This window comes from Streptomyces triticagri, from assembly GCF_003429565.1.
In the GTDB taxonomy this organism is placed as follows: domain Bacteria; phylum Actinomycetota; class Actinomycetes; order Streptomycetales; family Streptomycetaceae; genus Streptomyces; species Streptomyces triticagri.
The window spans coordinates 56798-112178 of record NZ_QUAK01000064.1; the positions used below are offsets into that span (position 1 = coordinate 56798).

The following is a 55381-nucleotide window of genomic DNA, read 5'->3' on the forward strand; positions in this document are numbered from 1 at the left end:
CAGCGAGCGGTACCGGATGGAGGGCGGCCGCACCGAGTACGCGATACTCGCCCGGCTCACCGCGGGCCAGGGCCAGGAGGCACGCCCGGTCTTCCTCTTCTGCGGTCAGCGCGCGATCACCAACCAGGCGGCCACCCGCTACCTCGCCCGCCACCACGAACGCCTGTCCCGCAAGCACGGCGCCAACACCTTCGTACTGCTCCTGAAGGTCGTCAACTCCCAGGCGTACGGCCCCGATGTCGTAGAGCTCGTCGCCGATGTGACCAAGGCGGCCCAGGCACCCGCCCCGGCGCCCACGCCCGCGCCCGCGACGCGCGGCGCGCACCGCGGCAAGTAGCCGGCAGGCACCGAAATGAAAGGAGCGGCACCCCCGTCGCGCCCGTCCGCGACGCGGGGCCCGCTCCACATCGAGCACAACCCGGCCGGCGCGCAGCTGACCTTCTCCTCCCCCGCGGCCGGCCCGTCGTACGGGTCGGTGTCGCCGTGCGAGAAGTGATCTCCGGCTGCTGCCGGGCCGGACCTGCCCTAGGGGGGAAGCCCCCTGACTGCTGCCCTCGTCAGCTGTTGGGCCCCGCGGGGGGCGCCCCGCCCGGCAGCAGCGTTCCTGGTTCGGCCGGTGCGACGTCCACGGCCTCCGTCTTGGGGTTGCGCTTCTGGCGTCTGGCCACGTAGGTGGCGAACCACGACAGGAGCATGCACATCCCGATGTAGATCGGCGAGATCACCAGAACCACGGGGATGAACGGCAGATCGTAGTCGAGGTTCGACGCGATCAGCTTCCCGGCGTGGAGGAATTCCTCGTAGGTGATCAGATAGCCGAGTGAGGTGTCCTTCAGGGCGACCACCAGCTGGCTGATGATGGCCGGGAGCATGGCCCGGACCGCCTGCGGCACCAGGACATGGGTCATGACCTGGGTCTTGCGCATGCCGAGCGCGTACGCGGCCTCGTGCTGGCCGCGTTCGACGGCGTTGATTCCGGAGCGGAAGACCTCGGCGAGGACCGAGCCGTTGTAGAGAGTCAGGCCGGTGACCAGGGCCGGCAGCGGCTGCACCTTGAGCGCCACGAACACGAAGAAGATCATCACCAGGACCGGCATGGCCCGGAAGAACTCGACGAGCAGGGTGGCGATCCAGCGCACCGGTCGGTGGTCGGAGAGGCGGCCGACGGCGAGAATCGTGCCGAGCGCCAGGGACAGCACCGCGGAGATGGCGAACGCCTTGAGCGTGTTCCCGAGGCCGCGGAGCAACAGCTCCTGGATGCCCTTGTACTCGAAGGGCGTCCACTTGGTGGCGGTGAACTGGTCGGTGTCGAACAGCAGATAGACGAGCCAGCCGACGATGCCGAGGATGAGCAGCGTCGAGACCACCCCGTAGATGAGGTGTCGGCGGTGGGTCCTGGGGCCCGGGATGTCGTAGAGCGCGGTGGAGTCGTGGGCGGTGGCGGCGGTCATCGGGCGACTCCCCAGCGCTTCTCGAGAATGTTGAAGATCGCGCTGATGGCGAGGGTGATGATCAGGTAGCCGAGGGCGATCCAGACGAAGGTCCAGATGATGCTGTATCCGAGTTCGTTGAGTGTCTTGTACGTGCCGAGCAGCTCGGTGACGCTGAACGCCCCGGCGATCGCCGAGTTCTTGGCGAGCGCGATGAGGTTGGAGCCGACCGGCGGGATCACCGAGCGGAAGGCCTGCGGCAGGACGACGTTGGAGAGGGTCTGGCCGAAGTTCATGCCGAGACTGCGGGCCGCCTCGCCCTGCCCCTTGGGCACGGTGTTGATGCCGGAGCGCAGTGCCTCGCAGATGAACGCCGAGGTGTAGCAGCCGAGCGCGAGGACGGCGAACACCTTGAACGGCAGGACCAGTCCGAAGCGCGGAAGACCGAGCAGTACGGCGAAGAACAGCAGGGTCAGCGGGGTGTTGCGCAGCACGGTCACCCACGCGGTGCCGATCGCCCGGAAGGAACCGACCGGGGCCACCCGGAAGGAGGCCATCAGGAAGCCGAGCGCCAGGGCCAACAGCGAGGCGTACACGGTGAGTTCGACGGTGCCGAGGAAGCCCTCGCCGTAGGTGGAGAAGTTGTCTGTCAGTACGTTCACTTGGGCCTCAGCTCGCCGGGTAGCGATCGATGGCGGGCGGGTTCGGTGCGGGCACCCCGGACAGGCCGAGGGTGGCGTCGTACGCCTTCTTCCAGTTGCCGTCTCGTTCGTTGGCCGCGAGGGCGTCGTCGACGGCGAAGCGCAGCGCGGTGTCCATCTTCGGCAGCCCGATGCCGTACGGCTCCTCGGAGAACGGCTTGCCGACGAGCTTCATCTCGTCCGGGACCTTGGCCGCATAGCCCTGCAGGATCGCGTCGTCGGTGGTGACGGCGTCCACCTGGTACGTCAGCAGATTGTCCACGCAGATCGAGTAGGTGTCGTACGAGACGAGGGTGGCCTTCGGGTAGTCCTCCTGGATCCGCTGGTACGGGGTGGATCCGGCGGCCGAGCAGACCCGCTTGCCGTCGAGGTCCTCGGGGCCCTTGATGTCCTCCTCGTCGGAGCGGACGAGGAGGCCCTGGCCGGCCATGTAGTACGGACCGCCGAAGCCGACGAGGCCCTTGCGGTTGTCGTTGATGGTGTACGTGCCGACGTACATGTCGACCTGCCCGTTCTGCAGGGCGGTCTCGCGGTTGGCCGAGGCGATGGTCTTGAAGCGAATGCGGCCGGTCTCGAAGCCGAGGTGGGCGCCGACCATCTTGGCGATCTCGATGTCGAAGCCGGAGTAGGTGCCGGAGGCCGGGTCCTTCTCGCCGAGGTAGGGCTGGTCCTCCTTGGCGCCGACCAGCAGATAGCCGCGCCTCTTCGCCTTGCGCCAGGTCGGCGAGTCCGGGAGCTGGAAGGCCTTGTCGACCTCGTAGTGCGGAAGTTGGTCGGCCCGCGGGCCCTTCACCGGGGGGCTGCCGTCCTTGCCGCAGGCCGTCGTCGCGGCGAGGAGCAGGATGAGCAGCCCCGCGAGCACACGTGTGGTACGCGTCATGAGTCCGAACGCCCCCGTCAGTGCTTGAGGATCTTGGAGAGGAAGTCCTTGGCGCGGTCGCTCTCCGGGTGAGTGAAGAAGTCCTCGGGCGTGCGGTCCTCGACGATGCGGCCGTCGGCCATGAACACGACCCGGTTGGCCGCCGACCGCGCGAAGCCCATCTCATGGGTGACTACGACCATCGTCATCCCGTCCCTGGCGAGCTGCTGCATGACCTCGAGCACCTCGTTGATCATCTCGGGGTCGAGAGCGGAGGTCGGCTCGTCGAAGAGCATCACCTTCGGGTCCATCGCCAACGCCCGTGCGATCGCGACCCGTTGCTGCTGTCCGCCGGAGAGCTGCGCCGGGAACTTCTCGGCGTGGGCGGCGAGGCCGACTCGCTCGAGCAGCTCCCGCGATCGCTGGTCCGCCTCGTCCTTCTTGCGCCCCCGCACCTTGATCTGGGCGAGCGAGACGTTCTGCAGGACGGTCTTGTGTGCGAAGAGGTTGAAGGACTGGAAGACCATGCCCACCTCGGCACGGAGTCCCGCGAGGGCCTTGCCCTCCTCGGGCAGTGAGCGTCCGTCGAGATTGATGCGTCCGGACTGGATGGTCTCCAGCCTGTTGATCGTCCGGCACAGGGTCGATTTGCCCGAACCGGACGGGCCGATGACGACCACCACCTCCCCACGCCCGACGGTGAGATTGATGTCCTGGAGGACATGCAACTTCCCGTAGTACTTATTGACGTCATGCAGTTCGATCAACGGATCGACGGCCATGCCGACCTACCCACTTCCAGCCGTGTCGTCCGCGCAAACTATCCAGCCCAATATGGGACTTAACAGGCGACACGCACTGAAAAGGCATTAACCGTATTGCTCTACCGGGCTGCCCTCGGGGGGCGGCCCGGCGGCTACCCCTCGGCCGCCTCCCCGTACACCTGGGAGAGCTGCGGCGCCCCGTTGACCGCCCAGTCGAGGCCGGCCTCCACGACGTGGATCTCCCGGCCCGAGGGCAGCCGGACGACTGGATGGCCGCCGGGCCATACGTGCCATGCGGCGCCGCGGACGGCCCGCACCAGGACGGTGCCGAGGTAGAGACCCGCGTCGTTGCCGATCCAGGGCAGCAGCTCCGCGTCGTCGCGCCAGGTGGGCGGCAGCTGGTCGAGGGCCTCCAACGAGGCCGGGGTGTCGTCGAGTTCGAGGCCGGCGCGCTCCGCCTCGGACCGCAGTAGCTCACATTCGGACAGCAGCTCGGTGACCGACTCCGGATCCTCCTCGAAGGCGGCCGCGAGACCCTCGCCCGGGTCGGCGGGCTGCCTGCGGCGCCACTTGTCCAGGAAAGGGATGTTCATGAGCGACCTCACGAGTTCGGATTGCTTGAGGTTGACCGGCCGGCACGGCAGGTGCGCGTGCTCGGCCCTGCACTGCCTCCCATTTCACATACCGCCTTCCCCTGTACGAGTGCCCCGCATGGCACTGGCCCTCACGGAAACCTTTCCGCGAGGGCCAGTCTCATACAGCCAGTGTCATACAGGCAGAAGAGTCACGAGGGGCGCCACCCGGAAGAGCCGGCACAAATGCCGTCGCGCACCCTCATGATCCAGACTGCCCAACGACCGACACGTGCACATGACACGGTCCCTGGCGCGACAATCCCACGACCTCGGCGCCTGCTGCGACGTGCTGCGCATCGGCCGGACAGCCCGCGCCTCGATCTCGACATGGCGACGTATGCCCGGGTCCACCGCTGAAGCCTGCCCGGCGCCGCTCCGGCAGCTGACCGTACGCCTACTGCCGTGAATTCAGGTCGAGTTCAGACGCCGGTCATTGACGCGTCCCTGTCGCCTCCTTAGCTTCATGGCGCAACCGACGTCACAGGGACCGGAGGAGACCGGCGTGCGCCGAGGCATCTGGGCAGGAACCGTCATGGCGGCGCTGGTGGCGGGGGTGGTCCCGGTCTCCACGGCGGGCAGCGCCTCGGCGGCGGAGCCGAGACCCCGGCCGCTCCCGCTGGAGCGGCATTTCGACAACCGCGCGGTCAGCGACGACTCCGCACCGGGGAGCGCCGACTTCGACGGTTCCGGCGCCTCGCTGTCCGCGCAGGATCTGGCGGCCGCGGGCTGGACTCCCGGACGCGCCCTGACCGTCGACGCTTCCCGCATCGCGATGCCGGACACCCGGCCGGGGCGGCCCGACAACGTACGGGCCGACGGTCAGTCGGTACGGGTGAGCGGCCGCGGCGACGCCCTGTCCTTCCTCGTCGCCGGGACCGGGGGCGATGCGGTCGGCACCGGCACGGTCCACTACAGCGACGGGTCCCGCGGCACCTTCCGTCTCGCCGCGCCGGACTGGCGCACGGGCCCGCTCGCCACCAAGTCCGTGGCCCTTCCGCACGTCAACACACCGGACGGCCGGCTCGACGAGAAGGCCCGGCTCTACGTGGTGACCGTGCCCATCGCCGAGGGCCGCCGGGTCGCCTCGGTGCGGCTGCCCGAGGACCCCGGCGCGGCCGATCTGCACGTGTTCGACGTGTCGGTGCGCACGCCGGACCGTGGTCTGACCGGCAGTTGGTCCACCTCCACCTCCGGGTACACCGAGGTCGGGCCGTGGACCGACCGCACACTGCGGCTCGTGGTGCACACCTCCACGGGCGGGCCGGCGGTGCGCATCCGGCTCGACAACACCTTCGCCGGTACGCCCGTACGCATCGGCGGCGCCACCGTCGCGGTACAGGGGGACGGGGCCGAGGCGCGGTCCGCGCCGGTGCGGCTGCGGTTCGGCGGTGAGCGCGGCACCGAGATCCCCGCCGGGGCACAGGCGTTCAGCGATCCGGTCGGGTTCGATGTGCCGGCCGACGCGAATCTCCTCGTCAGCTTCCATCTGCCGGACACGGTCACGGCCGCGCCGGTGCACAGTGCCACCAGCCAGACCTCGTACCTCAGCGAACCGGGCGACCATGCGGCGGAGGGCGCCGGCTCCGCGTACACCTCGACGATCGGCACCTGGCCGTTTCTGACCGGGGTCGACGTGGGCGGCGGGCCCGGCTCTCTTGTGATGCTCGGCGACTCGATCACCGACGGCGTCGGCTCCACCCAGGACGCCAATCTGCGCTGGCCGGACGTACTGGCCCGGCGGATCCTCACCCAGGACGACATCCCGCACTACGGCGTGCTGAACCAGGGCATCTCCGCGAACCGCGTGGTCCAGGACCGCTACCCGGGCGACGGCGTCTCCACGGACACCGGCGGGGTGAGCGCCCTGCACCGCTTCGACCGCGATGTGGCCGCGCAGACCACGGCCCGGACGGTGGTCGTCTTCGAGGGGGTCAACGACATCCGCTGGGGCGACACGGCCGCCCAAGTCATCCACGGGCTGCGGGAGATCGCCGAGCGGGCCGAGGCGCGGGGCCTGCGCTCGGTGGCCGCCACCATCGCACCGTGCGAGGGCGAGGAGCGCTGCACGGCCGCCGTCGACGCCGAGCGGCGCGCGATCAACGACTGGATCAGGTCCAGCGGTGCTTACGACGCGGTGCTCGACTTCGACGCCGTACTGCGCGATCCGGCGCATCCGGCCCGGATTCTGCCCGCGTACGACAGCGGCGACCATCTGCACCCCGGTGACGGTGGCCTGAAGGCGATCGCCGACTCGGTGGACCTGCGGGAGCTGGTGGGCTGACGGGCGATCCCCCCCCCCGCTCGCGGTGACTACACCTCCAGATCGACCACCACCGGTGCGTGGTCCGAGGCGCCCTTGCCCTTGCGCTCCTCGCGGTCCACGTAGGAGTCGGTGACGGCCTTGGCGAACGGGGCGTTCCCGTAGACCAGGTCGATGCGCATGCCGCGGTTCTTCGGGAAGCCCAGCTGGCGGTAGTCCCAGTACGTGAACGGGTGGTCGTACTTGAGAGGGCGCGGCACCACGTCGGTCAGGCCGGTCTCGCGCAGCGCGGTGAGCGCGGCACGCTCGGCCTCGGTGACATGGGTCGCGCCCTCGAACCGGTCGATGTCCCAGACGTCGTCGTCCGTCGGTGCGACGTTGTAGTCGCCGAGGATCGCGAACGGCCGGCTGCCCGCCGCATCCCCTGCGACGGCCGCGCGCAGGGCCTCGAACCAGGCGAGCTTGTAGGCGTAGTGGGGGTGGTCGGGCTCCCGGCCGTTCGGCACATAGACCGACCAGAGGCGGACTCCGCCGCAGGTCGCCGACACCGAGCGCGGCTCCTCGGCGCCGTCGTAACCCGGGTCGCCGGGCAGGCCGCGGACGACGTCCTCGATGCCGACGCGGGAGACCAGCGCCACGCCGTTCCACCGCCCGGTGGCGTGCACCGCGGACTCGTATCCCAGTTCGCGGAGTGCGTCCGCGGGGAACTGCTCCGCCGTGCACTTGGTCTCCTGGATGCACAGGACATCCGTGCCGCTGCTCTCCAGCCAGGCGAGCAGGCGGGGGAGGCGGGCGGTGATCGAGTTCACGTTCCAAGTCGCGATGCGCATGTCCCACAACCTACCCGCCGGGTCCGACAATCGCCGGGCCCGCCGGCCGATGCGGGCTCCCGTGCACGGGTCCGGACCTGGTCAGAGGCCTGTCGACTCCCCTGCGCCCAGGCGCTGGTGCGGTGCGCGGCCCAGATTCTCCAGGTGCTGGTCGTACACGGGGCGGGCCAGGTCGGTCAGCAGGGCGTCGTGGATGTCGACGGTGCGGGCGGGCGCCACCTCGCGTACGTAGTCGATGACCTCCGAGACCTTGTTCCAGGGGGCCATCACCGGGACGAGGAGGGTGTCGACCGGACGGCCGGGCACGGTCAGGGCGTCGCCCGGGTGGAAGACCGAACCGTCCACCAGGAACCCGACGTTGGTGATCCGCGGCAGGTCCGGGTGGATCACCGCATGCAGCTCGCCGTGCACCTCCACGTCGAAGCCCGCGGCAGCGAAGGTGTCGCCGTCGCCGACCGTGTGCACCCGCCCGGGGAAGGCGCCGGCGAGCCGGTCGGCCACCGAGCGCAGCGTCCACAGCTCGGTGCCCTGCGAGGCCTCGAGGACGGCGCGCAGCCGCTCCTCGCTGAAGTGGTCGGGGTGCTCGTGGGTGACCAGGATCGCGTCGGCGCCGTCCGCCGAGTCCGGCTCGCTGAACGCGCCGGGGTCGATGACCAGGGTCCGCCCATCCTTCACGAGCCGGACGCAGGCGTGGGTCTTCTTCGTCAGTTCCATGCCACCATCCTGCTCCCGCAGCCGGCCCCGTACCGCGCGACCGCGCTACTCCTCCGGCGTGGTCTCCTCCCGTATCACCTGCTGTGCCACCTTGAAGGCCGCATTGGCGGCCGGCACACCGCAGTAGACCGCGGCCTGCAGCAGGACTTCCTTGATCTCCTGCGGGGTGAGGCCGTTGCGCAGCGCGGCCCGGGTGTGCGTGGCCAGGTCGTCCAGGTGGCCACCGGCGACGAGCGCGGTGAGCGTGACGCAGCTGCGTGAGCGCCGGTCGAGGCCGGGACGGCTCCAGATCTCGCCCCAGGCGTAGCGGGTGGCCAGGTCCTGGAAGTCCTCCGAGAAGCTGTCGGCTCCGGCGAGCGCACTGTCCACATGCGCGTCACCGAGCACCTCACGGCGCACCTTGAGCCCGGTGTCGTACGTGTCCGGGCGCACCGGCACGCCGCCCTGTGCGGCAGCGGGCGCGATCTCGGCGACGGGTCCGGCGGGCATCGGCGCGATCACCGGCTTCACCGGCGGCGCCGCGATCGCCGTGAACCCGGTGGAGGTGTCGCCCGCCGAGGGCCAGGCGGTGGAGAAGTGGCGTACGAGCAGGTCCGTGACGGCCGTCGGCTGCTCGACGGGGGCCAGGTGCGAGGCGCCGGGGACCACCGCGAGCCGGGCGTCCGGTATGCCGGCGACCAGGGTGCGTGCCTCGGCGGGACCGGTCACCTGGTCGTCGGAGCCGACCAGGACCAGGGTGGGTACGCCGATGTGGCCGAGCTCGTGGCGGATGTCGAAGGAGGCGAGTGCCTCGCAGGCGGCGATGTAGCAGCCGGGGTCCGTGGTCCGCACCATCTGCACGGCCCATTCGGTGATCGCGGGCTGGTTCTGCACGAACGACGGCGTGAACCAGCGCTCGGGCGAGGTGCGCGCCACCGGGTCGAGGCCGTTCGTCCGTACGATCACCCCGCGCTGGCGGAACTCGTCGGCGGTGCCGAAGCGCGGCGAGGCGGCGATGAGCGCGAGTGAGGCCACCCGGTCCGGGTGCCGCAGCGCCAGCTCGGCGCCGATCGCACCGCCGAGCGCACAGCCCGCGTAGCCGAAGCGCTGCACGCCGAGGCCGTCGAGCGTGGCCAGGAGACGCTCGGCGTACGACGCGACCGAGTCGGTGGCGTACGCGGGTGCGCCGCCGTGCCCCGGCAGGTCGTACCGGAACACCCGCCAGGTACCCGAGAGTTCGGGGATCTGCCGGTCCCACATGTGCCATGTGGTACCCAGTGAGGGACCCAGGACCAGAACCGGAGCGTCTTCCGCGCCGTCGAAGCGGTACTGCAGGGTGTTGTTCGGTGTCTCACTCACCCGACCGACCCTCTCATCCGACACGGGATTTCACCTAGCCGGGGTGGTCGACGCCCCGGCTATGACCGGCTTACGGAAGGTCCCGTCACCCGAGGTCCGGCACCTCCGCAAGCGCCGCCGCGTCCAACGCGGTCGTGAGGCGGTCGAGTCGGGCCCGCAGATCGCGCACCTCGTCGAGGCCGATGCCTGTCGCAGCGGCGATCCGGCGCGGGACGAGCAACGCGCGCTCACGCAGGGCCGCGCCCTCCTCGGTGAGGTGGACGTGCACCGAGCGCTCGTCGTGCGCGCTGCGCTCGCGGCGTACGAGGCCGGCCGCCTCCAGTCGCTTGACCAGGGGGGAGAGCGTGCCGGAGTCGAGGCGAAGGTGTTCGCCCAGCTGCTTCACGGACAGCTCGCGGTGCTCCCACAGCACCACCATCACCAGATACTGCGGGTAGGTGAGTCCGAGCTCCTTCAGCAGGACGCGATAGACACCGCTGAAGGCACGCGAAGCGGCCTGCAGGGAGAAGCAGAGGTGCTGGTCGAGGCGGAGGGCGTCGTCGGTGGCGTCTGTTGAGGGCATGCCTTCAGAGTAGCCGGGGGCCATTCAGTTGCGCACAATTCAATTGCATGCTCTACTTCTGTCGTCAGCAGTCGAGGACCTCAGCAAGGAGAAACTTCCATGGACGCGCTCTACACCGCCGTCGCCACCGCCACCCATGGCCGCGAAGGCCGCGCGGTCAGCTCCGACGGCAAGCTCGACCTCGACCTCGGCATCCCCACCGAGATGGGCGGCAACGGCCAGGGCACGAACCCGGAGCAGCTGTTCGCCGCCGGGTACGCCGCATGCTTCGCCAGCGCCCTCGGCGCCGTCGGACGGCAGGCCAAGGCCGACGTCCACGACGCGGCGGTGACGGCCGAGGTCGGCATCGGGAAGCAGGGCGAGGGCTTCGCCCTGAAGGTCACCCTGCGCGTCGAACTCCCGGCGTCGCTCGACCCGGCGCAGGGCCGCGAACTGGTCGAGCAGGCCCACCAGGTGTGCCCCTACTCGAACGCGACCCGCGGCAACATCCCCGTCGACCTCGTCATCGAGTGACCGCCGGGCCGCGTCGCCGGCCGGCCGTCACGCCGCCAGGCGGTCGGTCCGCGTGTGCCGGTACGCATGGGTGTACGCGGACGTCTCCGGGTCGACCGTGTAGGCGTCCGTGACGACCCGGTCGGCGCTGATGGAGAGCGTCATGAAGCCGAGCGTGTCGTACGCCTCCCAGAAGGCCTTGTTCTCCGGCTCGGACGCCCGGCCCTTCGTCTTGGCCGCGGCGCCGCAGACGATCTGCTGGGTGCCCCCGCACTCGGCACCGGTGTCCAGGATCTGCAGCGTGTGATCGTGGCCGGACAGGATGAACTCGGCCTTGCCGCACACCACTTCCTCGTACAACTTCTTGACGTGCTTGCCGCTCAGATAGTCGCCGCAGGTGATGCCCTCGTACGCGCCCGCGTTGCCGTGCGTGCCGTTGTTGCGCAGCGGGTGGTGGGCGAAGACGAACTTCCAGCGGGCGCGGGACGCGGCCAGCGAGTCGGCCAGCCACTCGCGCTGCCTGCGGGCGAACGGTCCGTCCCAGTGGTACTCGGGGTCGGTCTGCAGCACGTACGAGGACAGCGGTGTCGTGTCGAGCGCGAAGAACTCGGCGACAGGCGCCTGTTGCGGCACGGCGACGGAGTAGTAGCGGGCCGGCATGTACCAGCGGGCGGAATGGTCGTGGTACGCCACCTCGTGGTCACCGCGTGACGGGCGGCCGCCGCTGCCGGGGATGATGCCGCTGGTGTCGTGATTGCCGAGCACCATCATCCAGGGGACGTCGATGCCCTGGTTCGGCTCCTCGAACTTCGTACGGAACTCGTCGTCAAGGACCTCCTCGGGACCGTTCTCGTAGATGTTGTCGCCGAGCCCGATGGCGAGGTCCACGCCGCGCTCCTCGCAGAGCTTGCGGGCGGCGGCCGCGACGGCGAACTGCTCGGGCTCGCCGGTGCCCGCGTCGCCGGTGAGCAGCACGGTCAGCTCGGCCTTGTCGGGCAGCGGGAACCTGGCCGTACCGCCGTCGGCGACGGCCTGCCGACCGAACGCGCCGAGCGCGACCGCGGTCCCCACCCCGCCGACGCCCGCGAGCATCGCCCGCCTGCTGATCCCCTGCTCCCGCATACCCGAACCCTTCGTCGTCCCTGGTCGCACAGATGATCCCGACAAGGTAAACGCAGGACGACCGATCCGGAACGGGCACGTGAAAGCCGCTCACATCGCGTACGTACGGACGGAGTTCACACCGGACGAACCGGACGAAGGGTCAGGCACCGGCGCCCGGACCGCCGGTGAAGCGGTGCCACCAGTGCCGGCGGCGCGGGTGCACCGCGCGGCCGAGCCGGCGGCCGAGCAGTACGTAACCGATCAGGGCGCCGGAGGTGTTCAGGATGACGTCGTCGATGTCGAAGGTGCGGCCGGTCACCCAGAAGCCCTGGGTCAGCTCGACCAGGCTCATCACGACGGCCGTCACCACGACCACCCGCACGAGCCCGCGGGCCGGCGGCACCAGGACCGGAAGCAGGAGGCCGAACGGCACACCGAGCACCACATTGCCGCCGAGCTGCTTCACGGTGTCGCGCAGGGCGGGCTGGTCCAGATAGTCCCGGATGGAGTCGCCGGGGCGGAAGTTGCTGTGCGTCAGGGACACCGAGGCGGCCGACGGTTCGAGGGTCATCCTGGCCAGGAAGACGCCGAACGCCACCATGCCGGCGAAGGCCAGCAGCATGGCCAGGGCGCGCACCGCCCAGGGGGCGGGGGCCCCTCGCCCCCGCACGACAGCCGTCTCCCCGTCGCCGCCTGCCGGTCTCTCGGAACGAGCTCCTGCTGCCATGGGAATCCTCCAGGACAAGGTGCTGTCGAACACGGGACGGCCGTCACGCACGGGATCCGGGCGGACTGCGTCAGGTCGGCTCGGTGCAGCCGAACAACCCCGCGTGCCCGGGCGGGAGTTGAGTCAGGACCCGGCGCAGCAGCGCGTCGTCGGAACGCTCGGCGACGGTGCCGAGCACCGCGGTCACGGCGCGGCGGGCCTCGGCCATCTCGTCGCCCGAACGCTCCGCGACCGCGGCGACGAAACCGCCGGGCGTCAGTGGCTCACTCGCCGCCTGCGCCTCGGTGAGCAGCGGTGCGCACTGCTCGGGCAGGAGTCGGGCCAGGTCACTGCGGTCGGCGCCGACCAGATGCGCGCCGAGCACCTCGAGCACTCCGCGGACCGCACGCGCCGCCTCGGGCACCGCGGCGAAACCGCCACGCTCCTGGACGCGGTCGAGAAGGGTTTCGAGCGAAGTGTCCATCACAGCTCCTGACTCGGCGTTCACGCCGACCCGCCCGACCCTGCCCGGCGACCCGACGCATCGGTGACCACCCGATACCCACCCGCCGCCCCACCATTCGCGGGTCACACATCCGGGGGACGGGTGGGGTGCTCCGTGCGGACGAAGGATCGGGGCCCGTGTCTACGCGGCGGGCAGCGTCCAACCCCGGGCACCGGCCGCCGAGCCGTCGGTGAGGGTCAATCCGGACGAAGTACGAGTGAGGTACTCGCCCGTGGACTCGTTGACCAGCGTCCCCTCATCGCGGTCCACCGCCCAGCGCTTCAGCGGATCGGTGACGGCTCCGTCCGCCGACGGGCCCGCGCAGTCCGTGATACTCACACTCGCGTCGCCGGGCTCCGCCGTCAGGCAGTGGTCGGACGGCAGACGCACGCTTCCGTCCGCCGCGAGCACCCACGACTGTGCGAACGTGCCGACCGATCCGTCCGGTCCGGTGCCTCCCCCGCACGGGGCGGCGACTGCGGCACCCGTGGCCGGCTCGTCACCCGCACTCCCCACACAACTGCCGTCCGCCGCACGCAGTGCACCGCGCACCGAGTTGCCGACGGCCAGATCCTGCACCGAGCCCTGCCCGTCCGGCAGCGTCTCGGTGCGGGTCATCGGGGCGCACGGGTTGTCACTGCTCTTGGTCCTGGAGACGGCCCCCGTCACCCGCGTTCCGTCGGCGAGTACGCCTTCGGGAACTCCGAACCGGGCCGCGGAGAACGGCTGGTCATGACACGTCGTACGGATGTCGTTCCACTCGTAGTACTCGGTCCAGTCGACCATCCCGGCCGGATCGATCTGCGAGGCCGGTGTGCGGATCGAGCCCAGTTTCACCGACTTGGCGGCGGTCGTGTCGGTGACCGTCGCACCGAACCAGCCGTCGCCCTCGCTCGCCACCTTGAACGTATAGGTGTGCCCCTCCTGCCAGTTGAAGCGCAGCCGGCAGCTGGCGCCCTCACCCTCGCCGCCGAACTCCTGGCACCAGCTGCCCTCGTCGCCGGCCTTCCATTCGAAGACGTCCCAGACGGAGAACAGGAGCATCCGGCCCTCGCCCTTGTTGGTCTGCATGCCGATATAGGCGCCGTTGCCCTCGTCGAAGCCGAACTGATGGCTCCAGAAGACCTGTGAGCGATGGCCCGGGTCCGTGTCCACGGTGGTCGACCAGGTCACCTCGTCGAGACCGGTCACCTCGTCGTCGAAGCCGTAGTAGGTGTATGTGCCGGGCGTCTGGCCGATCTCCGCAGCGGCCTCGGAGTCCTGGGCGGCACCTGCCGTGGCGGAGGACCCGGTCAGGGTCAGCGCGGCGGCCGCGGCGATCACCGCGCAACTCCGGCCCCGACGGCCCTTCAGGAACGTGCTGATGTGGTTCATGTACTCCCTCTCGTGGTGGGGACGGGTGAACCTGACCGGCACGGTCGGGCGACTCACGACCGCGCCGGAGCACTTACCGCTGACCGCCGTCGAAATAGGCGGTCAGTTCCGGATCGAGTGGCGGCACGTCGTACGGTGCGCCGCCGTTGCGCAGGGACTGCGTGGCCATGTACCCGGCGGCGACGCTCATCCGCGCGGCCACCGGTGACGTGTCCGTGGCACCGCCGTCCCGCGCGAAGCGGCAGAACTCGTCGATGATCCGTCCGTCCGCGCCGCCGTGCGAGCCCGTCGCTTCCGGTACGCGATACGTGGCGTCGGCATCGGCGCGGTAACCGCTCGGCCCGGTGTTCCAGACCCGGACCTCCGCGCCGGGACTGTCACCGAAGTTCTCGAGCCGCCCCTGCGTGCCGATGACGGTGTAGCTGCGGAAGTAGTCCGGCGAGAAGTGACACTGCTGGTATGCGGCCAGGACGCCGTTGTCCAGGCGCATGTTCATCATCGAGACGTCCTCGACGTCCACGATGTGGTGGAGGTTCTTCCGCTCGCTCGGCGGCCATTCGAACTCGCGCAGCCAGCCCTCGGGGCGCGGGGTGTCCGGCTCGCGGCGCGGCAGGTCGCCGTGGAGCATCAGCTCGCCGAAGGCGTTCACACGAGTCGTGTAGCCGTCCACCAGCCAGTGCACGACATCGAGGTCGTGCGCGCCCTTCTGCAGCAGCAGGCCGGTGGTGCGGCGACGGTCGGCGTGCCAGTCCTTGAAGTAGTAGTCGCCGCCGTAGCTGACGAAGTGCCGCACCCAGACCGTCTTCGGCTCACCGATGTCCCCGCGTGCGATGAGGTCGCGCATCAGGCGTACGACGCCCATGTGGCGCATGTTGTGACCTACGTAGAGCCGCGTGCCGGTCTCGTACGCCGTGCGCAGGATGGCGTCGCACTGCTCCACGCTGATACCGAGCGGCTTCTCCACGAAGACCGCCTTGCCGGCCTTGAGCGCATCGCAGGCGACGGTCTCATGGGTGTCGTCGGGGGTGGCGACGAGCACGGCGTCGACGGCGTCGTCGGCGAGGAGCCCCCGATGGTCCCGGTGGGCCGCGGCGCCTTCGAACAGGCCCGGCACCGTGTCCCGCACGGCGGCGTCGGAGTCGGCGACGGCGGTCACGACGGAACCCCTGCCGGGGCGGTGGGCGGCCGTCGCGATGGAACGGCGCAGGCCTAGGCCGATCACACCGATGCGCAGGTCGTTGGTGGTGGTCACTTCTTCTTGCCCTTCGCCATGGCGGTCTCGTACTCGCTGCGCATCGCGTCACCGGCCGTGCGACGCCATTTCGGCAGGACGTCCTTCTTGAAGGACGCGATGGACTCGCGGCCGGCCACGATGTCCTTGAGCGCCTCGTTGAATTCGGCGCTCGACGACGCGCCCTTGCTCGCGTTGGTGTCGGAGAAGTAGCCGATGGTCGCGTTCGCCTGGGCGATCTTCATCAGCTCCACCTCGGTCTCGTGGATGCCCCGCGTCATCTCCGACTTGCCGGGCAGATACAGCGACTGGGGAGCGTTGGAGAAGAAGTTGATGGCCTGGCGGGTGGTGAGCACCTCCGCGTTCCCCTTGTCGTTGAGGACGACGTCGCCGTCCTTCGACCGGTCCCAGTGCCTGCCTTCCAGACCGTTGTCGAGGAAGAGCCGGGTCTCCGTGCCCATCGGGGCGCTGAGGAAGTCGAGCACCTTCAGAAGCGTCTTCACGCGCTTCTTCGGCACCTTGTTGTTGATCGCTGTGAAGCCGACCGAACCGTAGCCGTAACCCCAGGTCGGCTGCATTCCCTTCTCGGCGGCGAACGGGACGACCACCTTCTGCGGCCAGTCGTACATGGCACTGTCGTTGAGGAATCCGGGGAACGACTGGACGTGCAGTCCGAGGAACCCGCCCCCGAGCTTTTCCAGCGTCGTGCGCAGGTTTGGGTCCGGGTAGAACAGTCCGGCCTTCTGGCACTTGACGGCGAACTCGAGGCCGGCCAGGAATTCGTCGGTCTCGAAGGCGTTCACCAGCTTTCCGTCCTTCTCCTGCCACCCGTTCTGCACGCCGTACCACATGGCGAACTGGTTGAGGTGATTCACGTAGGCCGGCTCGAGCACCCACTTCTTGCGCTTGGTGTCGAGCAGGTCCTTCGCCTTCTCGAAGAAGTCCTGGGCGCTGTCGAACTGCAGCCCGCCGACAGGCTTCCAGAAGTCCTCGTTGGCGACATACACCTGGCCCATGCGGCCGTACGGGACGGCGTAGCCGGCGATCCGGCCGTTGACCACCGCGGTCTGCCAGGCGTACGGCGGGATGTTGGCGAGGTTCGGGTACTCCTTGACCGCGTCGCCGGACAGGTACTCCGTCAGATCGTGGAATTTCGCCTCGAGCAGCTGCGGGACGTTCTTCAGCCCCTGGTTGGGCGGGAACCACATCAGGTCCGGAAGGTCTCCGCCCGCGATGAGTGCGTTGAACTTGGAACGGTAGACGGATTCCTCGCCGAGACCGTTGACGATCGTCATGCGTATCTCGGAGCCGACGCGTTTGTTCAGCTCCTGCCAGTACGCGTTGCGCCGCATGGCCGGCGGCATCGTGGTGAAGGTCTCGGTGAGGGCCGTGATCGCCTCTCCGTCGCCCGGCGCGGGTCCCGAATGCTTCACCAGATTCTTCGGGTACCTGAGGTATCCGGCGTCCAGTCCCTGGGCATTGCCCGGCAGGTCCGGCTTCGGCACGTTCGCGGGTACGTATGCGGGCAGTTTCAGTTTGGCCGAAGCGGCAGCACCGGCACCGGATTTGGCGCCGGAGCCGCAGGCGGTGAGTGTTCCGCCGGCGGCGAGAGTGATTCCGGTGGCGCTTGCGGCGCCCAGGAAAGCGCGGCGATTGAATCCTTGACCAGCCATGATTCTCCTGAGAGTTGGGCAGGAAGAAGCGAAGAGGTGGAGACTGCGGTGCACGGAACTCGCCCCGTGGTCATCCCTTGATGGCGCCGGTGAGTACGCCCTTCACGAAGTACTTCTGCAGGAAGGGGTACACCGCGACGATCGGGGCCACCGCAAGGATGAGTACGGCCATCGACAGGGAGGTCGAGGAAGGGAGCACGGCGACCCCGAGTGCCTTGGCGTTGAAGGTGTCCCCTTGGAGTACGTACGAACGGAGAACCATCTGCAGGGGCAGTTTTTCTCCGTCGTTGATGTAGAGCATCGCGTTGAAGAAACTGTTCCAGTACGTCACCGCATAGAAGAGGCCGACGACCGCGATCACGGCCTTGGACAGCGGCAGCACGATGGTGCAGAGAATTCTGAACTCCCCTGCGCCGTCGAGCTTTGCGGCTTCGTGCAGCTCGTCGGGGATCCCCTGGAAGAACGCGCGCATCACCACGATGTTGAAGGCGTTGAGCAGGGTCGGCACGATCAGCGCGCCGTAGGAGTCGAGCAGTCCGAGCTCCTGGACCACCAGGTAGTTCGGGATGACACCCGGGGTGAACAGGAAGGTGCCGAGCACGATCAGGAGCAGCGGCTTCCCCGCCGTGGTACCGGGGCGGGAGAGTCCGTACGCGAGGCTGATCGTGCACAGCAGGCTCAGCGCCGTGCCGATGAGCGTGACGCCGACACTCACCATGGCCGCTCGGGTGACCACTCCCCCGTCGAGGACGACGCGGTACGCCTCCAGGGTGGGCTCGGAGGGGAAGAGCACATACCCGCCGTTCGCCGCGAGTTCGTCCTTGGTGGCGAGCGATGTCCCGAGGCAGAGCAGGAACGGGTAGGCGACTGCGACGACCATGCCGATGACGACCAGGGTCTTCAGGACCTGGGTCGGGGTCCCGGGCTGCTCCATCCAGGCCGGGCGCTCCGGGTGCCGGCGCCGGTGACGCAGCGTCGCGCGGAAGGAGTCCGTGGTCATCGTCGGTAGACCCCCTGTTCGCCGAGGCGGTGTGCGGCTTTGTTCGCGAGGTAGATGAGGGCGAAGCCGATCACGCCCTTCATCAGTCCGGCGGCGGTGGACATGCCCCAGTCGCCGTCCACGACGCCGTGGAAGTACACATAGGTGTCGAGGACTTCGGACGCCTCCGCGCCCACGTTGTCGCGCTGCAGCAGGATCTGTTCGAAGCCGACGGAGAGGATGTCGCCCAGCCGCAGGATGAGCAGCATGATGATCACCGGCCGGATGCCGGGCAGGGTGACGTGCCAGATCCGGCGCCACCAGTTCGCGCCGTCGATCGCGGACGACTCGTAGAGCGAGTTGTCGATGCTCGCCATGGCGGCCAGGAAGATGATCGCGCCCCAGCCGGCGTCCTTCCAGATCGCCTGAGAGGTGATCAGGAGGAAGAAGGTGTCCGGGTTGTTCATCAGGTTGCCGACACTGACGCCGTGCTCGTTGAGGTACGAGGTGACGGTGCCGGCGCCGCCGAAGATCTGCTGGAACATGCCGACGACCACGACCCACGACAGGAAGTGCGGGAGGTAGACCACCGTCTGCAGGAAGCGTCGACTGCGGCTGGATATCAGCGAGTTGAGGAACAGGGCGAGTGCGATCGGCGCCGGGAAGTACAGCAGCAGCTGGACCGCACTGATCTCGAGGGTGTTCTTGACCGCCGTCCAGAACTCCGGCTCCTGCACCAGGGCTTGGAAGTTGGTCCAGCCGACCATCGGGCTCTCCTTGAAGCCCAGATACGGCTGGTAGTCCTGGAACGCGATCACGTTCCCCGCGAGCGGCACATAGAAGAAGACGACGAAGTACAGGATGCCGGGGACGCAGAGCAGGAGCAGTGTCCGGTCCCTGCGCAGTCGTTCGCGCAACGGCCGCTTGGTGACCTTCGCGCGGCGCTTGCGTTTGCGTCGCGAGGCGTCCGCCTTGGCACGGCCGTCGTCGGCCGGTGGTGGGTGGGGTACGACCGGGCTGGGCGAAGTCGAGGCCGCCGTCGACACGGTCACCTCCGATCAAGGGCGTTGCGCGAGGGCGCAGAAACGAAAAGCGGGGGTCCCCGGCCGAGGTATCGGCGAGGCCCCCGCATCCTGCAACGCTGTCGCACGCGGTGACAAGAGGTGCTCGTTAACTCTTTGTTTATTGCATAACCAATCATCGGTCATGCATGTGGCCGTCAGGCCTGGACGACGGAGATGCCTCGTTCCTCGAACTCCTTCGCCTTCTGGGGGGCGCGGTCGTCCGTGACCAGGGTGTCGATGGCGGAGGGGCCGCAGATCCTGACGAACGCGTTGCCGCCCAGTTTGCTCGAGTCCGCGACCACCACCAGGCGGTCCGCCTGTGCGGCCAGCATCGAGTTGATGTCGGCCTCGTGCTCGCTGCGGGCGCTGGCGCCGCGCCGCGGATCGACCGCGTCGACACCGAGGAAGGCGATGTCCAGGCTGATGTCCCGCAGAATGCGCCCGGCCAGCGGCCCCACGAGCTCGTACGACAGGGGCATCGCCACGCCGCCGGTCGTCACCACCTTCACCTGCGGGCGCACCGCGAGTTCATGGGCGATGTTGAGGGCGTTGGTGACGACCGTGACCGCGGGCCCGTCGCCCGGCGCGTCGTCCAGCCAGTCGCCACGGGCGGCGAGCGCGCGGGCCACTTCGGTGGTGGTGGTACCGCCGTTGAGGCCGACCACCATGCCCCGTTCCACCATGGCCGCGGTGGCCTTGCCGATGCGCTCCTTCTCCGCCGACTCCCGGACGGACTTGTAGCGCAGCGGCAGGTCGTACGCGGTGTCGGTGGGCAGTGCGCCGCCGCGGGTGCGCACCAGCAGCCGCTGTTCGGCGAGTTGGTCGAAGTCGCGGCGGACGGTCGCGGTGGAGACGCCGAGCTCGTCGGCGACCGCCTCCACCTCGAGCTGCTTGCGTTCGGCGAGCAGCCGCAGCAACTCACCGTGCCTCTCGTACCGGTTCACTTCGCACCTCTCCTGATGGGTCCTGGCCAGGGATTACAGCATGGCGCCGGAGGGGCCTGGCGGTCCGGTGATCGACCGACGTTTCATCGGCATGCTTGAACATGATTGAAACTAGTATCTAGCATGCATTCTCAATCATCCGCCCCAGACGGGAGTGGTCCATGCATCACGTAGCGACGGAACTCGCCAGCCAGCCCGAGTGCTGGCGCCGAGCCGCAGAACTCGGCGTCCAGGAATCGGCCGAGCTGCCCCGGCCGGGAGAGCGCATCGCCGTAGTGGGCTGCGGCACCTCGTACTTCATGGCGCAGGCCTATGCCGTGCTGCGTGAAAGTGCGGGTCACGGCGTGTCCGACGCCTTCGCCGCCTCCGAGTTTCCGGCCGGACGTGACTACGACCGGGTGGTGGCCCTCACCCGGTCGGGGACCACGACCGAGGTACTGCGACTGCTCGACCAGTTGCGGGGCACGGTCCGTACGCTCGCCCTCACCGCGGACCCGCGGACCCGCGTCATGTCGGCCGCCGACGACGTCGTCGTACTCGACTTCGCCGACGAGCGGTCGGTGGTGCAGACCCGCTTCGCCACCTCGGCGCTGACGTTGCTGCGTGCGCACCTCGGGCTGCACACGGCCGCCTGCATCGACGACGCCGAGTCGGCGCTGGCGCGTCCGCTGCCCGAACAGCTGCTGCAGAGCACGCAGTTCAGCATCCTGGGCACCGGCTGGACCGTGGGTCTGGCCAACGAGGCGGCCCTCAAGATGCGCGAAGCGTCCTTGTCGTGGACCGAGTCGTATCCGGCGATGGAGTACCGCCACGGTCCGATCTCCATCTCCACCGCGGGGACGGCCACTTGGATGCTCGGCGAGGCGCCGGAGGGCCTTGCCGACCAGGTGCGGGCCACCGGTGCCCACTGGGAGGCCGGCAGTCTCGACCCGCTCGCCGAGCTCGTCCGGGTCCAGCGCCTGGCGCTCGCGCTCGCGGAAGCGCGCGGGCTCGACCCGGACCGGCCACGGCATCTGACCCGGTCGGTGATCCTCGGCTCGGCCGCCTGACATCGGTGCCGGACACCGACATCCGACGCCTGCGCCTGACACCGGGGTCCGGGCCGAACGGCCGCCGTGTCAGCGGTTCTTGAACGCGTCGATCGCGGCCCGGGTCACCCGGTGCATCGCGTCGCTTCCGGCGTGCCCGGAGTCCTCGACGATATGCAGCCGCGATCCGGGCCACGCCTTCGCCAGCTCCCAGGCGGTCCCGACGGGGCTTCCCATGTCGTGCCGGCCGTGCACAAGGACTCCGGGGATGCCGGCCAGTTTCTGCGCCTGGTTCAGGAGCTGGTCCTCCTGCAGCCAGGCGCCGTTGCTGAAGAAGTGGGCACAGATCCGCACGAACGCGATCTGTGCATCGGCGTCGCGGTCGCTGTACATTCCGGGCCGGCCGTTCGGCTCGCCCGAGACGACCGCGTCCTCCCAGGCGAGCCAGTGCGCGGCCGCGGCCTGCCGCACCGCCCGGTCCGGGCTCTCCATCAGCCGGGCATACGCAGCCAACAGGTCCCCGTCCCGGTCACGTTCAGGCACACCGTCGCGGAACCGGTCCCACGCCTCGGGGTAGAACCGCCCCGCACCCCGGTAGAGCCAGTCGATCTCGCTGCGTCGGGTCGTCGTCACCGCGGCGATGACCATCTCGCTCACACGCTGCGGGTGTTGCTGCGCGTAGGCCAGAGCCAGGGTGGAACCCCAGGAGCCGCCGTTGAGCAACCACTTCTCGACACCGAGGTGTTCGCGCAGCCGCTCCATGTCGTCGATCAGGTGCTGTGTGGTGTTCAGGGCCATGTCGGCCGACGGGTCGGCGGCGTGCGGGGTGCTGCGGCCGCAGTTGCGCTGGTCGAAGCGGATCACCCGGTAGCGCGCCGGATCCCAGGTTCGCGTCGGCCGCTGCGAGGCCCCGGACCCCGGGCCACCGTGGATGTTCAGGGCGGGTTTGCCCGCAGGGTTGCCGAGTTGCTCGTAGTGGATGAAGTTGCCGTCGCCGGTGTCGAGACGGCCCCGGTCGTAGGGGGTGATCGGTGGGTGAGGATCAGTCATGGGCGACGACCCTACGGGGCCGGGCGACCGGCCCGCGGGTGCTGACGATCTGTCAGTAGTAGTGCCTGCGGCCGCCGATCATGTGGCCGGTGGTGCCGAGGATCCACAGGACTGCGCCGACGACGAGCAGTACGGCGCCGATCGTCGTGAGGAGGGAGATTCCGGCGAAGAGGCCTATCAGGAGGAGGATGGCACCGAGGGCGATCATGGTGACTCCCTTCCGGAGTGTTCGGTCGCGCTGCGGAGTTTCTTCTGTCGCGTACTCGACTGCGGTCTCTCGAGCGCGGTCTGTCGTGCACACTCCGGGTGCCCCGGTGGCTGCCGGTCATCCATCGACCGTGGGAGGACTTCTCAGGAGGCGCTGCGGGAGCGGTGGGTGCGCGTCCAGGCCAGCAGCCGGTCGGCCGTCCAGGTCGTCACGACCCGCTCGGCGGGCACGCCGCACTCCTCGGCCCGCGCACAGCCGATGACCTGCCAGTCCAGCTGGCCGGGCGCGTGCGCATCGGTGTCCACGGAGAACAGCACCCCTGCGTCCACAGCCCGGCGCAGCAGGCGGCGCGGCGGATCGAGTCGCTCCGGACGGCAGTTGATCTCCACCGCGGTGTCCGCGGCCGCGCAGGCGGCGAACACCGCGTCCGCGTCGAACTGCGACTGCGGTCGGCCTCGTCCGGCGACGAGCCGCCCCGTGCAGTGGCCGAGGATGTCCGCCCGCGGGTCACTGACCGCCGCGATCAGGCGGCGTGTCATCGCCTGGGCGTCCATGCGCAGTTTGGAGTGCACCGAGACGACCACGACGTCGAGGCGGTCGAGCAGTTCGGGTTCCTGGTCGAGGGTTCCGTCGTCGAGAATGTCGCACTCGATGCCGGTGAGCAGCCGGAAGGGTTTCCAGCGTCGGTTGAGCGCGGCCACCACGTCGAGCTGCTCGCGCAGCCGTTCCGGGGAGAGTCCGCGCGCCACGGTCAGGCGCGGTGAGTGGTCGGTGAGTACGGCCCACTCATGGCCGATCGACTGTGCGGCCCGACCCATCGCCTCGATCGAACTGCCGCCGTCGGACCAGTCGGAGTGCAGGTGACAGTCGCCACGCAGGGCCGCCCGCAGGGCGGTTCCGCCCACCACGAGCGGAATGCCCGCTTCGCGCTCCAGGCGTTCCAGATACGCAGGTACGGTGCCGGCCAGCGCCTCACGTACGACGGTGGCCGTCTTGGGGCCGATGCCCTTGAGCGACTCCAGGGACCGGTCGGCGACGCGTCGCGCGGCCTCGCCCTCGGAGAGTCCTGCCACCACCTCGGCCGCGGTGCGAAAGGCCCGTACGCGATAGGTGGGGGCGCCGGCGCGCTCGAGGAGGAACGCGATCCGCTCCAGTCCTTCCACGGGATCCATCGGCGCCTCCCACTGCGGATGCGGTGCCCGCCGTGCCACTGCGGGTGCAGTGCGGTGCAGCGGGTGTGCACACGTGCGTACGTGCGCTTCCAGCATCGCCCGGCCGGCGGACCTGGGCATGCGAGGGGCCCTGCCGCGCGAGAGACCGTGGCGTTCCCCGCGGGGCGTCTACGAGGGCCGGTCCTCGGACGGGGCGGGGGCCTGGCCGGGGCCGGTCGGGCCGCCGAAGTGGAGGACGTCCTCGGCCTGCTGCTTGATCTCCTCGGCGGTCTCACGCGCCGTTGCGAGGACATCGCCCTGTTCCTGGACCAGGGTGTCGTAGATGGGGGACTCAGCTGTAGCGGTCGTCATGACCAGCGGATCCTTACTCCGGTGACTGTTCGGTTCGGCCCGGACCGTGCTTTTCGAGCCACGGCCTGGACCGATCCGTGACCCTATGCCGTGTTCGCTGGGGATCGCGAGCCGGGAACGTGTCGATCTCGTCACTCCGGGGAGATGCCGCCCCGGGCGACAACGTTGCCGCCGGGGCGGCACGGGCCGTCGGCGACAAGGTGCGGGTACCACCAGGTGCGGGTTACGACGGCCCGTGCCCGCAGCCGTTCACGGGCGAGGGGTGCGGGCCAGTTCGGGCGACGAGGTGTCGAGGGGGACGGAGCCGGAGCGGATCAGGCCCAGTTGTACGGCCTGCCGGGGCAGCACCGCGTCGAGGAGCCAGTCCGCGGCCACCCGGACGCGGTTGCCGGGCATGGACAGCAGGTGGTAGCCGCGGGTCACGGCGCCGGCGAGCGGCCCGGACAGCGGTACGTTCCACGGGTTGGCGGCCGCCTGCACTCCGCCGAGGTCGACGGCGAAGCCCTTGTCGTGGTGCTCGTATGGCGCCGAGCTGCCCCGACCGTAGGAGGCGGCGAGATTGCGCCCCGCCGTCCTCCCCTGCCTCCATGCGTGCTGTGCGGTCATCGGCGTGGAGCTGCCCGGCCGGGTACGGTCCGGCACCGCGGCCGCGTCCCCGCAGGCGTACACCTCCGGGTGGCCCGGCACGTTCAGGTGCTCGTCGACGATCAGACGGCCCTTCTCGGTGGGCAGCCCGAGATCCTGCACGAGCGGGTCGGGGCGCACCCCGACGCACCAGACGAGACTGCGGGTCGGCACGAACTCGCCGTCGTCGAGCAGGACTCCGTCGCCGGTGGCCTCCTGCACGGACGTCTGGGTGCGGATGTCCACGCCCCGGCGGCGCAGCACCCGCTCGGCCGCGCGCGAGAGCCGTGCGTCGAGTTCGGGCAGGACGCGGGGGGCGAGGTCGAGGAGCAGCCATCGCGGCGGGGGCCCGGAGCGGAGCCGCGGGTTGTGGGCGGCGAGGGATCGGGTGAGCAGGTGGCCGTGGGCGGTCACCTCGGTGCCGGTGTATCCGGCGCCGACCACCACGAAGGTGGTTCGGGCGGCGCGTTCCTGCGGATCGTCGGTGTCGGCGGCGAGCTCGAGCTGGCGGATCATGTGGTCGCGCAGGTAGAGCGCCTCGGGCAGGCCGCGGAACCCCTTGGCGTGCTCGGCCGCGCCCGGTACGGGCAGCAGTCGGTTGACACTGCCGACGGCGAGCACGAGCTTGTCGTAGCGGAGCTCACCGGACCGGCCCTCCGGGTCGGTGTAGCGCACGTGCCGGGTCCCGAGGTCCACTCCGCTCGCCTCGCCGAGCACGAGCCGGCCGCCAGGCAGGCTGCGGGTGAGCGAGACGGTGACCCTGCGCGGCTCCAGGATCGACGCCGACACATGCGGCAGCAGCGGTACGTACAGGAAGTGGTCGGTCGGATTCAGCAGGACGACCTCGACGTGCGAGGGCGCTCGCCGCAGCAGGGTCCGGGCTGCTTGGTAGCCGGCGAAGCCGGCGCCGACCACGACGACTCGTGATCTGCTCATGAGAATGCGGCCTCCCCCTTCACATCGACGGTGGCGACGGCAGCCGTGAGTGAACTGCCGGTCGCGCACGAGTACCCGCGAGGGCTCGCGCCATGCGAGGCGGCGCGGGCGGTGTCGAAGCCCGTCAGCCCTCGAAACCGCCGTCCGTGAGGATCCGGTCGATCCGGGTGCGGTGCGCGTCCTCCCACGCATCGAGCGACTGGTCCGCCTCCTCGGCCAGCTTCTCCTCGGCCGCGTGCAGCACTTCGTCCCGGCGTGCGGAGGGTACGACGACGATGCCGTCCTCGTCGGCGACCACCACGTCACCGGCCTCGACCCGCACTCCGGCGCAGCGCACCGGCTCGCCGAGCGGCCGTACGGCCTTCTTGGTGCCGGGGATGGGGACGACTCCGCGGGCGTGGACGGGAAATCCCGACTCTCGCACCTCGCCGATGTCCCGGATCACCCCGTCGGCGACGAACCCGGCGACGCCGCGGCGCTGGGCGACGGCGCACACATTGCCGCCGGCGAGCGCGAAGTCCACGTCGCCGGACTCCACCACGATGACCGAGCCGGGCGCCGCGCGGTGGATCGCCGCGTGCAGCATGAGGTTGTCGCCCGGCGGGCACTGCACGGTGTACGCCGGGCCCGCAAGGCGCGGCATCGGTGCCCACAGCGGGCGGATGCCGATGTTCATGACCTGCTCGCTGCCGAGGAGGTCGGCGAGCGTCGTGGTGGGGATGTCGGCGAAGGGGGAACGGCGGCTCATACGGTGCGGTCTCCTGGGTCGGGGATGCCGGGGTCCGCGGTGGCGCGGACGCGCCACCAGTGGATCACTGCATTCTCCTTGCCGGTAGAAGGAGTCAGAAGGAGTGAGGAAGCGGATCCAACGGAACCGGCAGCGCCGCGAGCACCAGCACCAGCACCAGCACCAGCACCAGCACCAGCACCAGCACCAGCACCAGCAGCGAAACCCATGGAGAGCACGGACATGTACCTGCGTTGCGCCATCCTCGACGACTTCCAGTCCGTCGCCACCAGCAGCGCCGACTGGGATGCGATCCGGGACCGGGTGGAGGTCGTGAGCTTCCCGGAGCACTGCCCCACGGAGGACGAACTCGTCGCCGCGGTCGGCGACTTCGACATCATCGTCACGCTGCGCGAACGCGTACCGTTCCCGGCCTCGGTCCTGGACCGGCTGCCGCGCCTCAAGCTGCTGATCGCCTCCGGCATGCGCAACTCCGTGATCGACTTCGCCTCGGCGGAGGCCAACGGCGTGACCGTGTGCGGCACTCAGAGCACCTCCACCCCTCCCGTGGAGTTGACCTGGGCCCTGCTGCTCGGCCTCGCCCGCGGCATAGTCACCGAGTCCACCGCGATGCGCACCGCCGGGCCCTGGCAGTCCACGGTCGGCGCCGATCTGCACGGGCGCCGTCTCGGCCTGCTCGGCCTCGGCAGGATCGGCAGCCGGGTGGCCAGGGTCGGGCTCGCCTTCGGCATGGATGTGCGGGCCTGGAGCGAGCATCTCACCGAGGCACGGACCGGCGAGCACGGAGTACAACTGGCCTCGTCCAAGGAGGAGTTGCTCGCCACCAGCGACTTCGTCTCGGTGCATCTGGTGCTCGGCGACCGCACCCGCGGCCTGATCGGGGCCGCCGAGCTGGCGCTGATGAAACCGTCCGCGTATCTGGTGAACACGTCACGGGCCGCGATCGTCGACCAGGACGCGCTGCTCGATGCCCTGCGTGCGGGGCGGATCGCCGGTGCGGGCCTGGACGTCTTCGACATCGAGCCGCTGCCCGCCGATCACCCCGTACGCACCACTCCCCGGCTGCTCGCCACGCCGCACCTGGGCTATGTGTCACGGAACAACTACCGCACGTACTACGGCCAGGCCGTCGAGAACATCGAGGCGTTCCTGGCCGGCTCACCCGTGCGGCGGATCGGCTGAGTCGGGGCCGCGCCCGGCGCTGAAACTGCTGTCCCGGTCGGCGGTCGTGGTCGCAGTCGCAGTCGCAGTCGCAGTCGCAGTCGCAGTCGCAGTCAGGCGTAGGCGCCGCGGGCTCCTGGGACGAGGCGGGCCGCCGCCAGGCCGGCCGCCCTGGCGACCAGCGGATTGTCGGTGGGGCCCGCCGGATCGAGCTTGGTGGACAGGACGGACAGGACCAACGGTGCGCCGTGCGGGGGACGTACGACACCCACGTCGTTGGCGATGCCGTACCGGTCGCCGCCACCCGTCTTGTCCGCCAGGATCCAGTCGGCGGGCAGACCGGCCCGGAAGCGCTCGGTGTTCGTCGTGTTGGCGATCAGCCAGCGGGTGAGTCGACGCCGGTCCGGTTCGTCGAGCGCCCGGCCCAGGACCAGGCGGGCGTATGTCGAGCCGATCGCGCGCGGGCTGGTGGTGTCGGTGCGCCGCCAGGGTTCCGCGGAGTTCAACTCCGGCTCCCAGCGGTCGAGTCGGGTCACCCTGTCACCGAGGGAACGGCAGAAGCGGGTGACGGCGGTGGGCCCGCCGAGCTCGCGCAGGAGCAGATTGGCGGCGGCATTGTCGCTCTCGGACACGGCAGCGGCGCACAACTCCCCCACCGTCAGGCCGCGTTCCAGGTTCTCGGGCCTCCCGGTGACGGGGGCGTACCCGGATGTGTCGACGCAGTCCCGGGTGTAGTGGATGCGCCGGGCGAGGAAGCCGCCGTCGTGGTCGAGGTCGCGCAGTACGGCGGCTGCGGCGAGGGACTTGAACACGGAGCACATCGGGAAGCGTTCGTCGGCGCGGTAGTGCACCGTACGCCCGGTGGCCGTATCGCGTGCGAACACTCCGAGCCTGGCCGCGTGGCGCTTCTCCAACTCGCGGAACTGCTCCGAGAGTTCAGCATCGTGCGGGACCTTGGCCGACGCCGGGGCGCTCCCGGACAGAGCGGCGACCGCCGCCGTGCCGGCGCCGGCGAGGAGCACGGCACGGCGGGACGGGCGGGTGCTGATACGGGTACGCGTACGGGGCTCATTCACGTGTCGACTCGCTTCCCTGCGTGATCTCGGTGGCGGACGGCGTACGTCACACACCGGAGTCAACTCACGCCTCAGCGGCATGTCGAATACGCTTTTGCCCTGACCGCGATTCGCCGGCGATATCGCCGCACGCCACGGGAGCGGAATGCTGACGGAACGGCATCTGGAAATCTTTGTCGCGCTGGCGGAGGAGGAACACTTCGGTGCAGCCGCGCAGCGGGTGGGCATCACCCAGCCGCCCCTGTCGCAGGGGCTGCGCCGCCTGGAAGCCCTGCTCGGCGTGCGCCTCTTCGACCGCGATCGCGGAGTCACCCTGACCGACGAAGGGGTGCTGCTCCTTCCGCATGCGCGCAAGGCGCTCGCGGCCCTGTCGCGGCTGCGCGAGACGGGCGCGCGGGAGCAGGCGGACGGACGGCGGCTGCGGCTCGGCCTGGCGCCCGAGGTGCCGGCGGGGCTCGCGGCGGCCGTGGCTGCGGCGCCGATGCGGGCCGGGGAGCGCACGCGGATCGCGGTGTCGACGGCGGCGACCACCGCCCTGCTGTCCGAGGTCGCGGCCGGGCGGCTCGATCTTGCGGTGATCCGGCACCCGGCGGTACTCGACGGACTGGCCGCCGGCCGGGTGGTGCTCTTCCCCACCTGGATCCTGTCCCCCGAGGAGCGCCGGCCGTCTGCGGGACAACAGCAGTCCGAGGGGCACCGGCCCAGGGCGTCCGGCGGGATGCCGCGGCGGTTGCCGGTGGCGGTGCGGCCGCGCGAAGAAGCCCCGGCGGCCCACGATCTGTTCGTCGACACACTGGCCAGCCGGGGTCGGCGGGTGGACACGGTGGTGATCTCCGACGAACGGGCCGGGCTCGCTCTCGTCGCGGCCGGGCAGGCGGAACTGGTCACCGCTGACAAGACCCTGTGCGCCGAGGGCGTGGTGCGGCGCACGGCATCCGATCCTGCGCTGCCGCTGCGGCTGCGGGTGGTGTGGGATCCGCGCCGGCCGGGCGCGGATCAGACGGCCGGCACGGCCCGGCTCCTCGTCGACGCGCTGACCCGGCAGGCGGCGAAATGAGCACTGCGCGGCAGAGTGGAGCAGCGGGCGGCGCATCGGGACGCGGTGGTGGTCGTACAGCTGCGGCCGGCGGCATCGGCGAGGCGACTCGCACGATCCGTGAGTTGTTCGCCGATGCCGGGGTGCGCGGCTGGCTGCATGTGGCCGAGCTGCACCGCCCCGAGGCCAGGGTGACCATCGATCCGGACGAGCCGGTGCCGATGGGCTCCGTGTACAAGGTGCCGCTGATGGTGGCGTTCTGGCGGCTCGTGGATGCCGGGACGCTCGACCCGCGCAGCAGCCTCACGCTCGAACCCGCGCACCGGATCGCCGGGCCCACCGGCATCTCGATCCTCCAGGACCCGGTGACGATGTCGCTCCGCGATCTGGTCGTCCTGATGATGACCGTCTCGGACAACTCCGCGGCCGACGCGGTGCTGCGGACGGTGGGAGCGCCGAAGGTGGACGAGGTCTGCCGCGAACTCGGCCTGCCCGACACGCATGTCCTGGGCGGTGTCGCCAACACCTGGGCCAGGCTGGTCTCCGAGACCGCCAGCGAATCGCTCGCGGCGGCGATGGAGAGCATCTCCAGCAACGACACCGCGGTGCCCGCGGATGTCTACAACCCGGCCTCGAAGTCCTCCACCACGCCGGCCGACATGGCCCGTCTGCTGCGGGAGATCTGGACCGGACGGGCGGCGTCCGCGGAACACTGCGCCCTGATGCGCGAGGTGATGGGCCGCCAGGCGTGGCGCCACCGGCTCGCCTCGGGTTTCCCGTACGACGACGTGACCGTGTCCGGGAAGACCGGCACGTTCGGATCGATGCGGCACGAGGCCGGTGTCGTCGAGCTGGCCGACGGCAGTACGTACACCGCGGTGGTCTTCACCCGGGCGGCCCGCGCCGACAGCACGCTGCCGCGCGCGGACGCGGTGATCGGGGCGGCGGCCCGGGTGGCGGTGGAGGCGCTGCGCGGCAACGAGGGAGTGTGAGGGCATCCCCGGATGCGGTCGGTGCCGCCCGGTTCCGGTCACGTCAGCGGCGGTTGCGCAGGGTCCAGTCGTCCGGCAGCTCGTCGGCGGGGATCGTGAAGGTGGCCAGGAAGTACTCGGCCGCGTCGCAGTGCACGTTGTCGGCGCCGGTGAGTGACGCGGAGACGACCTTGTCGTCCACCTCGAGACGGGCGCCGGTGTGTTGGCATCCGGGCAGGACGAAGGCGAGTCCGACCAGGTCGTCGGCCGGGCGTGCGCGCAGTGCCTTCCGTGCCTCGGGCAGCTCCTGCACCTCCGCTCGCTCGAGGCTCGCGTACATCTGGTCCGCGTGGCCGGACGGGCCGAGACGGGTGGGCCGCAGATCGCCGCTGCCGGGCCGCAGAGGTGGGGCGGGTGTAGCGGAGGAGCTCGGTGCGGGCTGCGGCACGGACGCGCGGAAGATGCCCAGCTTCACGAAGGCGGTCCGCGTGCCCGGGCCGTCGCCGTGTCCGCCGGAGAACGCGCCGCACGCCGGCAGCGCCAGAACGAGCGCCGCGCAGGCCAGGATTCGAGTCGGTCGCCGCATGCTCTGGTGTCGCCGCATGCTCAGGTGACGTGCTCGGGAACGGATTCGGTTCCGCCTTCACGTGATCGAGGGCTATGCGTGGGCTATGGACGGTCGGGGGCGGCCGTCGTCGGGCGGACGGGCTGGCGGAGTACGGTCCGCAGCTTCTCCGGGGCGGCCCGCCGCGGGTCGCCCAGGTAGACCTCGTGGTGGAGTCCGGTCAGCTGCAGGCCGCGCGCGGCCAGATACGTATCGTGGAGCCTGGCGAGCGCGGGGCCCTCGTCGTCGTAGGGGCCGATGTGCAGGAGCTGGGCGCTGGTGGACTCGTGCAGGGTCTCGCGGCGGACCTCCTCGATCGCGGGCAGGCCCTTCTTGGCCGACGCCGTGCGCACGGCCTCCTCGATGTGCTCGCCGGTGATCCAGTCCGGCTGGCTGATCAGCATGCGCCACTGCCAGGCGTCCTTGTCCCGGGTGACGAACGTCCTCGGGTCGTCGGCCCACCACAGCCCTTCCAGCGGTGCGACGACGAGGTCCCGGCCGAGGGTGCGCCTGCTCATGAACTTGAGCGTGTACGCCACGGCGTAGAGCGCCTGCACGCGATCGGCGTACTCCGCACTGGTGTTGGGGTCACCGCGGCCGTCGGCGGCGATGAACTGCTGCGGCGGGACGTCGACCTGCTCCCAGTCGGTGTTCTTCGGCGCGTAGTACGGCTTGAGTTCGCGCTTGACGTCGTAGAGGGAAGTCGTCTGCGGGCTCTGCGGCATGAGGTCGGATCTTCCGTACGGGTGGCTGTGGCCGTTGGTGTCACTGGGACCGGGGGTCCATGGCTGGGGGTCCGTGGCTGGGGGTCCGTGGCTGGGGCGCCGGTCGGGTCAGGTGCCGACGAGGGCGGTGAGCGCACCGACGGGGTCGTGGTCCGGGGTGCCGCGCGGCCACCAGTCGTCCCGGCCGGCTTCCGACTCGTACGGGTACCAGCGGCCGTCGCGGCCGAAACGGAGCTGGCGGTGCCCGCGCGGGTGGGTGAGGCGATTGCGCCAGGGGCGGAAGGCCGGGAAGTCGGCCGCGAGGAGCGCGGGCCGTGCCTGGTCGAAGGGGCCGGCCGGTGGGTCCCACGGCTCGTCGAGCACGGCGAGCCCTTCGAGTCCGCCCTGCCGCCAGGCGGCGACGGCGCGGGCGAGCTCGCCCGGGGTCAGGCCGACGGCGGGGGCCAGCGACTCGTAGAGCGCACGGCCGGACGCGGTCAGGCCGGAACCGGGCCGGGCGGCGGCGATCCGCACCGCGTCCTGACGTGACGTCAACTCACCGACGGCATCGGCACCGGTGGCGAGCAGCGCATGAGCGCGGGCGGCCGCGTCGGTGGCCAGCTGGTCGAGCGCGATCGGGTCGGGCCCGCCGTCCGCGGCGGGGTACGCGGGTGGTGATGCCGGGTGCGCGGGCACGGGCAGCGGGGGCGGCAGTGGTGGCAGGGTGCGGGGAGCGAACGCCTGCTTCGCCCGTACGCCGGGCCGGCGGTCGGCCGCGCCGGACGCGGAGCGGGCCGCCAACGTGGCGTTGCGCCGGGAGAGTTCGTCGAGCAGCTCGCGCTCGGTACGGCCGCGCAGCCGCAGCAGGACGAAGGGGTCCTCGTCCAGGAGCCGGGCCGTGCGATAGCACAGTGCGGCGGCGTGCTTGCAGGGGTGGCCGGAGTCCGGGCACGAGCAGCTGGGCCTCAACTCGCCGCGCCCCGGCAGCAGTTGCACTCCGCCGTCCGCCAGGGACTGCGGCAGTTCCTTGTCGAGCAGCGCGGCGATGTGTCCGGGCCGCTCGGCCGCGGCGGTGAGGAACCGCTCCCACTCGTCGTCGGACAGGACGCGCAGCTGCACCCTCGTCCGGTACGGGCGCGGCCTGCTCCCCTGCACATAGGCGATCACCTGTCCCGGGGACACGGTCACCGTCGCGACCTGTCCCTGCCCCTCGTACGCCCGCCCTCGCGCGAGCCGCCCCGCATCCATCGACTGGCTCTCGAGCGCCTGCACCCAGGCGTTGCCCCACCAGGTGCGGGCGAACGGGGAGTTGGCGCCGGGGATGTCCTGTCGTGGCCGGGGAGTATCGGATCCACGGCCGGAGGCACCCGCCTCGGCAGCGACCTCGGCAGCGACCTCGGCAGCCGGGGCGGCGTCCGGGGTGTCCGACCTGGCGTGATCGTCCAGGGCGGCGGCCTTGCCGGGCGGGGTGGTCTGGATCGACGGCGCGGTCTGGCTCGACGGGGCGGCGTCGCCGGGCCGGCCCGTCGTGTCGGGCGACGTGGCCGAAGGCGGCGGAACCGTCGGATGGGCCGAACCGGCGGAAGCCAAGGGGGCGTTCAGATCCGGAGGGGGCACACCCTGACCGTGTCGGCGAGGCGGCTCGGCGGAGGCGGTGCGGGCGGCAGCCGAATCTCCGGGGTCCGCGGCCGAATCCGTCGATTCAGCCGAGGCGTACGGGCCGGTCGGAGCCGCCAGGGCGGCGTTCACGTCGGCGGCGGCGACTTGGCCGTGTCGGGCAGCCGGCCCGAAGGAGGAGGCCGGGGCGGCCGAACTCCTCCCCGGACCGGACGAACCAGTCGGATCCGTCGGACCACTCGGATCCGCTGAACCACTCGGATCCGCTGAACCAGCGGGATCGTCCGACGCCCCCGAATCAGTCGATGTCGCCCGGCCGGTCACGTCGGCGGAGCCGGACAACGCCCGTGAGTCGGACGGATCGGTCGACTCGTCCGACCCTGCCGAGCCGTCCCCGTCGTCGGTACGGGCGACCGGACCGCTTGAGGCGTCCGGCCTCGACGAGGAAGTGGGGGCAGCGGCCGAACTCCCCGATACCGACCGCCCCGTCGCGTCGGCGGCGTCGGGCAAGCCATGCGAGGCGGACAGGTCGGTCGAGGCTCCGCGGGCGGACTCGGCACCACCCCGGGCACTCTCGGAGGGCGAACCGGTCCAGGTCTTGGCGGCAGTCGGAGCGGTCGGATCTGTCGAGTTCAGGGGTGTGGTGGCCGGTGCCGGCTGATCGTGGTCCGAGGTGGAGTCGTGCGCGGCGCCCCCGAGTGCGGTCGCGGCGGGGCCGAGGAGGCCGCCCATCCGTTCGACGCGGCCGGGAGCGGACTGGTCGGCGGCCGTGGCGGGACGGGGCTCCCACGGGGCGGGCCGCGCGCCGGACAGCGGGCCCGCCGGGTCGGTGGACGGATCACCGGCGTCCGGATCACGGCCCGGCAGACCCTCGGCCACGTCGTCCCTCGGCCGCGCCGGGCGTAGCCGGGACTCCGTGCCCGCCGGCCGCCGCCGGGACCGACCCGGCTCAACTCCCTTACGGGTCTTGGCGATCGCGGCTCTCGCACGGGCGGCCGGCGACTCCCCGGGCTCGTCCGGCGCCGAACCCTCCGCCCCGTCGGACTCCGCCTCCGTACCCGCGCGGGCAGCCACCGATGTGCCCTCGCCCTCCACTGATGACTCGTACGAAGCCGAGTCCGACCCGTCCTCGGGCTGCCGCGAGCGGTCGCCTCCCTCGCCGGCCGCTTCGGCCGCTTCGGCCGTACGACGCCGCGCCGCAAGTCGCGCTTCACGCAAGGCCTCCCGCGCGACATCGCCGGGACGACTCCCCGTGGTCCCCGTCGTACGTCCAGGACTGGCACCGTCTGCGCCCGGGGCGCCCCCGTCCGCCGTGCGAGCGCCTGCCGCGGGCGCCACGGCGGCCCTGGCCGCATCCGCGGGACGCGCGCCGCCCTCAACTGCCCCTGCCCCAGGCCCCGTCGAGCCGTACGACGACGCATCGGCCCTAGTGGACTCGCGAGCCCCGGCGTCGTCCGGTCCGACACCGGCTCCGGGTCCGCCTCGCGCCTCCGTCGCCGACGGCGCTGCGCTGCCGGCCCGACCACCAGCCGCGCCCGTGCCCGAACCGGTCCTCAGCGCCTCGTGCAGCGCACGCCGCGCCTGATCGGCGGGCCGCTCCCCCGCACCCTCGACCTGGCGCTCCTCCCGCACATCACCGGCCGTCGACTCCCCGAGCCGTCCTGGCTCAACATCCGAACCGGGCCCGGGCGCCCCCAGCCCGTCGTTGCGCGCGTCCGCTGCAGCTCGCTCAGGTCGTGTCATGTCGGTCTCCGCAGGGAGATCAGGTCGGACAGTTCGCTGTCGGTCAGCTCCGTGAGGGCCGATTCGCCGGAGCCGAGTACCGCATCCGCGAGGGCACGCTTGGCCACCAGCATCTCGGCGATACGGTCCTCCACCGTGCCCTCGGTGATGAGCCGGTGCACCTGTACGGGCTGGGTCTGCCCGATGCGGTACGCGCGGTCGGTGGCCTGCTCCTCGACGGCCGGGTTCCACCACCGGTCGAAGTGCACGACGTGGCCCGCGCGGGTGAGGTTCAGGCCCGTGCCGGCGGCCTTGAGGGAGAGCACCAGGACCGGGGTCGTACCGCTCTGGAAACGGTCCACGAGATGCTCCCGCTGGGCGATCGGCGTACCGCCGTGCAGCACCTCCACGGGGATCGCCCGCGCGGCCAGATGCGCCTCGATGCGCTCGGCCATCCCCACGTACTGCGTGAAGACCAGGGCCGAGCCCTCCTCGGACAGGATCGTGTCGAGGAGCTCGTCGAGCAGCGCGAGCTTGCCGGAGCGCCGCGACGCGTCGGAGGTGGCCGCGCGAACGTCCGCCGCCCGCCCCGGCGTTGCCATCGGCAGGGGCTCCTTCAGGTACTGCGCCGGGTCGTTGCAGATCTGCTTCAGGGCGCCGAGGAGCCTCAGGACCAGGCCGCGCCGGGCGATGCCGTCGGCCGCCTCGATGGCCGCCATCGACTCGCGCACCACCGCCTCGTACAGCGAGGCCTGCTCGCGGGTGAGGGCGACCGGGTGGTCGGTCTCGGTCTTCGGCGGCAGTTCGGGCACGATGCCGGGGTCGGACTTCTTGCGCCGCAGCAGGAACGGCCGTACGAGACGCGCAAGCCGCTGCACCGCCTCCTCGTCCTCGCCGCCCTCGACCGCGCGCGCATGCCGGGACCGGAAGGACTTCAGCGGGCCGAGCAGTCCCGGGGTCGTCCAGTCGAGGAGCGCCCACAGCTCCGAGAGGTTGTTCTCCACCGGGGTGCCGGTCAGTGCGACGCGGGCCGGGGCGGGCAGGGTGCGCAGGGCCTTCGCGGTCGCCGAGTACGGGTTCTTCACGTGCTGGGCCTCGTCTGCGACGACCATCCCCCAGCGCACCTCGGCGAGCCGGGTCGCGGCGCTGCGCATGGTGGCGTACGTGGTGAGGACGAAGCCGCCGTCGAGGCCGTCGAGTGTGCGACCCGCGCCGTGATAGCGGCGGACGGGGACGCCGGGGGCGAAGCGGGCGATCTCCCGCTGCCAGTTCGCCAGGAGGGAGGCCGGGCAGACCACCAGGGTGGGCTCGGGGCGGGCGCGGCGCAGGTGGAGGGCGATGAGGGTGACCGTCTTGCCGAGGCCCATGTCGTCGGCCAGGCAGCCGCCGAGGCCCAGTGAAGTCATCAGGTCCAGCCAGGCGAGGCCGCGGAGTTGGTAGTCCCGCAGCTCGGCGTGCAGTCCTGCCGGTGGCGGCGCGGGCGGCAGGTCGGCGGTGAGGCGGTCGCGGAGTGCGGCGAGCGCGCCGACCGGCACCGCCTCGACGCTCTCCCCGTCGACCTCCGCGGTGCCGGTGAGTGCGACGGACAGGGCGTCGACCGGGTCGAGCAGGCCCAACTCCCGTTTGCGGGCCTTGCGTACGAGGTCCGGGTCGACCAGCACCCAGCTGTCCCGGAGGCGGACCACGGGCCGGTGCGCATCGGCGAGTGCGTCCATCTCCGCCTCGCTCAGCGGATCGCCGCCGATCGCCAACTGCCAGCGGAACTCGAGGAGGCGGTCGGCCTCCAGGAAGCCCGTGCCGTCGGTGGAACTGCCCGGTGCGGGGCGCACCACCGCGGAGGCGCTGAGGTCGCTCGCCAGGTCGCGGGGCCAGTGCACGGCGACCCCGGCGGCGGTGAGACGGCGGGCGGCGACGCCGAGGAGGTCGTACAACTCGTCCTCGGACAGCGGGAGTACGGCTGCCGCGCCCTGCTCGACGAGGCGCTCGAGGGGCGGCCACACGCGGGCCGCGCGGCGCAGGGCAAGTGCGGCGTCGACTCTGGCGCGCGGCCCGAAGGCGGTCTCGCCCTCGCCCTCCCACAGGGCGGCGGCGTCGATCACCAGGGTGGGGTCGGCGAGGCTGTGCACCTGGACCACGGCTGCGCCGGCGGTGCGCGCCGGGTCCTCGGAGCGGTCGAACAGGTCGTGTCCGGACAGGTCGAGGCGGAGCGAGATCCGGACGCCTGCGTCGAGCCCGGCGGCCGCCTCCGCCGCCCAGTCCCTGGCCGACGGCAGATGCTGCGCGGGGCGGGCGGCGAACGGTGCGCCGTACGCGTGGCGGGCGGCCGGGGTGCGCGGCAGGGTGTCGGCGACGGCGTCCAGGAACTCTCTGATCAGGGCCTCCGGCTCGGGGAGTTCGAGCGGCGTCGCATCCGGCAGTGGTACCGCGTGGCCCTCGGCGGGCAGGGCGGCGGCGACCGCGCGGAGCTGGGCGACCGACTCCGCGTCGAGCGGTCCTGCCCGCCAGGCGTCGTGGTCGTCGGCGGTGAGCCCGGGCAGGATGCGGCCGCCGGCGACGAGGGTCAGCGCGAGGCGGGCTGCGGCTGACAGGCAGGCGGCGGCCGGGTGGGCCGCGCTCCCCGGTCCGTGCCGCAGCAGCAGGGGCAGGGCGTCGGCCACGGAGAGGACGAGGGCGGGCACGGTGGCGCGGCGGACTCCGGGGCCGTGCGGGCGTACCACCGTCAGGTCCTCGGGCGCGGCCGTGCGCGGGGCGGCGGGCAGCGGGTGTCCGGACGGGTCCCAGAAGGCGACGCGGCCGTGCCGGGGCGGGTCGGCGGGCAGGAAGAGGGCGGCGAGACCGATCAGGCCGCCTGCCTCGCCGGCGGGCGGGGTCCCTACGGCGGCCGGCCGCACCGTCGTCGGCCCGGACTGCGCACTCATGCTCGTCACCTCCTCCCCATCGGTCCGTCGTCACGCCGTCGCCCGGGTGGCAACGGCTGCGTCCGACTGTACGGAGGGGGTCTGACAACGACCGCGGATCGCCGTGTCCACGGCCGTGCGCCGGTGGTGGCACACCCCTTCGGCGGCCCGCGATCAGGGCTTGGCCATCAGGGCTCGGCGGTCAGGGCTTGGCGGTCGACACCACGTACACCATGGGGCGCTCGGGATCCGTGCGGTTGACGGTGACGTCCTGGGTCGGCAGCGGGTCCTTCTGGGCGTGGGTGAGGCCCGACCACGGGCCCTCGCCCTTGAACACCCAGCCGACGACCTTCTGGTCCCGCGGGCGGATGGTGATCCGGTCGTTCTTGAGTTCGTCCGCATCGGCGCCGATCCGGCCGAGGAACGTATCGAGCCCCTTCTCGGTGGTGCTGAACTGCACATACAGTCGGCTGGTGCGCCAGTTGTTCGTCTCGTAGTAGGCGACGCGCTGCGAGTACGCGGGGATCGGCACCTGGTACGTGCGCCGCTGGACCCGGGACGGCCAGCCCTCGGTGAGGCCGGTGGCGGACCACTTCGCCTCCTTGTCCCGGCCGCTGTCGCGGCTCTGACCCGCGGAGATGATCAGGTAGCCGGCCGGGATGCCGATGAGCAGCACGATGACGATCGCGGTGATCCACCGGCGGCGGATCATGTGCCGGCGGCCCTCGACGGGCGGGGCGGGCGGGGCGTCCGACGGTTTTGTCTGGTGGGGTACGGACGGCGTCATCTACTGGTTTCCCTGGGAGGTGCTGCGGTTGGTGCGGCCGGAACGGAGTGCCTGGGCGCGGTCGTACCGTTCGTAGCGTTCGACGCGGCGGCGCTTGGCGCGCCGGAAGCGGCGGGCCACGAGGCGCGACAGGTCGGCCGCTCCGACCATACCCGCCTCGGGGCCGAGCTGGGCTTTCACGATGCGTGCCTCGGGGCGGTAGCCGCGGCCGGTGAGGTGGCGGCGGAACGCGTCGCGGGCGGGTCCGATCAGCAGGTCGTCGGCGGCGCTGACGCCACCGCCGATCACGAAGCAGGAGGGGTCGAGGGCGGCGGCGAGGTTGGCGATGCCGACGCCGAGCCACTGGCCGATGTCCTGCAGGAGCTCCACGCACATCGCGTCGCCCTCGCGGGCGAGCTCGGTGATCAGCGGGCCGCTGATGTCGAGGACCTGGCCCTGGACCCGGTCGATGATGGTGTGGGCGACCGGCGAGTCCGCGCTCGCCAGCTCCCTCGCCTCTCTGACCAGGGCGTTCCCGGAGCTGTACTGCTCCCAGCAGCCGCGGTTGCCGCACGGGCAGCGATGTCCGCCCGGCACCACCTGCATGTGGCCGAACTCTCCGGCCACACCGAACTTCCCGCGCTTGACCTGGCCGTCCTCGAGGATCGCGCCGCCGATGCCGGTGCCGAGGGTGATCATCACGAGGTGGTCATCGCCGGCTCCGGCGCCGAAGCGCCACTCGGCCCAGGCGGCGGCGTTGGCGTCGTTGTCGACCATCACGGGGACGGCGAGCCGGGACTGCAGGGCGTCCCTCAGTGGTTCGTTGCGCCAGGACAGGTGGGGGGCGAACAGGACGCGGTTGCGGTCCGCGTCGACCCAGCCGGCCGCGCCGATGCCGACGGCGTGCACGTCGTGCCGGTCGGAGAGGTCGAGCACCAGCTCGCAGATGGTGTCCTCGACGACCTTGGGGCTCTTGGACTTGTCCGGGGTCTCGGTCCTGAGCTTCTCCAGGATCCTGCCGTCCGCGTCCACGACCCCGGCCATCACCTTCGTACCGCCGATGTCGATGCCCACGGTGGGCACGCGGGGGGCGGAGAGGTGCGAGCGGCGCTCGCGCGCGGCGACCGTGCGCAGCACGGTTGCCCGTGCGGGGCCGATGGGGGCGCCGCGGGTTGCGCCGAGGGCGCGGGTCAGCGCGAGGTCGCGGTAGGTGCTCATCGGGGCGATTCTGCCTCACGGGCGGGGGCGCCCGCATTCGTGGTGTCTTTCCGGCGGGGGGCTCCGCCCCGCCGGAACGGGCGTCCTGCCGGTGTCCTGCCGCGTCGCGACGCCGGCTCCCCGGCCCCGTCCATCGCGGTCGTCCTTCAGCCCGGCGGCAGCCATCAGCCGTACTGCACCTTCAGCCCGGCTGCACCCTCCAGCCCCGCTGCACCGTCCTGCCCGCCGGCATCCACCAGCCCCGCTGCACCGTCCTACCCGCCGGCATCCTCCAGCCCGTCCGGCGTTTGAGGACATCTTTCAGCCTGTCCGGCGTTTGAGGACATGTTTCAGCCCGTCCGGCGTTTGAGGACGAGGCCGCCAGGCCGATGCGGGGCCGCGGGACGCGGCGTTCAAAAAGCCACCGGCCCTGGCGGGCCTTGTCCTCAAACGCCGGACGGGCTGAATGTGGCCCTGGACGGGCCGACAGACGTCCTCAAACGCCGGACGGGCTGAATGTGGCCCTGGACGGGCCGACAGATGTCCTCAAACACCGGACAGGCTGACATTGCCCCAGCCAGGCTGAAAGGAAAGGGCCGGACTAGTCCGGAGTCGGCTCACCGCCGAGGTGAAGTGGCTTCGGTGCCCGCTCCAGTTCGTGGCTGAGCTCCTCGAGCTCGGAGCCACCGGCCATCTGGCGGGTGAGCTCGTCGAGATCGATCTCGGCGCGCAGATGGCTCCCGGCCATCGCCCCGCGTTTGAGGAGGACGAAGCGGTCCCCGACCAGGTACGCGTGGTGCGGGTTGTGCGTGATCAGCACGACCCCGAGCCCGGCGTCCCGCGCAGCGGCCACGTACTTGAGGACCACCCCGGACTGCTTCACGCCGAGCGCCGCGGTCGGCTCGTCGAGGACCAGGACCTTCGCCCCGAAGTACACCGCGCGGGCGATCGCGACGCACTGCCGCTCACCGCCGGACAGCGTGCCGATCGGCTGGTCGACGTCGCGCAGGTCGATGCCCATGCGAAGGAGTTCCTCGCGGGTGGTGCGCCGCATCCGCTCGACGTCCAGGGCCTTGAACGGGCCCCACCCGACCGTCGGCTCGGAGCCGAGGAAGAAGTTCCGCCAGACCGGCATCAGCGGGACGACGGCCAGGTCCTGGTAGACCGTGGCGATCCCGCGGTCCAGCGCGTCCCGCGGCTTGGTCAGCTGCGCCGGTTCGCCCTCGATGCGGAAGCTCCCCGCATCGTGCTCGTGCAGACCGGAGATGATCTTGATGAGGGTGGACTTGCCGGCGCCGTTGTCGCCGAGGACGCAGGAGACCTCGCCCGCGTGCACGGTGAGCGAGACGCCTTCGAGGGCCCGGATGTTGCCGTAGTACTTACTGACGTCGTCCAGCTCGACGAGCGGCGTGGGCCGCTCGTCCTCGTCCCGGACGGTCTGCTCGGTCGCGGTCGTCATGCGGTGGCCTCCGCGCGCTTGCGGACCCAGGCGTTCAGCAGGGTCGCCAGTAGGAGCATCGCCCCGAGGAAGAACTTGTACCAGTCGGAGTCCCACTCGGCGTAGACGATGCCCTTGCTCGTCATGCCGAAGATGAAGGCGCCGAAGGCGGAGCCGATCGCGGAGCCGTAGCCGCCGGTGATCAGACAGCCGCCGATGACGGCCGCGACGATGTAGATCAGCTCATTGCCCACGCCCTCGCCGGACTGCACCGAGTCGAACGAGAAGAGCAGATGCTGGCCCGAGACCCAGGCGGCGAAGGCGACGCCCATGTAGAGGCCGATCTTGGTCTTGACGACCGGGACGCCGACCGCGCGGGCCGCGTCCTTGTTCCCGCCGACCGCGAAGATCCAGTTTCCGGCCCGGGTACGAAGCAGGATCCAGGTGGCGACGGCGACCAGGACCGCCCACCACAGGATGGTCACCTTGAACGAGACGCTGCCGATGGTCAGCTGCGAGGCGAAGAGCACCTTGGCGGACTCGAAGCCCTCCATGTCGGCGATCGTCTTGGTGGAGACCTCGCCGCTGATCAGCTTGGTGAAGCCCAGGTTCAGTCCGGTCAGCATCAGGAAGGTGCCGAGGGTGATGATGAAGCTGGGCAGTTTGGTACGGGTCAGCATCGCGCCGTTGAAGATCCCGATGCCGAGCGTGACAAGCAGGGAGACCAGGACGCCCACCCAGACGTTGGCCGTCATCTGGTAGCTGAACATCGAGGAGATCAGCGCCGAGCTGGTGACCAGCACACCGGCGGACAGGTCGAACTCGCCGCCGATCATCAGGAGCGCCACCGGCACCGCCATGATCCCGAGCGTCGACGCCGCGTACAGGACGGTGCTGAAGCTCGACATCCTGAGGAAACTGTCGGCCGCGAAGGAGAAGAAGACGAACACGGCGATCGCGCCGACCACCGCGCCCAGCTCCGGCCGGCCGAGCAGCCGGCGGGCCAGGGAGCGGCGCATCAGGCGTTCGTCGGCCGGCGACTTCCCCGCGGCGGGTGCGGGTGCTGTGGCCGTCATCGGGTCCCCCGCTTCGTGTACTCCTCGAGCTCGTCGGCGTCGGCCTTGGTGATGATCTGCGGCCCGGTGAGGACGGGGCGGCCGCCGCCGAGCACGTCCGCGTTGTACCGGTAGAGCCAGAGCAGGTCGATCGCCTCGTACCCCTGGAGGTAGGGCTGCTGGTCGACGGCGAAGCCGAGGTCGCCGGCCTTGAGTCCGGCGGCGACGTTCGCGTTCAGGTCGAAGGTGTCGATCTCCGCCTTGCTGCCGGCGTCCTTCTTGGCCTTGACGGCGGTCGCGGCGAAGGGCGCGCCGAGCGTGACGACGGAGTCGACGGCCTTGTCGGACTGGAGCTTGGCGCCGATGTTGGACTGCACGTCGGGCATGTTGGTGCCTTCCACGTACAGGTTCTCGATCTTGCCGTCGAAGGTCTTCTTGACGCCGGCGCAGCGCTGTTCGTGGCCGACGTTGCCCTGTTCGTGCAGGACGCAGACGGCCTTCTTGCGGCCGCGGTCGTTGAGCTCCTCGCCGACCGCCTCGCCGGCGATGGTCTCGTCCTGGCCGATGTGGGTGAGGGCGCCGAACTCCTTGGACTCCGCGGAGCCGGAGTTCACGGTGATCACCGGGATGCCCTTCTTGGCGGCCTTCGCCATCACGTCCTTCATGGCGTCGGGCTTGGCGAGCGAGACGACGAGTCCGTCCACGCCCTTGTCGATGTACGACTGGACGAGCTGGGCCTGTTCCTTGCCCTCGTCGTTGTTGGCGTACAGGAAGTTGATGTTGTCCTTGACGGCCGCCTGCTTGGCGCCGCTCTTGACGATGTCCCAGAAGGTGTCGCCATCGCCCGAATGCGTGACCATGGCGAAGGTCCAGCGGGGTGTGCCGACCGCGGCCCGCCCCTCGGCCTGGGCCTTGCGGGCGTCCTCGGCACGCTTGCCGCCGGTGCTGCTGCAGGCGGCGAGGGAGGCCCCCATGACCGCCGTGAGCGCGATGCTTACCCAGGTTCGAACCCTTGCCACGAAGCCGTGCCCTTCTTGCTCTTCCGCTCGGTGCGCCGGGTCCGCCACGGCGGACCCGAACGCCCCAGTATCTCCGACGCATGATCCGGGACACCGGGCAGGTGGCGCGAGCGGAGCGCGGGCGAGGGAAATCGCACGGCTTGCGGCAATCGCCGGACGGCCTGCCCCGACGGCCGTCCGGGCCGGCTCGGCGGTCGTCGTCCCGCTCACCTGGTGCCCTTCGCGGTGAGCTTCTCCAGACGCGGCACATCCTTCTCGGTGACGATGGCCGGGCCGGTGAGCACGGGCTTGCCGCCACCGATGACATTGGCGTTGGTGTGGTGCAGCCAGAGTTCGTCGATGGCGAGATAGCCCTGCAGGTACGGCTGCTGGTCCACGGCGAAGCCGATCTCCTTGGCCTTGAGCTGCTTGACGACCTCGGCGTTCAGGTCGAAGGTGTCGATCTCGGCCTTGCTGCCGGAGTCCTTCTTGGCCTGCGCGGCGGCCTCGGCGAACGGGGCGCCGAGAGTGACGACCGCGTCGAGCTTCCCGTCGGCGTCGAGCTTGGCCTGGAGGGTCGACTGGGACTCCGGCATGTTGGTGCCGTTGATGTTGAGGTTCGTCACAGTGCCGTCGAAGGTCTTCTTCACTCCGGCGCAGCGTTCCTCGAGGGAGACGTTGCCCTGTTCGTGGATGACGCAGAGGGCCTTCTTGCGGCCGCGGTCGTTGAGCTCCTCGCCGACTGCCTCGCCCGCCACCGCCTCGTCCTGGCCGATGTGGCCGAGCGCGCCGAACTGCTCGGAGTACTGGCCGCCGGAGTTGATGGTGACGACCGGGATGCCGGCGTCGGCGGCCTTGGCGAGCACGGCCTTCATGGCGTCCGGCTTGGCGAGGGTGACGACGATTCCGTCGACCTTCTTGTCGATGGCCGACTGGACCAGCTGCGCCTGCCCCTTCGCCTCCTTGTCGTTGGAGTAGAGGAACTGGACGTTGTCCTTGGCGGAGGCCCGCTCCGCGCCGTTCTTGACGATGTCCCAGAAGGTGTCGCCCTCGCCCGCGTGGGTGACCATGGCGATCTTGAGGCGGGGACCGGAGACCTGCCCCTTGCCGCCGTCGTCGGAGTCGTCCTCGGAATCCTTGCCTCCGGAGCTGCTGCAGCCGGCTGCGAGGGCGATCGCTGCGACACAGGCTGCGAGACGTGATGCCGTGCGGGTCGTACGCATGCTGAACCCACCTCTTCCCGGCCGCTCGGTGCGGCTGGGGGAGTTCTAGCGGCGGCTCGTCGGGGCGTCAATGTATTTGTCAGAACATTCTTACTTCGTTATGCACGCTCCACCCTTGCCGCGGGTGCGCGGGCCGCCCGGTCAGGGACGTACGAGGAGCTGGAACTCGAAGGAGTAGCGCGATGCCCGGTAGACGTGCGATCCGAACTCGACCGCGCGGCCGGTGTCGTCGAAGGTGACGCGCTCCATGGTGAGCAGCGGCGCACCGGCGGGCTCTCCGAGCCGCTCCCCCTCGACCGCGTCCGCGGCCCGGGCGCCGACGCTCTGCCGTGCGCTGTGCAGCGTGATGCCGGCCGAGCGCATCAGCCGGTAGAGGCCGGTGGCCTGCAGCTCGGCGTCCGCCATGGCGAGCGGCCCGGCCGGCAGATGATTGCGCAGGTACGCCATGGGCTCGCCGTGCGCGAGCCGGAGCCGTTCGATACGGCGGACCTCGTCGCCCTCGGCGACCCCGAGCGCGGCCGCGACCTCGGCGGTGGCGGGCTCCAGGGTGTTGCCGAGCACCCGGGTCGCGGGGCGCTGGCCGGCCGCCTCCAAGTCGTCGTACAGGCTGCTCAGTTCGAGCGGGCGCTTGACCTGGCTGTGCACCACCTGGGTGCCGACGCCGCGGCGCCGGACCAGGAGGCCCTTGTCGACCAGGGACTGGATCGCCTGGCGGACGGTGGGGCGGGACAGGCCGAGGCGCTGGGCGAGGTCGATCTCGTTGCCGAGCAGGGTGCCTGGGGCGAGGCGGCCCTTCTCGATGGCCGACTCCAGCTGCTGGGCCAGCTGGAAGTACAGCGGGACCGGGCTGCTGCGGTCCACGCCGAGCTGGAGCGACAGGGCTCGGTCCGCTGCTGGCTTGGGCACGGGCCGAGCGTATCCCCAGGAGACGATCAGGAGAAGATGACGGGAAGTCGTGAGGTTCGATTGTCCGGACAAAGGATTGACAGCGGGCCGGGCCGAGGTCAGGTTATGAACCATGCGCATCGGACTCATCGGCACCGGTCGGATCGGCTCCTTCCACGCGGCGACGCTCGCCCGCCACCGGGACGTGGGAGCCCTGGTGGTGGCCGATGCCGAACCGGACCGGGCAAAGGCACTGGCCCAGCGCCTGGACGCGGTGGCCGCCCCCGGTGTGCACGAGGTCTTCGCCTGGGGCGTGGACGCGGTCGTCATCACCGCGGCCACCTCCGCGCACGCGGAGCTGATCGGCCGGGCGGCGCGGGCGGGCATCCCGGCGTTCTGCGAGAAGCCGGTGGCGATGGACCTGGCCGGCACCCTGTCCTCGCTGCGCGAGGTGGCGGAGGCGGGCACGGAGCTGCAGCTCGGTTTCCAGCGGCGCTTCGACGCGGGGTACACGGCCGCGCGGGCCGCGGTGCACGAGGGCAGACTCGGCCGGCTCCACACGGTCCGCGCGATGACCTCGGACCCGGCGCCGCCGCCCGCCGCGTATCTGCCGCTCTCGGGCGGCCTGTACCGGGACTGTCTGGTGCACGACTTCGACATGCTGCGCTGGGTGACGGGTCACGAGGTCACCGAGGTGTACGCGACGGGTTCGGACGCGGGCCCTGTGATGTTCCGCGAGGCCGGCGACGTGGACACCGCCGCGGCGGTCCTCACCCTCGACGACGGGACGCTGGCCACGGCGACCGCGACCCGCTGCAACGGCGCGGGTTACGACGTCCGCATGGAGCTGGCGGGCGAGCTCGACCAGGTCGCGGTCGGCCTCGACGACCGCACCCCGATCGCCTCCACCGAGCCGGCCGGGCCGCCCGCCGCGGACAAGCCCTGGCCCGGCTTCCTGGAGCGTTTCGCCGGGGCGTACGAGGCGGAGCTGCGGGCCTTCGTCGAGGTGGTGCTCGGTGAGCGGGAGAACCCGTGCGACGGCCGCGATGCGCTGCACGCGCTGCGGATCGCGGAGGCCTGCGAACTGTCCCGCGCGGAACACCGACCGGTGGCGCTGGCCGAGATCGCGGATCTGCCGGACGCCTGAGCGCCGCGTGGTCCGGTGGGCGCGCTCAGCCCCGCAGTCGTGCGTTGAGCCGGGCCGCCTGGCGCGTGAGGTGGTCGCGCTCGGGGATGTTGGGGGCCGATCGGGCGGCCTGCACGTAGAGCCGCGCCGCTCTCGCGGGGTCGCCGTCGCGCTCGTGCAGGTAGGCCTCGACGGCGGTGTACCGCGGCAGGGCGGGGTCCAGTCCGGCGAGGGCGGCGAGCCCGGCCCGGGGGCCGTCGGCCTCGCCGACCGCGACGGCGCGGTTGAGGCGGGCCAAAGGGCTGTCGGTGAGCGCCACCAGTTCGTCGTACCACTCGACGATCTGCACCCAGTCGGTCTCCTCGGCCGTCCTGGCGTCCGCGTGCAGCGCGGCCACCGCCGCCTGGGCCTGGAACTCGCCCAGGCGGTCGCGGCCGAGCGCGGCCTGCAGGATGCCGATGCCCTCGCTGATGAGCCGGGTGTTCCACAGGCCGCGGTCCTGCTCGGCGAGCGGGACGAGCGTGCCGTCCGGGCCGGTGCGGGCCGGGCGCCGTGCGTGGTGCAGCAGCATCAGGGCGAGCAGGCCCGCGGCCTCCTCGTGGCGGGTGATCGCCGCGAGTTGCCGGGTGAGCCGGATCGCCTCGGCGGCGAGGTCGACGTCCCCGGAGTAGCCCTCGTTGAAGACCAGGTAGAGGACGCGGAGCACGGTGGATACGTCGCCGGGCTGCTCGAATCGGACCCCCGACACGGTCTTCTTGGCGCGACTGATCCGTTGGGCCATGGTCGACTCCGGCACCAGATACGCAGCCGCGATCTGCCGCGTGGTGAGACCGCCGACCGCGCGCAGGGTGAGCGCGACGGCGGAGGCCGGTGTCAGGGACGGATGCGCGCACAGGAAGTACAGCTGAAGCGTGTCGTCCACGGCCTCGCAGGGGCCGGGTTCCGGTTCGGCCTCGGCCTGCTCCTCGCGCCGCCGCCGTGAGGTGTCGGCACGCACGGCGTCGAGGAACTTGCGCCAGGACACGGTGATCAGCCAGCCCTTGGGGTCCCGTGGCGAGACCTCGGTGCGTACGGATTCCACCAGGGCGTCCTGGACGGCGTCCTCGGCCGCCGCGAAGTCGGCTCCGCGGCGGACGAGCACGCCGATCACCTCGGGGACCAGCTCCTTCAGGAGCGCTTCGTTCACTCGGTGGCCGTGGCGTGCACGCCGTAGAAGGGCCGCAGCTCCAGCCACTCGTGGATCGGCTTGCCGCCCGCGCCGGGGGCCGCGGACAGCTCACCGGCCAGTTCCAGGGCCCGCTCGTAGGTCTCCACGTCGATCACCATCCAGCCGGCGATCAGGTCCTTGGTCTCGGCGAACGGGCCGTCGGTGACCGGCGGGCGCCCCTCGCCGTCGTAGCGGACGAAGGTGCCCTCCGGGGAGAGCGCCTGGCTGTCCACGTACTCACCGGTGGACTTGAGACGGTCGGCGAAGTCGTTCATGTACTTCAGGTGGGCGGTGACCTCGTCCGGCTCCCACTGGTCCATCGGCACGTCGTTGACCGACGCCGGCGCGCCCCGGTAGTGCTTCAGCAGCAGGTACTTGCCCATGATGCGCTCCTTGGTGAGGTACGGCCCATTGTGGCCGCGTGCACACCGGGGACGCAGCCGGGGACCGGTTCTCGACATCGGCCGCGAAGATTTCCGAGACTTTTTTCGCGGGAGGCTGCCGGCACGGTCGGCCCGGCGCGACCGACCCGGCCGGCTCAGTCCAGGAGGCGGATCGTCGGGGTCTGTTCGCTGGTGACGACCGTGCCGCCGCACTGTCCGCAGGACTCGCTCGCCGGACGCGCCATATTGGTCGCGATCGACGCCGTGCCCGGTTCGTCGGCGTCCTCGGGGCACTCGTATCCGATGTGCAGCCGTACCCAGGGGTGCAGGGTCGGGGCCGCGTTGCGGTGGCCGCTGCGGGAGTCGTGGAACGGCGCCCACCAGAAGCTGACCACGGCCCGCAGCGCGAGGCGGTCCTCCCCCGAGGTGACGTCGAACGCGGCGATCCGGGCAGCCGTGTAGTGCCCGGGGATGCCGGACCGGCTCCCCGAGCACAGCGCCCGCTCGGCGCCGACCTCGAGGACGGTGGTGCGGTTGGTGCGTTCACAGATGAAGCAGTCGATGCTCAGCTCGAGCTTGGACCGCCAGTGCAGATAGTGGAATCCCTTGCCGCCGCCCGTCCGGCCGGCGACCTCCGCGTTGATCTCGACGCTGCGTTGCATGGCTCTCCGGTCAGTCCTTGGCCGTGGACAGGACCGTGCCCTGCGCGACCGCGCAGAGCGTCCCGCCGTCCTCGGCGTCGTCCGCCCCCGTCATCACCAGATCGCAGCGGACGACGGCCTGCCGCCGACCGGCGTGCACCACCTCGGCGCGGGCGGTGAGCAGGGTGCCGCGGGCCGGTCGTACGTACTGGATGGAGAAGCCGGCGGTCAGGACGGCGGGGCCGAGTGCGGCGCCGGCGGCGAACGTGAGGGCGTTGTCCGCGGCGTACGACAGGACTCCGCCGTGCACAAAGCCGTTCTGCTGGAGCAGCTCGTCCCTGATGTCCAGCTCGAGTACGGCGGCCCCGTCGCCGAAGGCGGTGATCCTCGCCTTGAGCAGCCGGCTGAACGGCTGGGCGTCGAGGACCTGTTCGGCCACCGAGAGGTCGAATCCTGTCATGTGCTCCTCCTGGATGCGCCCCGCTGCTCCTCCTGCCGGGGCGGCTGGCTCAAGGGTTGGGCAGCTGCCGTACGAAGGTCAACACGGCGGGGCCGGAGGCGACGGGGATCACTCGGTGCGGGAGCCGGTCATCCGAGTTCGGCGAGGACCGCGCGCAGTGCGGCGCGCTCCCCGGGGTCCGGTCCGGTGACGGTGTGCGCGTCCACGAAGGGCGACACCCGGACCTCGCTGCCGTCCTCGCGCAGCCGGTCGGCGAGCGCGTGCGCGGACGCCGCGGGGTCCCGCTCACCGAGCCGATCGATGCGCCCGGCGAGCATCGCGACGGCGGGCCGCAGGTCCGGCGGCAGGAACCGCACGGCGCCCTGCGCCGCGGTGACCTGCTCCGCGTACCGGTCGGCCCAGAACGTCCAGGTCCAGCCCGGCCAGTCCGGCAGTTCCGGGCACCGGGCGGTGAAGAGGGTGTCCGAGATCCAGGCGCAGACCTCGCGCCGCGGTACGTCGATGTGCACGCCGTCGGCCGGGACGACCTGCTCGCCCTCGCACCGCGCTTCCTGCGGCAGCCGGTCCACCAACGCCGGTCCGTGCGCGAGCAGTTCGGGCAGGTCGTCGACGAACAGCGAGTAGGCCCGCGGGCCCCGGTCGTCGCGTACGGAGACGATCGTCGCGTACTCCTCCTCGCCCGGTTCGACGGCCTGCAGGGGCGCCTGCCGGGTGGGCTCGGAGGGCTCGACGGTGACGGCGGACGGGTCGGCGCCGACGTATGCGGCGAGCTCGCGCAGGCCCTCGTACGCCCAGTCGATGCGCCAGCCCGGCCAGGTCCGCGCCAGGACGGCGAACAGGGCGTCGCGGTGGTCGCGGTCGTCCAGGTGCCAAGTGAAGAGCAGGAGACGGCTGTTGTCGTAGTCGGCGAGCACCGCGCCCTCGCACCAGGTGTCGTCCAGCCAGTCGGTGCGGTCCGTCGCGCGCTGGGCGCGCAGGAAGCGGGCGGCCGAGCGCGGGCCGTCGAGGATGTCGACGTCCACGGTCGTGGCGCCCCAGTGCGAGTAGTACAGCTGCCAGCTGCCGTCCTCGACGACGACGTAGTTCGCCCTGTCCCCCATGGTCTCCTCCGTCGGTGTTCCCCGGCCGGCCGGGCATCGGGCCCTCGTGCCGGGTCGTGCCAAGCTAGCCCGCCCGCCCCGTGCACCGCCCCCGAATATCGCCGCCCGCACGGGTCATCCCGGGCAGCCGAGCGGGATCGCTCCGCCCGCCGGGGTGCGTCACCCTGCGTACCCCGGCAGGATCGCCTCATGACGAACCAGCCACGTGTCGTGCAGCGCGCCCCCGTGCCGTTCGTGGGTGTACGGGGCCGGGTCACCTGGGACCGCTTCGGACTGCTCGCGGACCGACTGCCGGAGATCGTCGGTTGGCTCGGCGAGCGCGGCGTGACACCGGCGGGCGGCCCCTTCTTCCGGTACGAGGTGCTGGGTCGTGTTCGGGGAGTCTCGCGCGAGCTGCAGGTGGTGGCCGGGGTGCCGGTCGGTGAGCGGGTGCGGGTCGCCGGCGACGACCTGTTCGCCGACACCCTGCCGGGCGGCAGCTATGTGACGGTCACTCATGTCGGCCACCCCGACGAGCTGTTCGCGGTCGTCGACTCGATGATGAAGTGGGCCCGCGCCCAGCGCCTCGACTGGGACATGACCCGCACCGAAGAGGGCGAGGTCTGGGGCTGCCGTCTGGAGAGCTATCGCACCGACCCGCGCACGGAACCCGATCCGCACCGCTGGGAGACGGAGCTGGCGCTGCGGCTGCGCCAGGACGAGCCGCCCCACTGAGCACTGTCGGGCGCCCCCTACGTCTCGTCTACGTCTCCTCCGGATCCGCCGATTCGTCGTCGAGGAGGCCCGCGTCGTGCGCGAGGAGCGCGATCTGGACGCGGTTGTTGAGGTCGAGTTTGGTCAGGATGCGGGAGACGTGGGCCTTCGCCGTGGCGACGCTCATGTACAGATCGCGGGCGATCGCCGCGTTCGGCAGCCCGCGGCCGACCGCCACCGCCACCTCGCGTTCTCGGTCCCCCAGCGCCTCGAGCCGTTCCAGGGCTGCCGCTCTGCGTGGGTCGGCCCCGGTGTCGGCGGTGGCCGCGGTGCGGTCCATCAGGCGGCGGGTGACCGCCGGCGACAGGACCGGATCGCCGGCCGCGACCCGGCGTACCGCCTCGACGATCTCGGCGGGTGCGGTGTCCTTGAGGACGAATCCGGCGGCGCCGGCCCGCAGGGCGCGCAGCACCTGGGCGTCCGCGTGGAAGGTGGTGAGCACCACCACCTCGGGGGCGTCGGGCCGGCCGCGCAGTTGCTCGGTGGCGGTGAGGCCGTCGACGACCGGCATCCGGATGTCCATCAGGACCACATCGGGGCGGGTCTGCTCGACCAGGGCGGCGACCTGCTCGCCGTCGGCCGCCTCGCCGACGATCTCGATGTCCTCGGCTCCGCCGAGCATCAGGGCGAGCCCCGCCCGTACCAGAGGGTCGTCGTCCACGAGCAGCAGCCGGATCGCAGTCATGCCGATCACGGTATCCACCGCCGGGGACCGGGACGCACGGCCCCCGGACGACAACTCCGCGACGGCCCCCGGGCGTCGGTCGTCCGTGCGATGACATAATCCGCGTGTTCGCACAGAGCGCCCGCGCCGGCTCCACGGAATCGGCCAGACATGCACGGGAGCCAGCTATGACCGGCGATGACGCCAAGCTCGTGATCGACTCCACCAGGCCGCACCCCGCCCGCATCTACGACTGGCTCCTGGGCGGCAAGGACAACTATCTGGTCGATCAGGAGATGGCCCAGAAGCTCCCGCCGGAGGCCCGGGGCAACGCCCGGCGGAACCGCGCGTTCATGCACCGCGCCGCGGCCTGGCTGGCCGGCCAGGGCGTCGACCAGTACCTGGACATCGGCACCGGCATCCCCACCCAGCCGAATCTGCACCAGATCGTCCAGCAGATCCGGCCGGCCTCCCGTGTGGTGTACGCGGACAACGACCCGATCGTGCTGCGGCACGCCGAGGCCCTTCTGGTCAGTACGCCGCAGGGCGCCACGGACTACATCCAGGCGGATGTCAGAAAGCCGGCGGAGATTCTCCGGCGTGCCCGGGAGGTCATGGACTTCGACCGGCCCGTCGCGCTGTCCCTGATCGCGCTGCTGCACTTCATCACGGACGACGAGGACCCGTACACCATCACCCGCAACCTGGTGGAGGCCCTGCCGTCGGGCAGTTATCTGGTGCTTTCGCACGGCACCACGGACGAGCACCCGGAGCTGGCGGCGGGCGTGCAGAACACGTACAAGCAGGGCCAGGTGCCGCTGCGGATGCGCAGCCGGGACGAGGTGCTGCCGTTCTTCGAGGGGCTCGAACTCGTCGAGCCCGGTCTGGTGACGGCCACCCACTGGTATCGCGAGGAGCCCGCTCCGAAGGTGGAGTTGAGCGGGTTCTACGTCGGAGTGGCGCGGGTTCCGTAGCCGGGTCACCGGTCCTCCGCGGCGCCGGCCTGTTCGGTCCAGGGCAGCCAGGCCGTGACGGTGAAACCGCCGTCGGGGGTGCGGCCGTGGGTGAGGCGTCCGCCGGCCAGTCCGGCGCGCTCGGTGAGGCCGATCAGGCCCTGTCCCGAGCCGGGTACGACGGGGATCTCGCCGGGCGGTGCCGGGTTGGCCACCTCGACGGTGAGTCCGCGGCCCGCGGATCCCTCGATGCGGACGGTGACTTCGGCGCCCGGGGCGTGCTTGCGGGCGTTCGTCAGGCCCTCCTGCACGATGCGGTAGGCGTTGCGGCCGACGCCGGTCGGCGCTTCTGACGGCGCGGTCACGCGGTTGTCGAGGGTGACCTTCATGCCGGCCGCCCGGGATTCGGCGACCAGCGTCTCGAGACCCGTGAGCGTCGGCTGCGGGCGACCCGACTCCTCGGAACCGTCACGGGCCCGCAGTACGCCGATGATCTCGCGCAGATCCTGCAGCGCGTCGTGCGAGCTGTCCCTGATCACGCCGGCCGCCCGGGCGATCTCCTCGGTCGGGGCGTCCGGCCGGAACTCGAGCGCGCCCGCATGCACGCTGAGCAGCGTCAGCCGGTGGGCGAGGACGTCGTGCATCTCGCGGGCGATCTCCTCGCGGGCCTGGCGCTGCGCCTGCTCGGCGCGGAGCGCGGCCTCCGACTCGGCACGGCGGGCGCGGTCGCGCAGCGAGAGGAACAGCTGGCGTTTGGAGCGGACCAGGAGTCCGGTGCAGATGACGGTCACGTTCGCCATCACGGCGAAGCCGATCGCCACCAGGTACGGGACCTCGGCGTCGGGCCGCAGCCAGTAGAAGAGCGCGGCGGAGAGCGACGAGAGGCCGCCGATCCAGGCGATGTAGCGGAACGGGCGGTGCACGGCCAGCGTGAACAGGGCGACGGCGCCCGCACCCCCGGCGGACTCCGAGACGAGGCTGACCAGGACGAGCACGGCCGCCAGCTGGACCGGCCACCGGCGCCGCAGCCAGACCGCGGCGCAGGCCAGCGCGCCGAGGACCTGGTCCACGTCGGCGAGTCCGGGCGAGACGTGCGGATTGGTCTCGAAGCCCTTTGCGGTGAGCAGGCCGAGCAGCACGGCGAGCAGGAAGCAGGTGAAGTCGACGATCCAGTCCCGCAGGGTGCGCCGGGTGCGGCCGTACGCCCGCTCGGGGTCGAGCTCCGCGGCGAGCGCCGAGGGCAGCATCCAGGGCCACCGGTAGCCGTGCGCGTACCGGCCCCGGGTGTCCGGGGGCCCGACGGGCTCGGTGGGTGCGGCCTGCTCGCTGTCCCTCATGGTCGACAAATCTACGCAGCGCGGGGCCGCCGGGTACGGCTCGGCGGCCGATCATCGACCTCGGTGACACCGGCACCGACTTTCGGACCGGCGCAGGCCCCGACTCCGCTACCGGTGACCAGGGGCCGGCCACCCTCCGGCCGATGCCCGGCAGGGCGCGCGGCCGGGAGGATCACGGCATGAAGAAGCTGCTGGAGTTCCTCGGTGTCGTCCTGCTGTTCCAGGGCACCGGCGGCCTGGTGTACGAGCTGTTCGGCTGGATCAAGTGGGGGTTCATCCAGCGCCTGTCGTTCTTCGACGGCTACGAGCTGTACGCGAGCATCGCCACGATCGTCCTGGCGATCGCCGTCTTCGTCGCCTCCGACAGCGTGAAGTCTTGACCAGGGAGGGCGTACGGGCTCCGGGCCCGTACGCCCCCGCAGCGGTCAGCAGGTGTGGTCGACCAGGTCGAAGGACTCGTAGTGGTCGGCCGTGTAGTAGTCCTCCTGATCGGCCTCGCCGGTCACGATGCGGCGGGCGCCGCGGTCCGGGGAGCCGGGGGTCTCGACGGTGTACTCGTGGTAGTAGCCGGTGTCCTGGTCGGGCAGCAGGCCCTCGCGGTTCTGGAAGACCGTGCCGTCCTGGGGGTACGGGTACGGCCCGCCGGCGTCGATCAGGTCCAGGGTGTCGTGGGCCTCGGCGGGCAGGTCGGAGTGGCAGATGTCGCCGACCGCGGCGACGGCGCTCACTGCGACCGGTGCCGAGGCGGGGGTGGGGGCAGCCTGCGCGGCGACGGGGCCGCCGACGACGAGGGCCGCGACGAGTGCGATACCTGTGGCGATGCGTGGGGGGATTCGCATGGCTCTAGCATGACGCGCGTAGAGCGGGTCGCGTCAACACCAAGTACCCGCCGTTCCACGGAAGTTCACCGCTGCGGCGGCACCGCGGGCTGCTATGCGCCCATCGTCCCGTACTCGGGCCTGCCCGCGGTCTCGTACGTGGAGATGACCACGCCGGTGCTTGTGGTGTGCGACTGGGCGAGGCGGAAGGCCGTGGGCAGGCCGCCATCGGCGAAGAGGCGCCGGCCGGAGCCGAGGGCCACCGGATAGGTGAGCAGGTGGACGGTGTCGACGAGGCCGTGGGCGA

55 protein-coding genes and 1 pseudogene (2 of these 56 cut by a window edge) are annotated in these 55381 nt (G+C 71.1%); 11 read left to right on the forward strand and 45 right to left on the reverse strand.

What is annotated here, in order from left to right:
- Positions 1 to 337, forward strand: the end of a protein-coding gene (locus tag DY218_RS11490) for a hypothetical protein (protein WP_128555856.1). Its footprint begins 431 nt before the window's first position; only the last 337 of its 768 coding nucleotides appear in the window; the start codon falls outside the window, past its left edge; its stop codon occupies positions 335 to 337.
- A gap of 220 nt (positions 338 to 557) precedes the next feature.
- Here DY218_RS11490 and DY218_RS11495 read toward each other — a convergent pair whose 3' ends face one another.
- The 5 genes from DY218_RS11495 to DY218_RS11515 all read right to left on the reverse strand — a co-directional run bounded on the left by DY218_RS11495 (position 558) and on the right by DY218_RS11515 (position 4347).
- Positions 558 to 1451, reverse strand: a complete 894-nt coding sequence (locus DY218_RS11495; protein WP_128555857.1) for an amino acid ABC transporter permease — start codon at positions 1449 to 1451, stop codon at positions 558 to 560.
- Positions 1448 to 2092, reverse strand: coding sequence for an amino acid ABC transporter permease (locus DY218_RS11500; protein ID WP_128555858.1), 645 nt, complete (start codon positions 2090 to 2092; stop codon positions 1448 to 1450). The genes DY218_RS11495 and DY218_RS11500 overlap by 4 nt, the downstream gene beginning before the upstream one ends.
- 7 nt (positions 2093 to 2099) lie before the next feature.
- Entirely contained in the window at positions 2100 to 3011 is a 912-nt protein-coding gene (locus tag DY218_RS11505; RefSeq protein WP_128555859.1) for a glutamate ABC transporter substrate-binding protein, read from the reverse strand.
- 17 nt (positions 3012 to 3028) lie between these two features.
- Positions 3029 to 3772, reverse strand: coding sequence for an amino acid ABC transporter ATP-binding protein (locus DY218_RS11510; protein ID WP_128555860.1), 744 nt, complete (start codon positions 3770 to 3772; stop codon positions 3029 to 3031).
- A 134-nt stretch (positions 3773 to 3906) separates the two neighbouring features.
- Positions 3907 to 4347, reverse strand: a complete 441-nt coding sequence (locus DY218_RS11515; protein ID WP_128555861.1) for a DUF6278 family protein — start codon at positions 4345 to 4347, stop codon at positions 3907 to 3909.
- 574 nt (positions 4348 to 4921) lie between these two features.
- On the opposite strand from DY218_RS11515, the gene DY218_RS11520 reads away from it, so the two are divergent.
- Positions 4922 to 6670: an SGNH/GDSL hydrolase family protein gene (locus DY218_RS11520; RefSeq protein ID WP_128555929.1), complete on the forward strand. Its 1749-nt coding sequence runs from the start codon at positions 4922 to 4924 to the stop codon at positions 6668 to 6670.
- A gap of 29 nt (positions 6671 to 6699) precedes the next feature.
- Here the strand turns inward: DY218_RS11520 and DY218_RS11525 are convergent, their stop codons facing one another.
- From DY218_RS11525 to DY218_RS11540, 4 genes are all read right to left on the reverse strand, one after another.
- Positions 6700 to 7479, reverse strand: coding sequence for an exodeoxyribonuclease III (locus DY218_RS11525; protein ID WP_128555862.1), 780 nt, complete (start codon positions 7477 to 7479; stop codon positions 6700 to 6702).
- An 81-nt stretch (positions 7480 to 7560) separates the two neighbouring features.
- Positions 7561 to 8193 (reverse strand): MBL fold metallo-hydrolase, encoded by a 633-nt coding sequence (locus DY218_RS11530; RefSeq protein ID WP_128555863.1) that lies wholly within the window; start codon positions 8191 to 8193, stop codon positions 7561 to 7563.
- Positions 8194 to 8238: 45 nt separating this feature from the next.
- Complete coding sequence (gene pcaDC, locus DY218_RS11535) at positions 8239 to 9531, reverse strand: bifunctional 3-oxoadipate enol-lactonase/4-carboxymuconolactone decarboxylase PcaDC (protein ID WP_128555864.1); 1293 nt, start codon at positions 9529 to 9531, stop codon at positions 8239 to 8241.
- Between the two features lie 85 nt (positions 9532 to 9616).
- Complete coding sequence (locus DY218_RS11540; protein ID WP_128555865.1) at positions 9617 to 10093, reverse strand: MarR family winged helix-turn-helix transcriptional regulator; 477 nt, start codon at positions 10091 to 10093, stop codon at positions 9617 to 9619.
- 99 nt (positions 10094 to 10192) lie between these two features.
- On the opposite strand from DY218_RS11540, the gene DY218_RS11545 reads away from it, so the two are divergent.
- A complete protein-coding gene (locus DY218_RS11545) occupies positions 10193 to 10606 on the forward strand; it encodes an organic hydroperoxide resistance protein (protein ID WP_128555866.1) in 414 nt (137 codons plus the stop codon).
- A 27-nt stretch (positions 10607 to 10633) separates the two neighbouring features.
- Here DY218_RS11545 and DY218_RS11550 read toward each other — a convergent pair whose 3' ends face one another.
- The 9 genes from DY218_RS11550 to DY218_RS11590 form a co-directional block, all read right to left on the reverse strand.
- On the reverse strand, positions 10634 to 11707 hold the full coding sequence (locus tag DY218_RS11550; protein WP_128555867.1) for a metallophosphoesterase: 1074 nt from the start codon (positions 11705 to 11707) through the stop codon (positions 10634 to 10636).
- A 142-nt stretch (positions 11708 to 11849) separates the two neighbouring features.
- Positions 11850 to 12416: a VanZ family protein gene (locus tag DY218_RS11555; protein WP_407703603.1), complete on the reverse strand. Its 567-nt coding sequence runs from the start codon at positions 12414 to 12416 to the stop codon at positions 11850 to 11852.
- A gap of 70 nt (positions 12417 to 12486) precedes the next feature.
- Positions 12487 to 12879, reverse strand: a complete 393-nt coding sequence (locus tag DY218_RS11560; RefSeq protein WP_128555868.1) for a DUF2267 domain-containing protein — start codon at positions 12877 to 12879, stop codon at positions 12487 to 12489.
- Between the two features lie 162 nt (positions 12880 to 13041).
- The gene (locus DY218_RS11565) at positions 13042 to 14274 is read right to left on the reverse strand and encodes a DUF3472 domain-containing protein (protein WP_128555869.1); all 1233 of its coding nucleotides are present in this window, start codon (positions 14272 to 14274) and stop codon (positions 13042 to 13044) included.
- 73 nt (positions 14275 to 14347) lie between these two features.
- Entirely contained in the window at positions 14348 to 15526 is a 1179-nt protein-coding gene (locus DY218_RS11570) for a Gfo/Idh/MocA family protein (RefSeq protein ID WP_128555870.1), read from the reverse strand.
- Positions 15523 to 17178, reverse strand: coding sequence for a type 2 periplasmic-binding domain-containing protein (locus tag DY218_RS11575; protein ID WP_128555871.1), 1656 nt, complete (start codon positions 17176 to 17178; stop codon positions 15523 to 15525). Before DY218_RS11575 ends, DY218_RS11570 begins: the two co-directional genes overlap by 4 nt.
- A 70-nt stretch (positions 17179 to 17248) precedes the next feature.
- Positions 17249 to 18178: a carbohydrate ABC transporter permease gene (locus DY218_RS11580; protein WP_128555872.1), complete on the reverse strand. Its 930-nt coding sequence runs from the start codon at positions 18176 to 18178 to the stop codon at positions 17249 to 17251.
- The gene (locus tag DY218_RS11585) at positions 18175 to 19203 is read right to left on the reverse strand and encodes an ABC transporter permease (protein ID WP_128555873.1); all 1029 of its coding nucleotides are present in this window, start codon (positions 19201 to 19203) and stop codon (positions 18175 to 18177) included. Before DY218_RS11585 ends, DY218_RS11580 begins: the two co-directional genes overlap by 4 nt.
- Before the next feature lie 173 nt (positions 19204 to 19376).
- Complete coding sequence (locus tag DY218_RS11590; RefSeq protein ID WP_128555874.1) at positions 19377 to 20165, reverse strand: DeoR/GlpR family DNA-binding transcription regulator; 789 nt, start codon at positions 20163 to 20165, stop codon at positions 19377 to 19379.
- A gap of 161 nt (positions 20166 to 20326) precedes the next feature.
- Here DY218_RS11590 and DY218_RS11595 point away from each other — a divergent pair, with 161 nt between their 5' ends.
- Positions 20327 to 21214: an SIS domain-containing protein gene (locus tag DY218_RS11595; protein ID WP_128555875.1), complete on the forward strand. Its 888-nt coding sequence runs from the start codon at positions 20327 to 20329 to the stop codon at positions 21212 to 21214.
- A gap of 69 nt (positions 21215 to 21283) precedes the next feature.
- Here DY218_RS11595 and pip read toward each other — a convergent pair whose 3' ends face one another.
- From pip to DY218_RS11620, 6 genes are all read right to left on the reverse strand, one after another.
- On the reverse strand, positions 21284 to 22243 hold the full coding sequence (gene pip / locus DY218_RS11600; protein ID WP_128555876.1) for a prolyl aminopeptidase: 960 nt from the start codon (positions 22241 to 22243) through the stop codon (positions 21284 to 21286).
- A gap of 52 nt (positions 22244 to 22295) precedes the next feature.
- On the reverse strand, positions 22296 to 22451 hold the full coding sequence (locus tag DY218_RS34495; RefSeq protein ID WP_199566701.1) for a DUF6131 family protein: 156 nt from the start codon (positions 22449 to 22451) through the stop codon (positions 22296 to 22298).
- A 143-nt stretch (positions 22452 to 22594) separates the two neighbouring features.
- Positions 22595 to 23623 carry a PHP domain-containing protein gene (locus tag DY218_RS11605; protein WP_128555877.1) on the reverse strand — a complete coding sequence of 343 codons (1029 nt, stop codon included), beginning with the start codon at positions 23621 to 23623 and terminating at the stop codon, positions 22595 to 22597.
- A gap of 168 nt (positions 23624 to 23791) precedes the next feature.
- On the reverse strand, positions 23792 to 23974 hold the full coding sequence (locus tag DY218_RS11610) for a hypothetical protein (RefSeq protein ID WP_128555878.1): 183 nt from the start codon (positions 23972 to 23974) through the stop codon (positions 23792 to 23794).
- Between the two features lie 249 nt (positions 23975 to 24223).
- A complete protein-coding gene (locus tag DY218_RS11615; protein ID WP_128555879.1) occupies positions 24224 to 25534 on the reverse strand; it encodes an NAD(P)/FAD-dependent oxidoreductase in 1311 nt (436 codons plus the stop codon).
- A gap of 124 nt (positions 25535 to 25658) precedes the next feature.
- Positions 25659 to 26282: an RraA family protein gene (locus DY218_RS11620; protein ID WP_128555880.1), complete on the reverse strand. Its 624-nt coding sequence runs from the start codon at positions 26280 to 26282 to the stop codon at positions 25659 to 25661.
- Between the two features lie 222 nt (positions 26283 to 26504).
- On the opposite strand from DY218_RS11620, the gene DY218_RS11630 reads away from it, so the two are divergent.
- Positions 26505 to 27464 (forward strand): D-2-hydroxyacid dehydrogenase family protein, encoded by a 960-nt coding sequence (locus DY218_RS11630; RefSeq protein WP_128555931.1) that lies wholly within the window; start codon positions 26505 to 26507, stop codon positions 27462 to 27464.
- Positions 27465 to 27556: 92 nt separating this feature from the next.
- Here DY218_RS11630 and bla read toward each other — a convergent pair whose 3' ends face one another.
- Positions 27557 to 28519, reverse strand: a complete 963-nt coding sequence (gene bla / locus DY218_RS11635) for a class A beta-lactamase (protein WP_233521523.1) — start codon at positions 28517 to 28519, stop codon at positions 27557 to 27559.
- Positions 28520 to 28664: 145 nt separating this feature from the next.
- Here bla and DY218_RS11640 point away from each other — a divergent pair, with 145 nt between their 5' ends.
- Positions 28665 to 29576, forward strand: a complete 912-nt coding sequence (locus tag DY218_RS11640) for a LysR family transcriptional regulator (protein ID WP_128555883.1) — start codon at positions 28665 to 28667, stop codon at positions 29574 to 29576.
- On the forward strand, positions 29573 to 30547 hold the full coding sequence (locus DY218_RS11645) for a serine hydrolase (RefSeq protein WP_128555884.1): 975 nt from the start codon (positions 29573 to 29575) through the stop codon (positions 30545 to 30547). Before DY218_RS11640 ends, DY218_RS11645 begins: the two co-directional genes overlap by 4 nt.
- Before the next feature lie 43 nt (positions 30548 to 30590).
- Here the strand turns inward: DY218_RS11645 and DY218_RS11650 are convergent, their stop codons facing one another.
- The 11 genes and pseudogenes from DY218_RS11650 to DY218_RS11700 all read right to left on the reverse strand — a co-directional run bounded on the left by DY218_RS11650 (position 30591) and on the right by DY218_RS11700 (position 45653).
- A complete protein-coding gene (locus tag DY218_RS11650) occupies positions 30591 to 31112 on the reverse strand; it encodes a hypothetical protein (protein ID WP_128555885.1) in 522 nt (173 codons plus the stop codon).
- 83 nt (positions 31113 to 31195) lie between these two features.
- A complete protein-coding gene (locus DY218_RS11655; protein WP_128555886.1) occupies positions 31196 to 31855 on the reverse strand; it encodes a GyrI-like domain-containing protein in 660 nt (219 codons plus the stop codon).
- A 108-nt stretch (positions 31856 to 31963) separates the two neighbouring features.
- Positions 31964 to 33136 (reverse strand): annotated as a pseudogene (locus tag DY218_RS34500) (SWIM zinc finger family protein); the annotation flags it as partial.
- A 2054-nt stretch (positions 33137 to 35190) separates the two neighbouring features.
- The gene (locus DY218_RS11665) at positions 35191 to 38091 is read right to left on the reverse strand and encodes a DEAD/DEAH box helicase (protein WP_128555887.1); all 2901 of its coding nucleotides are present in this window, start codon (positions 38089 to 38091) and stop codon (positions 35191 to 35193) included.
- Between the two features lie 181 nt (positions 38092 to 38272).
- Positions 38273 to 38857 (reverse strand): sugar kinase, encoded by a 585-nt coding sequence (locus DY218_RS11670; protein ID WP_128555888.1) that lies wholly within the window; start codon positions 38855 to 38857, stop codon positions 38273 to 38275.
- Positions 38858 to 40054 carry an ROK family glucokinase gene (locus DY218_RS11675; protein WP_128555889.1) on the reverse strand — a complete coding sequence of 399 codons (1197 nt, stop codon included), beginning with the start codon at positions 40052 to 40054 and terminating at the stop codon, positions 38858 to 38860.
- 580 nt (positions 40055 to 40634) lie between these two features.
- A complete protein-coding gene (locus DY218_RS11680; RefSeq protein ID WP_128555890.1) occupies positions 40635 to 41492 on the reverse strand; it encodes an ATP-binding cassette domain-containing protein in 858 nt (285 codons plus the stop codon).
- Positions 41489 to 42547: an ABC transporter permease gene (locus DY218_RS11685; RefSeq protein WP_128555891.1), complete on the reverse strand. Its 1059-nt coding sequence runs from the start codon at positions 42545 to 42547 to the stop codon at positions 41489 to 41491. The genes DY218_RS11680 and DY218_RS11685 overlap by 4 nt, the downstream gene beginning before the upstream one ends.
- A complete protein-coding gene (locus tag DY218_RS11690) occupies positions 42544 to 43545 on the reverse strand; it encodes a sugar ABC transporter substrate-binding protein (protein WP_128555892.1) in 1002 nt (333 codons plus the stop codon). Before DY218_RS11690 ends, DY218_RS11685 begins: the two co-directional genes overlap by 4 nt.
- A gap of 206 nt (positions 43546 to 43751) precedes the next feature.
- Positions 43752 to 44747, reverse strand: coding sequence for a sugar ABC transporter substrate-binding protein (locus tag DY218_RS11695; RefSeq protein ID WP_128555893.1), 996 nt, complete (start codon positions 44745 to 44747; stop codon positions 43752 to 43754).
- Between the two features lie 141 nt (positions 44748 to 44888).
- A complete protein-coding gene (locus tag DY218_RS11700; protein ID WP_325051991.1) occupies positions 44889 to 45653 on the reverse strand; it encodes a GntR family transcriptional regulator in 765 nt (254 codons plus the stop codon).
- A gap of 112 nt (positions 45654 to 45765) precedes the next feature.
- On the opposite strand from DY218_RS11700, the gene DY218_RS11705 reads away from it, so the two are divergent.
- On the forward strand, positions 45766 to 46779 hold the full coding sequence (locus DY218_RS11705) for a Gfo/Idh/MocA family protein (RefSeq protein ID WP_128555895.1): 1014 nt from the start codon (positions 45766 to 45768) through the stop codon (positions 46777 to 46779).
- Positions 46780 to 46804: 25 nt separating this feature from the next.
- On the opposite strand, the gene DY218_RS11710 is transcribed toward DY218_RS11705, so the two are convergent.
- The 5 genes from DY218_RS11710 to DY218_RS11730 form a co-directional block, all read right to left on the reverse strand.
- Positions 46805 to 47944, reverse strand: a complete 1140-nt coding sequence (locus tag DY218_RS11710; RefSeq protein WP_128555896.1) for an RNA polymerase sigma factor — start codon at positions 47942 to 47944, stop codon at positions 46805 to 46807.
- On the reverse strand, positions 47941 to 48348 hold the full coding sequence (locus DY218_RS11715; RefSeq protein ID WP_128555897.1) for a YciI family protein: 408 nt from the start codon (positions 48346 to 48348) through the stop codon (positions 47941 to 47943). The genes DY218_RS11710 and DY218_RS11715 overlap by 4 nt, the downstream gene beginning before the upstream one ends.
- A gap of 155 nt (positions 48349 to 48503) precedes the next feature.
- Entirely contained in the window at positions 48504 to 49010 is a 507-nt protein-coding gene (locus DY218_RS11720) for a hypothetical protein (protein WP_128555898.1), read from the reverse strand.
- Positions 49011 to 49020: 10 nt separating this feature from the next.
- Complete coding sequence (locus DY218_RS11725) at positions 49021 to 49449, reverse strand: PaaI family thioesterase (RefSeq protein WP_128555899.1); 429 nt, start codon at positions 49447 to 49449, stop codon at positions 49021 to 49023.
- Positions 49450 to 49577: 128 nt separating this feature from the next.
- Positions 49578 to 50549 (reverse strand): hypothetical protein, encoded by a 972-nt coding sequence (locus DY218_RS11730; RefSeq protein ID WP_128555900.1) that lies wholly within the window; start codon positions 50547 to 50549, stop codon positions 49578 to 49580.
- Between the two features lie 189 nt (positions 50550 to 50738).
- Here DY218_RS11730 and DY218_RS11735 point away from each other — a divergent pair, with 189 nt between their 5' ends.
- On the forward strand, positions 50739 to 51263 hold the full coding sequence (locus DY218_RS11735; protein ID WP_128555901.1) for a GyrI-like domain-containing protein: 525 nt from the start codon (positions 50739 to 50741) through the stop codon (positions 51261 to 51263).
- 28 nt (positions 51264 to 51291) lie between these two features.
- Here the strand turns inward: DY218_RS11735 and DY218_RS11740 are convergent, their stop codons facing one another.
- Complete coding sequence (locus DY218_RS11740; protein ID WP_128555902.1) at positions 51292 to 51987, reverse strand: response regulator; 696 nt, start codon at positions 51985 to 51987, stop codon at positions 51292 to 51294.
- A gap of 167 nt (positions 51988 to 52154) precedes the next feature.
- Between DY218_RS11740 and DY218_RS11745 the strand changes: the two genes are divergently transcribed.
- Positions 52155 to 52940: an SAM-dependent methyltransferase gene (locus DY218_RS11745; protein ID WP_128555903.1), complete on the forward strand. Its 786-nt coding sequence runs from the start codon at positions 52155 to 52157 to the stop codon at positions 52938 to 52940.
- A 5-nt stretch (positions 52941 to 52945) separates the two neighbouring features.
- Here DY218_RS11745 and DY218_RS11750 read toward each other — a convergent pair whose 3' ends face one another.
- Positions 52946 to 54256, reverse strand: coding sequence for a sensor histidine kinase (locus tag DY218_RS11750; RefSeq protein WP_128555904.1), 1311 nt, complete (start codon positions 54254 to 54256; stop codon positions 52946 to 52948).
- Positions 54257 to 54435: 179 nt separating this feature from the next.
- Between DY218_RS11750 and DY218_RS11755 the strand changes: the two genes are divergently transcribed.
- Complete coding sequence (locus DY218_RS11755; protein WP_128555905.1) at positions 54436 to 54636, forward strand: hypothetical protein; 201 nt, start codon at positions 54436 to 54438, stop codon at positions 54634 to 54636.
- 45 nt (positions 54637 to 54681) lie between these two features.
- On the opposite strand, the gene DY218_RS11760 is transcribed toward DY218_RS11755, so the two are convergent.
- Both DY218_RS11760 and DY218_RS11765 read right to left on the reverse strand, forming a co-directional pair.
- Complete coding sequence (locus DY218_RS11760) at positions 54682 to 55095, reverse strand: ribonuclease domain-containing protein (RefSeq protein ID WP_128555906.1); 414 nt, start codon at positions 55093 to 55095, stop codon at positions 54682 to 54684.
- Positions 55096 to 55187: 92 nt separating this feature from the next.
- Positions 55188 to 55381, reverse strand: partial view of a dihydrofolate reductase family protein gene (locus DY218_RS11765; RefSeq protein WP_128555907.1) — the 3' portion only. Its footprint extends 421 nt past the window's final position; the window shows 194 of its 615 coding nt (coding positions 422-615); the start codon falls outside the window, past its right edge — the gene reads right to left on this strand; the stop codon is at positions 55188 to 55190.

What these genes read in the sequence shown, in the direction of transcription:
- DY218_RS11495 (WP_128555857.1), bottom strand. Translation starts at nt 1,451, where the DNA reads ATGACCGCCGCCACCGCCCACGACTCCACCGCGCTCTACGACATCCCG.
- DY218_RS11505 (WP_128555859.1), bottom strand. Translation starts at nt 3,011, where the DNA reads ATGACGCGTACCACACGTGTGCTCGCGGGGCTGCTCATCCTGCTCCTC.
- DY218_RS11510 (WP_128555860.1), bottom strand. Translation starts at nt 3,772, where the DNA reads ATGGCCGTCGATCCGTTGATCGAACTGCATGACGTCAATAAGTACTAC.
- DY218_RS11515 (WP_128555861.1), bottom strand. Translation starts at nt 4,347, where the DNA reads ATGAACATCCCTTTCCTGGACAAGTGGCGCCGCAGGCAGCCCGCCGAC.
- DY218_RS11520 (WP_128555929.1), top strand. Translation starts at nt 4,922, where the DNA reads ATGGCGGCGCTGGTGGCGGGGGTGGTCCCGGTCTCCACGGCGGGCAGC.
- DY218_RS11525 (WP_128555862.1), bottom strand. Translation starts at nt 7,479, where the DNA reads ATGCGCATCGCGACTTGGAACGTGAACTCGATCACCGCCCGCCTCCCC.
- DY218_RS11530 (WP_128555863.1), bottom strand. Translation starts at nt 8,193, where the DNA reads ATGGAACTGACGAAGAAGACCCACGCCTGCGTCCGGCTCGTGAAGGAT.
- DY218_RS11540 (WP_128555865.1), bottom strand. Translation starts at nt 10,093, where the DNA reads ATGCCCTCAACAGACGCCACCGACGACGCCCTCCGCCTCGACCAGCAC.
- DY218_RS11545 (WP_128555866.1), top strand. Translation starts at nt 10,193, where the DNA reads ATGGACGCGCTCTACACCGCCGTCGCCACCGCCACCCATGGCCGCGAA.
- DY218_RS11550 (WP_128555867.1), bottom strand. Translation starts at nt 11,707, where the DNA reads ATGCGGGAGCAGGGGATCAGCAGGCGGGCGATGCTCGCGGGCGTCGGC.
- DY218_RS11555 (WP_407703603.1), bottom strand. Translation starts at nt 12,416, where the DNA reads ATGGCAGCAGGAGCTCGTTCCGAGAGACCGGCAGGCGGCGACGGGGAG.
- DY218_RS11560 (WP_128555868.1), bottom strand. Translation starts at nt 12,879, where the DNA reads ATGGACACTTCGCTCGAAACCCTTCTCGACCGCGTCCAGGAGCGTGGC.
- DY218_RS11565 (WP_128555869.1), bottom strand. Translation starts at nt 14,274, where the DNA reads ATGAACCACATCAGCACGTTCCTGAAGGGCCGTCGGGGCCGGAGTTGC.
- DY218_RS11575 (WP_128555871.1), bottom strand. Translation starts at nt 17,178, where the DNA reads ATGGCTGGTCAAGGATTCAATCGCCGCGCTTTCCTGGGCGCCGCAAGC.
- DY218_RS11580 (WP_128555872.1), bottom strand. Translation starts at nt 18,178, where the DNA reads ATGACCACGGACTCCTTCCGCGCGACGCTGCGTCACCGGCGCCGGCAC.
- DY218_RS11595 (WP_128555875.1), top strand. Translation starts at nt 20,327, where the DNA reads ATGCATCACGTAGCGACGGAACTCGCCAGCCAGCCCGAGTGCTGGCGC.
- pip (WP_128555876.1), bottom strand. Translation starts at nt 22,243, where the DNA reads ATGACTGATCCTCACCCACCGATCACCCCCTACGACCGGGGCCGTCTC.
- DY218_RS34495 (WP_199566701.1), bottom strand. Translation starts at nt 22,451, where the DNA reads ATGATCGCCCTCGGTGCCATCCTCCTCCTGATAGGCCTCTTCGCCGGA.
- DY218_RS11605 (WP_128555877.1), bottom strand. Translation starts at nt 23,623, where the DNA reads ATGGATCCCGTGGAAGGACTGGAGCGGATCGCGTTCCTCCTCGAGCGC.
- DY218_RS11610 (WP_128555878.1), bottom strand. Translation starts at nt 23,974, where the DNA reads ATGACGACCGCTACAGCTGAGTCCCCCATCTACGACACCCTGGTCCAG.
- DY218_RS11615 (WP_128555879.1), bottom strand. Translation starts at nt 25,534, where the DNA reads ATGAGCAGATCACGAGTCGTCGTGGTCGGCGCCGGCTTCGCCGGCTAC.
- DY218_RS11620 (WP_128555880.1), bottom strand. Translation starts at nt 26,282, where the DNA reads ATGAGCCGCCGTTCCCCCTTCGCCGACATCCCCACCACGACGCTCGCC.
- DY218_RS11630 (WP_128555931.1), top strand. Translation starts at nt 26,505, where the DNA reads ATGTACCTGCGTTGCGCCATCCTCGACGACTTCCAGTCCGTCGCCACC.
- DY218_RS11640 (WP_128555883.1), top strand. Translation starts at nt 28,665, where the DNA reads ATGCTGACGGAACGGCATCTGGAAATCTTTGTCGCGCTGGCGGAGGAG.
- DY218_RS11645 (WP_128555884.1), top strand. Translation starts at nt 29,573, where the DNA reads ATGAGCACTGCGCGGCAGAGTGGAGCAGCGGGCGGCGCATCGGGACGC.
- DY218_RS11650 (WP_128555885.1), bottom strand. Translation starts at nt 31,112, where the DNA reads ATGCGGCGACCGACTCGAATCCTGGCCTGCGCGGCGCTCGTTCTGGCG.
- DY218_RS11655 (WP_128555886.1), bottom strand. Translation starts at nt 31,855, where the DNA reads ATGCCGCAGAGCCCGCAGACGACTTCCCTCTACGACGTCAAGCGCGAA.
- DY218_RS11665 (WP_128555887.1), bottom strand. Translation starts at nt 38,091, where the DNA reads ATGAGTGCGCAGTCCGGGCCGACGACGGTGCGGCCGGCCGCCGTAGGG.
- DY218_RS11670 (WP_128555888.1), bottom strand. Translation starts at nt 38,857, where the DNA reads ATGACGCCGTCCGTACCCCACCAGACAAAACCGTCGGACGCCCCGCCC.
- DY218_RS11675 (WP_128555889.1), bottom strand. Translation starts at nt 40,054, where the DNA reads ATGAGCACCTACCGCGACCTCGCGCTGACCCGCGCCCTCGGCGCAACC.
- DY218_RS11680 (WP_128555890.1), bottom strand. Translation starts at nt 41,492, where the DNA reads ATGACGACCGCGACCGAGCAGACCGTCCGGGACGAGGACGAGCGGCCC.
- DY218_RS11685 (WP_128555891.1), bottom strand. Translation starts at nt 42,547, where the DNA reads ATGACGGCCACAGCACCCGCACCCGCCGCGGGGAAGTCGCCGGCCGAC.
- DY218_RS11695 (WP_128555893.1), bottom strand. Translation starts at nt 44,747, where the DNA reads ATGCGTACGACCCGCACGGCATCACGTCTCGCAGCCTGTGTCGCAGCG.
- DY218_RS11705 (WP_128555895.1), top strand. Translation starts at nt 45,766, where the DNA reads ATGCGCATCGGACTCATCGGCACCGGTCGGATCGGCTCCTTCCACGCG.
- DY218_RS11715 (WP_128555897.1), bottom strand. Translation starts at nt 48,348, where the DNA reads ATGGGCAAGTACCTGCTGCTGAAGCACTACCGGGGCGCGCCGGCGTCG.
- DY218_RS11720 (WP_128555898.1), bottom strand. Translation starts at nt 49,010, where the DNA reads ATGCAACGCAGCGTCGAGATCAACGCGGAGGTCGCCGGCCGGACGGGC.
- DY218_RS11725 (WP_128555899.1), bottom strand. Translation starts at nt 49,449, where the DNA reads ATGACAGGATTCGACCTCTCGGTGGCCGAACAGGTCCTCGACGCCCAG.
- DY218_RS11730 (WP_128555900.1), bottom strand. Translation starts at nt 50,549, where the DNA reads ATGGGGGACAGGGCGAACTACGTCGTCGTCGAGGACGGCAGCTGGCAG.
- DY218_RS11735 (WP_128555901.1), top strand. Translation starts at nt 50,739, where the DNA reads ATGACGAACCAGCCACGTGTCGTGCAGCGCGCCCCCGTGCCGTTCGTG.
- DY218_RS11740 (WP_128555902.1), bottom strand. Translation starts at nt 51,987, where the DNA reads ATGACTGCGATCCGGCTGCTGCTCGTGGACGACGACCCTCTGGTACGG.
- DY218_RS11745 (WP_128555903.1), top strand. Translation starts at nt 52,155, where the DNA reads ATGACCGGCGATGACGCCAAGCTCGTGATCGACTCCACCAGGCCGCAC.
- DY218_RS11750 (WP_128555904.1), bottom strand. Translation starts at nt 54,256, where the DNA reads ATGAGGGACAGCGAGCAGGCCGCACCCACCGAGCCCGTCGGGCCCCCG.
- DY218_RS11755 (WP_128555905.1), top strand. Translation starts at nt 54,436, where the DNA reads ATGAAGAAGCTGCTGGAGTTCCTCGGTGTCGTCCTGCTGTTCCAGGGC.
- DY218_RS11760 (WP_128555906.1), bottom strand. Translation starts at nt 55,095, where the DNA reads ATGCGAATCCCCCCACGCATCGCCACAGGTATCGCACTCGTCGCGGCC.